The sequence below is a fragment of the Enhygromyxa salina genome, from assembly GCF_002994615.1.
Lineage (GTDB): Bacteria > Myxococcota_A > Polyangia > Nannocystales > Nannocystaceae > Plesiocystis > Plesiocystis salina_A.
The window spans coordinates 1-43,894 of record NZ_PVNK01000013.1; the positions used below are offsets into that span (position 1 = coordinate 1).

32 protein-coding genes and 1 tRNA gene are annotated in these 43,894 nt (G+C 70.5%); 12 read left to right on the plus strand and 21 right to left on the minus strand.

The features are described 5' to 3' along the window. Nucleotides 1-304: 304 nt before the first annotated feature. A complete protein-coding gene (locus ENSA5_RS01265; protein ID WP_181197153.1) occupies nucleotides 305-877 on the plus strand; it encodes a Uma2 family endonuclease in 573 nt (190 codons plus the stop codon). A 332-nt stretch (nucleotides 878-1,209) separates the two neighbouring features. On the opposite strand, the gene ENSA5_RS01270 is transcribed toward ENSA5_RS01265, so the two are convergent. The 7 genes from ENSA5_RS01270 to ENSA5_RS01305 all read right to left on the minus strand — a co-directional run bounded on the left by ENSA5_RS01270 (nucleotide 1,210) and on the right by ENSA5_RS01305 (nucleotide 11,825). Next, the gene (locus ENSA5_RS01270; RefSeq protein ID WP_181197155.1) at nucleotides 1,210-2,868 is read right to left on the minus strand and encodes an IgGFc-binding protein; all 1,659 of its coding nucleotides are present in this window, start codon (nucleotides 2,866-2,868) and stop codon (nucleotides 1,210-1,212) included. 309 nt (nucleotides 2,869-3,177) lie between these two features. Further along, nucleotides 3,178-3,669: a hypothetical protein gene (locus tag ENSA5_RS01280; protein WP_106389725.1), complete on the minus strand. Its 492-nt coding sequence runs from the start codon at nucleotides 3,667-3,669 to the stop codon at nucleotides 3,178-3,180. 292 nt (nucleotides 3,670-3,961) lie between these two features. Then, the gene (locus ENSA5_RS01285; RefSeq protein WP_181197157.1) at nucleotides 3,962-6,829 is read right to left on the minus strand and encodes a serine/threonine-protein kinase; all 2,868 of its coding nucleotides are present in this window, start codon (nucleotides 6,827-6,829) and stop codon (nucleotides 3,962-3,964) included. A 157-nt stretch (nucleotides 6,830-6,986) separates the two neighbouring features. Further along, nucleotides 6,987-7,628 carry an RNA polymerase sigma factor gene (locus tag ENSA5_RS01290; protein ID WP_106389727.1) on the minus strand — a complete coding sequence of 214 codons (642 nt, stop codon included), beginning with the start codon at nucleotides 7,626-7,628 and terminating at the stop codon, nucleotides 6,987-6,989. Between the two features lie 135 nt (nucleotides 7,629-7,763). After that, complete coding sequence (locus ENSA5_RS01295) at nucleotides 7,764-8,807, minus strand: HTTM domain-containing protein (RefSeq protein ID WP_106389728.1); 1,044 nt, start codon at nucleotides 8,805-8,807, stop codon at nucleotides 7,764-7,766. Continuing rightward, nucleotides 8,800-9,537 (minus strand): hypothetical protein, encoded by a 738-nt coding sequence (locus tag ENSA5_RS01300; RefSeq protein ID WP_106389729.1) that lies wholly within the window; start codon nucleotides 9,535-9,537, stop codon nucleotides 8,800-8,802. The genes ENSA5_RS01295 and ENSA5_RS01300 overlap by 8 nt, the downstream gene beginning before the upstream one ends. Further along, nucleotides 9,534-11,825, minus strand: coding sequence for an MYXO-CTERM sorting domain-containing protein (locus ENSA5_RS01305; protein WP_146155201.1), 2,292 nt, complete (start codon nucleotides 11,823-11,825; stop codon nucleotides 9,534-9,536). The genes ENSA5_RS01300 and ENSA5_RS01305 overlap by 4 nt, the downstream gene beginning before the upstream one ends. Before the next feature lie 198 nt (nucleotides 11,826-12,023). Between ENSA5_RS01305 and dacB the strand changes: the two genes are divergently transcribed. Then, nucleotides 12,024-13,607 (plus strand): D-alanyl-D-alanine carboxypeptidase/D-alanyl-D-alanine endopeptidase, encoded by a 1,584-nt coding sequence (gene dacB / locus ENSA5_RS01310; protein WP_106389731.1) that lies wholly within the window; start codon nucleotides 12,024-12,026, stop codon nucleotides 13,605-13,607. A 139-nt stretch (nucleotides 13,608-13,746) separates the two neighbouring features. Then, on the plus strand, nucleotides 13,747-13,974 hold the full coding sequence (locus ENSA5_RS01315; RefSeq protein WP_106389732.1) for a hypothetical protein: 228 nt from the start codon (nucleotides 13,747-13,749) through the stop codon (nucleotides 13,972-13,974). A 39-nt stretch (nucleotides 13,975-14,013) separates the two neighbouring features. Here ENSA5_RS01315 and ENSA5_RS01320 read toward each other — a convergent pair whose 3' ends face one another. From ENSA5_RS01320 to ENSA5_RS01330, 3 genes are read right to left on the minus strand one after another with little or no spacing between them, the layout of a single operon-like run. Then, on the minus strand, nucleotides 14,014-16,356 hold the full coding sequence (locus ENSA5_RS01320; RefSeq protein WP_106389733.1) for a hypothetical protein: 2,343 nt from the start codon (nucleotides 16,354-16,356) through the stop codon (nucleotides 14,014-14,016). Nucleotides 16,357-16,396: 40 nt separating this feature from the next. Then, nucleotides 16,397-16,975, minus strand: coding sequence for a protein-disulfide reductase DsbD family protein (locus ENSA5_RS01325; protein WP_106389734.1), 579 nt, complete (start codon nucleotides 16,973-16,975; stop codon nucleotides 16,397-16,399). 35 nt (nucleotides 16,976-17,010) lie between these two features. Further along, the gene (locus ENSA5_RS01330; protein ID WP_106389735.1) at nucleotides 17,011-19,812 is read right to left on the minus strand and encodes a carboxypeptidase regulatory-like domain-containing protein; all 2,802 of its coding nucleotides are present in this window, start codon (nucleotides 19,810-19,812) and stop codon (nucleotides 17,011-17,013) included. A gap of 301 nt (nucleotides 19,813-20,113) precedes the next feature. Here ENSA5_RS01330 and ENSA5_RS01335 point away from each other — a divergent pair, with 301 nt between their 5' ends. Further along, on the plus strand, nucleotides 20,114-21,277 hold the full coding sequence (locus tag ENSA5_RS01335) for a serine/threonine-protein kinase (protein ID WP_106389736.1): 1,164 nt from the start codon (nucleotides 20,114-20,116) through the stop codon (nucleotides 21,275-21,277). Nucleotides 21,278-21,331: 54 nt separating this feature from the next. On the opposite strand, the gene ENSA5_RS01340 is transcribed toward ENSA5_RS01335, so the two are convergent. Both ENSA5_RS01340 and ENSA5_RS01345 read right to left on the minus strand, forming a co-directional pair. Continuing rightward, complete coding sequence (locus ENSA5_RS01340; protein ID WP_106389737.1) at nucleotides 21,332-21,757, minus strand: STAS/SEC14 domain-containing protein; 426 nt, start codon at nucleotides 21,755-21,757, stop codon at nucleotides 21,332-21,334. Between the two features lie 91 nt (nucleotides 21,758-21,848). Beyond that, the gene (locus tag ENSA5_RS01345) at nucleotides 21,849-22,250 is read right to left on the minus strand and encodes a Rid family detoxifying hydrolase (protein ID WP_106389738.1); all 402 of its coding nucleotides are present in this window, start codon (nucleotides 22,248-22,250) and stop codon (nucleotides 21,849-21,851) included. 73 nt (nucleotides 22,251-22,323) lie between these two features. Here ENSA5_RS01345 and ENSA5_RS01350 point away from each other — a divergent pair. Next, a tRNA-Val gene (locus ENSA5_RS01350) sits at nucleotides 22,324-22,396 on the plus strand. A gap of 22 nt (nucleotides 22,397-22,418) precedes the next feature. On the opposite strand, the gene ENSA5_RS01355 is transcribed toward ENSA5_RS01350, so the two are convergent. Genes ENSA5_RS01355 through ENSA5_RS01370 form a run of 4 tightly spaced genes read right to left on the minus strand, consistent with a single transcriptional unit; the run spans nucleotide 22,419 to nucleotide 28,197 of the window. Beyond that, nucleotides 22,419-23,159 (minus strand): hypothetical protein, encoded by a 741-nt coding sequence (locus ENSA5_RS01355; protein WP_106389739.1) that lies wholly within the window; start codon nucleotides 23,157-23,159, stop codon nucleotides 22,419-22,421. Next, nucleotides 23,156-24,025: a hypothetical protein gene (locus ENSA5_RS01360; RefSeq protein ID WP_106389740.1), complete on the minus strand. Its 870-nt coding sequence runs from the start codon at nucleotides 24,023-24,025 to the stop codon at nucleotides 23,156-23,158. The genes ENSA5_RS01355 and ENSA5_RS01360 overlap by 4 nt, the downstream gene beginning before the upstream one ends. Nucleotides 24,026-24,028: 3 nt before the next feature. Further along, nucleotides 24,029-27,088 carry an efflux RND transporter permease subunit gene (locus tag ENSA5_RS01365; protein ID WP_106389741.1) on the minus strand — a complete coding sequence of 1,020 codons (3,060 nt, stop codon included), beginning with the start codon at nucleotides 27,086-27,088 and terminating at the stop codon, nucleotides 24,029-24,031. Further along, nucleotides 27,085-28,197: an efflux RND transporter periplasmic adaptor subunit gene (locus ENSA5_RS01370; RefSeq protein ID WP_181197159.1), complete on the minus strand. Its 1,113-nt coding sequence runs from the start codon at nucleotides 28,195-28,197 to the stop codon at nucleotides 27,085-27,087. The genes ENSA5_RS01365 and ENSA5_RS01370 overlap by 4 nt, the downstream gene beginning before the upstream one ends. A gap of 122 nt (nucleotides 28,198-28,319) precedes the next feature. Between ENSA5_RS01370 and ENSA5_RS01375 the strand changes: the two genes are divergently transcribed. After that, a complete protein-coding gene (locus ENSA5_RS01375; RefSeq protein WP_181197161.1) occupies nucleotides 28,320-29,009 on the plus strand; it encodes a potassium channel family protein in 690 nt (229 codons plus the stop codon). Here the strand turns inward: ENSA5_RS01375 and ENSA5_RS01380 are convergent. The 4 genes from ENSA5_RS01380 to ENSA5_RS01395 form a co-directional block, all read right to left on the minus strand. After that, nucleotides 28,989-30,134, minus strand: coding sequence for an esterase/lipase family protein (locus ENSA5_RS01380; protein WP_106389743.1), 1,146 nt, complete (start codon nucleotides 30,132-30,134; stop codon nucleotides 28,989-28,991). The genes ENSA5_RS01375 and ENSA5_RS01380 overlap by 21 nt on opposite strands. An 84-nt stretch (nucleotides 30,135-30,218) precedes the next feature. Next, complete coding sequence (msrB, locus tag ENSA5_RS01385; RefSeq protein WP_258182692.1) at nucleotides 30,219-30,647, minus strand: peptide-methionine (R)-S-oxide reductase MsrB; 429 nt, start codon at nucleotides 30,645-30,647, stop codon at nucleotides 30,219-30,221. 208 nt (nucleotides 30,648-30,855) lie between these two features. Continuing rightward, nucleotides 30,856-31,695, minus strand: a complete 840-nt coding sequence (locus tag ENSA5_RS01390) for a hypothetical protein (RefSeq protein WP_146155202.1) — start codon at nucleotides 31,693-31,695, stop codon at nucleotides 30,856-30,858. A 4-nt stretch (nucleotides 31,696-31,699) separates the two neighbouring features. Next, nucleotides 31,700-32,668, minus strand: a complete 969-nt coding sequence (locus tag ENSA5_RS01395; protein WP_106389746.1) for a fatty acid desaturase — start codon at nucleotides 32,666-32,668, stop codon at nucleotides 31,700-31,702. A gap of 173 nt (nucleotides 32,669-32,841) precedes the next feature. Between ENSA5_RS01395 and ENSA5_RS01400 the strand changes: the two genes are divergently transcribed. After that, on the plus strand, nucleotides 32,842-33,708 hold the full coding sequence (locus ENSA5_RS01400) for a fatty acid desaturase family protein (protein ID WP_258182693.1): 867 nt from the start codon (nucleotides 32,842-32,844) through the stop codon (nucleotides 33,706-33,708). A gap of 401 nt (nucleotides 33,709-34,109) precedes the next feature. Here ENSA5_RS01400 and ENSA5_RS01405 read toward each other — a convergent pair whose 3' ends face one another. Then, nucleotides 34,110-36,611: a cation-translocating P-type ATPase gene (locus tag ENSA5_RS01405; protein ID WP_106389748.1), complete on the minus strand. Its 2,502-nt coding sequence runs from the start codon at nucleotides 36,609-36,611 to the stop codon at nucleotides 34,110-34,112. Nucleotides 36,612-36,769: 158 nt separating this feature from the next. Between ENSA5_RS01405 and ENSA5_RS01410 the strand changes: the two genes are divergently transcribed. From ENSA5_RS01410 to ENSA5_RS01430, 5 genes are all read left to right on the plus strand, one after another. After that, nucleotides 36,770-38,146 carry a cytochrome P450 gene (locus tag ENSA5_RS01410; RefSeq protein WP_181197163.1) on the plus strand — a complete coding sequence of 459 codons (1,377 nt, stop codon included), beginning with the start codon at nucleotides 36,770-36,772 and terminating at the stop codon, nucleotides 38,144-38,146. Nucleotides 38,147-38,186: 40 nt separating this feature from the next. Then, complete coding sequence (locus ENSA5_RS01415) at nucleotides 38,187-39,353, plus strand: leucine-rich repeat domain-containing protein (protein WP_106389750.1); 1,167 nt, start codon at nucleotides 38,187-38,189, stop codon at nucleotides 39,351-39,353. 32 nt (nucleotides 39,354-39,385) lie between these two features. Beyond that, nucleotides 39,386-40,678: an alpha/beta hydrolase gene (locus tag ENSA5_RS01420; protein ID WP_106389751.1), complete on the plus strand. Its 1,293-nt coding sequence runs from the start codon at nucleotides 39,386-39,388 to the stop codon at nucleotides 40,676-40,678. A 476-nt stretch (nucleotides 40,679-41,154) separates the two neighbouring features. Then, nucleotides 41,155-41,988, plus strand: a complete 834-nt coding sequence (locus ENSA5_RS01425) for a TatD family hydrolase (RefSeq protein WP_106389752.1) — start codon at nucleotides 41,155-41,157, stop codon at nucleotides 41,986-41,988. A gap of 55 nt (nucleotides 41,989-42,043) precedes the next feature. Next, on the plus strand, nucleotides 42,044-43,858 hold the full coding sequence (locus tag ENSA5_RS01430) for an FG-GAP repeat domain-containing protein (protein WP_106389753.1): 1,815 nt from the start codon (nucleotides 42,044-42,046) through the stop codon (nucleotides 43,856-43,858). The last annotated feature ends 36 nt before the right edge of the window (nucleotides 43,859-43,894 follow it).

A 43,894-nucleotide genomic window follows, 5' to 3' on the forward strand; every position in this document is an offset into this window, starting at 1 on the left:
GTCGGGGGGTGGCGGGGCTCCGAGTTCGGGCGAGCCGACGTGGTGTGTGCTTTGCGGGGGCTCGGGGTTTGAATCGGGGTACGAATTCGCGGCCTCGGGCCACCCGGACACCGCGAGCCCCCCCGCCACCGCCCGCTCATCCCCCCGGACTACGAGCTGCGGGCATACGGCGAGCGCCGAGCGACGAGGGCGGAAGACGGCGGGAGGCGGTCGCAGCGCAAGAGGCGGCGAAGCTGACGCGGGAGCGTGGTCGATCCCGCCGTCCCGGGTCGACGCTTGTCCCGAGGCGCGCGATAGTGAGGGTGTGCGAGACCCGGCTCCCCAGACAACGATCGCGGAATATCTCGAGCTCGACGCAGAAGCGGACGGCAAGCTCGAGCTACTGAACGGGGTGGTCGTCGCCATGGCGGGGGCTTCGCCCCGCCACAATCAGATCGTCTCGAACGTCGCCTTCGCCCTGAACGCGGTCTTGCGTAAAGGGCCCTGTCGGGTCTTCTCTCAGGACCAGCGGGTGCAGGTCGAGGCGACCGAGAGCTACCTGTACCCCGATATCGTGGTGGTTTGTGAAGAGCCGAGCTTCGACACCAGCGCGCGACCGGCCTCCCTCCGAAACCCGAGCGCGATCGTCGAGGTGCTCTCGCGCTCGACTCTGGACCTCGATCTCGGCGCAAAGCTGGGACACTACCGCCGCATCCCATCGGTACGCGAGGTGCTGTTGATTCACGCCGAGGAGCGGAGGGTCACGACCGTCACCCGCCAAGACGACGGGAGTTGGAAGCTGGTCGATACCGGTCCGGAGGGTGAGGTCGAGCTGTCGGGCGTGTGTCTCTCGCTCGACACGATCTACGAGCGCAGCGAATCGCTCCCGGGCTCGTGAAGGACCTTAGACCCCCCACAGCCGTCAGCGACTCGTTCCTCGCTCGGTGGGCTGGGGTGTGCTTCGCGGCGGGTAGCTCGGCGTCGTTGATGAGGCTGTGTCGTGACCGTTGAGGCCCCGCGCAGGGCTGGAGGAGGTCCGAGTTCGGGGCGTCGCCTCCCATCGGAGATGCAAAAGGCTCTTGGTGCCGCGCCGCCATGTCGGTCGCCTCGGCGTCGAAGGTGCTTTTCGTACCGCGATACCCCGAACTCGGACTCCTCCAGCCTTGTTGCGCTCTGCTCGTTGCGGGGGGTGACCCCGCTTGACGCGCAAGAGCCCTGACCGCCAGCTCTTCACCCCTGCGGCACGATCGGCGGCTCCCACAGCGCGTCGAGGCTGAGCCCGCCCGGGTAGCCGTAGGAGGTCGCCCAGTCGACCCCGCCCACGAGCACCCCCACGGGCTTGTCGGCGGTCAAGAACTGGGCCCCGTCGACGCAGTCGCCCTCGCCGCCGTTCCCCGCAATGTCCAGGTCGACCTGCCCGACCTCGTAGATTGTCCCCGGGATCGACGTGAAGTGGTCGTCGCTCACGACCCCGAGGCACTCGAGCGTGACCTCGGTCCCCTGCTCGCGAATGATCGTCACAAAGTCACGCGGGTAGGAGGTATCGGTCAAAAAGGGCAGCTGGGTCAGCCACTGCTCGGCGGGCACCGACTGCATCATGTAGGGATCACCCGTCGGGCCCTGATCGCACGAATTCGAAACGTCGGTCTCTTTGACCACGTTGTAACAACCCGACATGTACTGCACGAGCAAGAAGGGCTTGTCGCCCGTGGCCTCGAAGCTGACCGGGGTCCCGAACTCGACCCAATCGCCGACCTGCTCGAGCTGGATCTCGTTGCCCGCGACCGCCGGGTTCAAGGTGATCGTCGTGTCGTCGACGGCCGCGATCACCCGCCAGTACACATCTTCGGGCTCGGAGAGGAGATTGGGCACGCGGTGGGGGTGGCGGGCGCCGACGTAGTGGGTGCCCCAGGCCGACAGCGGCAGCATCTGCTCTTCGAGGTGGTCGCAGGCGTACCACGGGAGATCGGGGATCATCGTGCACTCGATGCCCGAGAACACCGCGACGGGCTTGTCGGCGCCGACGAAGTAGCCGGTCCCGTCGGCCCCGGACTGGAAGTGCCAGGCGTCGAAGGCGTCGAGCATGTAGTCGCCGCTGTCGGTGAACACGGTCGTCGCGTCCTCGATCGCAACCACGACCACGAAGCCCTGCTGCGAGCCCGAGAAGCTGCTCCAGGTCGACGCGATGTAAGACTGATCGAGGGCGTTGACCGGCAAGAGCATGCTGGCCTCGGACACGTGCGAGGGCCCGCCGCCGACCGGGAACAGCTGCATCGCGGTGATCGGCACGTCCGAGCTCACGCGAAAGGCCGCGAAGGGGTTGAGGCCCGGATCCGAGACCATGTGGCTGCCGTCGAGGATCCCGCCGAGGCCGTTGATCGGCGTCAGCACGCTGTCGGTCGGCTCGAGCTCGAAGGTCGTGATCTCGCGCAGGGTGTCGCCGGGTCCGCGCATGTCCTCGATCGTGACCGTGGCCGTCTCCGTGCTCGGGTTGCCGACCGCGATCCCGTAGGGGAGGTTGCTGCCGTAGCTCGGGACCTGCACGCCAAAGTACTCGCAGCCGACGCTGGTCGCGGGGAAGTCGTCGATGTTGTCGCAGCTCGGTGGCACGGCCATGCCACCGTCGTCGCCGCCGTCGGGCAGCTCGGCCATGTCGAACTTCACGCCGCTGTCGCTCGTGTCGCCGTCGCCCGGGTCGCCGTCACCGTCGCCCTCGCCCCCGTCGCCGTCACCGTCACCGTCACCGTCACCGGTCTCGGGTCCGCCGGTCTCGGGCGCGGTCGTGATGCCGGTCTGCGAGCTCGCGTCGCCCTCACTGCTCGGGTCGCCGCCGCAGGCGGTCAGCATGGGGAACGCGCTCAGGATCGAGAACAAAGCCAGGCGTTGCATCGCCGGCGACATTCCCAACCTCGCCCGGCCGCGGTCAAGTTCAATCCCCGCCTGCGAGAGGCCCGCTGGTGCGGGCCTGCTGCGCAGCCCTGCTGCGCAGCCCTGTAGCCCCTCTCCATGCCCGGGGCCAGGCGGTTGCGGTGTGTCGTCAGGTAGGGTGTATTGATCCACAGCAGCACGCCGGGCACCGGGCGCGCTCGGGCGCTGATCAAGCACGATCGAAGCCGCGGCGCCCCAGGCCGTGAACCGCCGCCAGCGCAGGCCGAGCAGCAGCGCGACGACGGCCAGCGGCGGTAGGTGCTCGGCGCGCTATTGCGACGGGCAGTCGGGGATCGGATTGATGATGACGTCGGGCAAGAGCGGGCCCATGGTCATCGCAGACGCGCTCGCCGACAGCTCGGTGAACGAGAGCAGGTACTCGTCGGGGCCCGTCTCGATCACATGGCGCAGCGCGCCGCCTCTCGTGTAGCGGACCTCGGTCGGCGCCCCCTGCGGTGAAACCTCGACCTCCCACTCGCCGACCGTCAGCTCGAGATCGATGACCACGCGGTCCAGCGAGCCGAAGTAGAGGTCGAGCTCGTTGTCGACGAGCAGCTCGCGGCCAGTCGGCGTGACGCGGTAGACGAGGCCGGCCGCAACATCGAGCTCGAGGGCGACGATGGCTTGACCGCAGGGATCGCCGTCCCCGGCGGGGATCGGCGCGGGCGCAGGGGTCGACGCGGCGCCGACCGAAGGCAGCCCGAGGCCAACGAGGAGCGCGAACAGAGTGAGGTGTCGAGAGACAATCTTTGTGTTTTTCATACTACTCTCCTGTCTCGCCGGAGATCCGGCGATTCCATCGATCTATCGATCTATCGGTCGCTAGCTAACGGTCTATCGGTCGCTAGCTAACGGTCTATCGGTCGTTCTATCGAGCTCGATTATTCCGTGTGTCTATTCCGTGAGTCGCGTGTCCCATGGACACGAGCACCAAGTGTTCGAGCACAGGGCTCGAGCCCCTTTGAGGGGACCACACATACAGTCGCGTACAAGCGACCCCTATCCAGTTCAACCCGACGCGTCCGCGTTGGGGCCCTACAAAGTAATCCGTCGCTCAGTCGAGGCCAAGGGCGCTGCGCTCGGCGGCGCTGACCTCGAGCTGATCGAGCCAGGCGCTGATCTGCTCATCCGTCGGCGCCGCGTCAGCGCGGGCGCTTCTCAAGCGCTCGAGCACCGCGTGCCCGAGACGCCCGCGTCGTTGATCGACGAGCGCGCGCAGGAGGGCGAAGCTGAATTCATAGGGGCCGAGCTTGCCCGGCTCCGGGCTGTCGAGCGCGTCGAGCTCGGCGCTCGCGGCCTCGAGATCCCCGCGGCGCAGGGCGACCTCGCAGCGGTCGACGCGGATCGGGATCAACCGGGTCGAGCGGTCAGGGACGTACTCGACCAGGGCGTCGAGCTCGGTCGCGGCCTCGTCGACGCGGCCGAGGGCGAGCAGGTTCGAGGCCGCGTCACCGCGCAGCTGGATGACGCGCTCGTCGGTCTCGCCGTGGATCGGCAGCCACAGCGCGAGCGCGACCCGGATCTGCTCGAGCGCGAGCTCGTGATCGCCACGGATCCCGTAGATCTTGGCCAGCAGCTGGGGGCTCTCGCCGTGGGCATGGTGGCCCGGGGGCAAGCTGTCGGCGTGAACCGAGGCCAGCGCGTGGGCGTGGGCCTCGGCGGCCTCGAGCTCCCCGCGCTCGAGCGCGAGGACGCCGAGGCGATACTCGGCCGTCGCGAGGTCGCCGCTTGGCCGGGTCCGGGTCTGGGTCCAGATCCGCGCCGCACGCTCGACCAGCTCCGAGCTCTCGGCGCTGTCTCTCGGGAGCGCGAAGCCCAGCTCGAACAGCAGCTTGGCGGTCCGTGGGTGGTTTGGACCGAAGGCCTGCTCGGCGTCGACGAGCGCGGCCCGGAGCAGCGCGATGGCCTCGTCGGTGTCTCGCAGGGCCACGATCCGGGCGAGGTTGGACCGATAGACCGGTCGATCGATCGCCGCGGACTGGTCGCCCTCGAGCTCGACCAGCGCGCGTCGGTAGCCGTCTTCGGCCGCGTCGGGCTCGCCGCGTAGCTCGGCGAGGCGCCCCCGAGCGAAGATCAGGCGCGCCCGCGCCCGCGGCGAGGACGCGACGCGACCGTCGGCGACCTCGGCTCGCCGCAACCAGACCGCGCCCATGTCGGCGTCGTCGAGACCGACGAGGGTCCGCAGGGTCAGGAGCGTCCACAGCTCGGCTGCCAGGTAGTCGTGATGGGCGAGCTCGGCCTCGTCGATCGCGTCTTCGGCCAGCTCGACCCCGCGCTCGAGCGCGCCCGCGGCGATCTCAGCCTTGGCCAGCTCGCCCAGGGCCTCGGCCTTGGCCGGACCGTAGCCGAGCTCCTGCGCCCGCCGCTGGGTCGTCGTGGCCAAGCTCAGGCCCTCCTCGATCCGATCGAGCAGGCGCAGGCCCTGCGCCTGGTCGATGTCCCGACGCAGGGCCGCGACCTCGTCCGCGACCGCGGACGGCGCGGGCGTGAGGCCGAGCGACGCGGGCGCGCCCTCGCAGGCCGCAGGCTCGGCCAGATCGGCGACGGCCTCGACGGCGTTAGCGAGCCCGTCGACGGTCAAGGTCGGGTCGAGCAGCAGCTCGACGAGCGCCTGAACCTGCTGGCGCTGGCGGGTCAGGCAGGCGCCCTCGAGGCGCGCGAGCTCGGGTTCGATCCGCTGCTCGGCGCTGGCCCGACAGACTCGCTCGCGCTCGTCGACCCAGCGCGTGGACCAACGATCGAGGCCCTCGAAGATCCGCGCGCGGCTGCCCTCGACGTGCTCGGCGTCGAGATCGGCGAGCTCACGCTCGACCGCGGCCCGGCGCTCGTCGCTCCAGGTCCCGTCGAGCTCGCGCTCGACCGCGGCGCAGGGGTCGAGCTCGGCCTCGGGCGTGAGGGCCAGCGCGCCCACGCCCACGGCCACCGCCACGCCGCCCGAGCCGACCCACGCCCACCGCCGACGCCGACGCCCGACCTCGTCGAGGGCCCCGAGCAGCGCGTGCATGTCGGGCCAGCGGGCCGCGGGGTCCTTGCTCAAGCCCCGCCGGATGACCCGCCACAGCCACGCTGGCGGCCGCGCGCCCGTGCGCGGCGGCGGCGTCGGGACCCCGCGCTCGAGCGCGCGCAGGCGCTCGACCGCGCTCGCCAGCGAGAAGGGCGCGACGCCCCACAGGGCCTCGTAGAGCCCGACACAAAACGAGAACTGATCGCTGCGCGCGTCGACCTCGCGGCCCAACAGCTGCTCGCGGGACATGTAGCGGATCGTGCCGAGGACCGCACCGGTCACGCTCATGCGCACGTTGAACCCAGCTTGGCCGAGCTCGGCGCTCGCGGGCTCGAGCCGCGGGTCGTCACCCGTGAACACCAGGCCGAAGTCCGCGACCCGGACCCCACCGTCGGCGCTCACGAGCACGTTGTCGGGCTTGAAGTCACGGTGGACCAGGCCGGCCTCGTGAACCGCGGCCAGCCCCCGCCCCGCGGCCACGAAGCGGTCGAGAACGGCCGACCACGAGCGCGGCTCCGCATCCAGCCAGCTCGCGAGGGTCTGGCCGTCGACGAACTCCATGGCCACGAAGGTGCACTGCTCGTGCTCACCGATCTCGTAGACCTGCACGACGTTGGGGTGGGACAGCCGCGCGAGGGCCCGCGCCTCTCGCCGGAGCCGCGCTTGACCGACTTCGCTGGTCAGCGCCCCGAGCACCCGCTTGATCGCGACCTTGCGATCGAGGGCCTCGTCGTAGCCGAGGTAGACCTCGCCCATGCCGCCGACGCCGAGTCGACCGTCGATCCGATAGCGACCGATCTGGGGCAGCGCGCCGGAGCCGAACAGCCGCTGACGCACGGTGCTGACCACCCGCCGATGCTCGAAGCTGCCGACCGGCCCCAGGCCTGCCCCTCTGGCTGCGCTCGCTCCGTCGGTCATGGCCCGATGTTCGCGTCCTCTACTCATGTCGAGCAACTGTCCCATGTTCGCGGCCCTGGTTGTGGTCCCTCGCAACAATTTCGTAGTGAAGCCAGCACGCGAAGGGATCGAAGCGACTCGAAAAAAGTTCTGGTTTTGTCTCCCGCATCGCGCTGGCCTACCCCGTGTCGGTCGCGCGATCGGATTGAAACTGGTCGCGCAGCTCGGTCGCCCACCCGTCGAGGTCGCTGACGGTGTTGTCGAGGAGCTCGGTCGAGGCCGCGATCTCCTCCATCGCGTCCCGCAGCAGCTTGCGCGCCTGGACCAGCTGGCCGCGGATCGTCGAGCTCGGCCGATCCATGACCGCGCCAATGTCCCGGCCCGAGAGCCCCTCCCAGTAGTGGAGCTCGAGCAAGATCTGAAAATTGACTGGAAGCCGGCGCAGGCCCTCGAGCAGCAGCCGCTCCTCCTCCCGACGGCCGACCGCGGTCGTCGGCCCCGGCGCGAGATCGGCCATCGCCTCGACCTCGGGATCGACCTCGCGCCCCCGCGCGAGCTCGCGCAGGTGCTCGCGCATCACGTTGCGTGCAATCCCGAGCACGAAGGCCCGAAAGGCGACTCCCTCGCGAACCCGATCGCGCCCTTTGATCAGGCGCTCGAAGGTGGTCTGGGTCAGGTCCTCAGCCCCGACTCGAACCTTGTTCTCGAAGAAACGAGCGACCGCGTCGGCGTGGCGATCAAACAACCGCTCGCCAGCTTGGCCGTCTCCCTTGCGCCAGGCCTCGAGCAGAGCCGCGTCCAGTTCCCAGTCTCCGGGCACGTGCGGCAACGATAGCAAGCCCCACGCTCGCTCGCTCAACCCTGCACCACCGCGCGGGATCGCCCCGACGACGCCGGCTCCGCTGACACTCCCCGTCAGTAATTCCCTCGGGCCGGTAGCCGCGGCGCCGCCTCGTCAACGAGCTCGAGCTGCCCGCCGCGAGCCCCGGAACGAACGGAGCCTGGCGACCGCGCGCCGCGGCCACGCGACCAGCTGTCGCAGGTCCTCGCTGGACAGGAAGCTCAGGTACGAGCCGACGATCAGCGGCGAGAAGAACACGACGTAGACCCCGAGCTGAATCCCGACGTGCATCGCAACGCCGAAGCCGAGGAACAGCCAGCGCAGGTCGGGGATCGGCCAGCCCGGCCGGCCCGCGCGGCGGCGCTCGCCAAGCGCAGGGAAGCGCCGCCCGGCGGCCTCGCGCACCCAGTTGTAGGCCGTGAAGCCACCGAACGAGACCTCCCAGATCAGGACCGCGAAGGTCAGCGGCTCGAGCAGCCAGGGCTGGAGCGCGGCGAACAGGGGCCCGGCGTCGAAGTGGCGGTTGTAGGGGTTGTTGAGGGTGTAGAAGATCGCCGTGCCCTCTTCGACCCAGGTCTCGCCGGTCTTCTCGAGCCCGGTGACGGTGTAGACGATCGCCAGCTGCAGCTGGATGATCCGCCGACACCAGACCGGGACCGTGCCGCCCCAGCCGAACCACCGCGCGTCGAGCGAGAACCCGCGGCCAGCCGGCATCAGGGCCAGGAGGCAGCCGAACATCAGGGCGAGCTGGTCGGGGTAGGCGTAGAGCAGCGGGTTGCGCCCGTACATGCTGATCCACACGATCAGCCCGACGATCGAGCTGACCCGGGTGAACAGGCCCACGGTCCACATGCCCAGCGCGAGCACCCCGACGGCCCAGATCGCGCGCACCGTCGTCGGGTCGCGGATCTCGAAGAACAGCGACCAGCGCGAGGGGAAGGCCAGCTGCGCGAAGCGATCGTTGATCATCGACTCGTCGGAGAAGTACTCGCCGACGGCCCCGACGTGCAGCAGCGCAGACACGAACAGGATCCCGGCGAGCACCGCCCGGAGGACGCCGAGCGCGAGCGGGTCTTCTTGGCCCGACAACAGCGCGTCGCAGACCCGGGCCAGGGGGTTTTGTCGCGCCTCGCCTCCCCTCTTGCTCGACTCAGCCACCCGACGCGCCCCCCTCCCCTGCCTCGCGCAGCGCCCGATCGGTGGCGATCATGTCGCGGATGATCTTGACCCGGCAGCTGCCGTCTTGGGCTCGCTTGAGCCGCGGCGGACCGATGACCTCCTTGCCCTCGCGGACCCGCTCGGGCGATCGAATCCGCCGGTAGACCCGCTTCATCTCGAGCCGCTTGACGTCGTAGCCGCGTCGAGCCTCGCGCACGCAGACCCCGCGCAGGTACCAGGTTCGGTTGCGGTTGGTCTTGTCGATCTTGCGCGTGACCGCGTGCTGCCAGATGTCGAGCCGCGAGCGTCGCCAGGCCCACGCCGTGCCCCAGCCGTGCTCGCTCATGTAGCTCTCTTCGAGCTCGCGGACGCTGCCGTCGGCGTCGTGGGCCGTGAGCGTCATGTAGAAGTGGCCGCGGCCCGGGTTGGGCGCGTACATGCTCCACGCCTGGCTCAAGGAGATCTGGCGCATGGCCTTGATCAGCTCGTCGTGGCGGGCCTGGCGGGGCGGGGCGAGCTCGTCGCGGGGCCACGCGGCGAGCAGCAGCGCGTAGCCGAGCGCGAGCGGGAAGACCACGTTGACGACCCGACGCAGGCCCACGAGCCAGCCTGGCAGCGGCGCCCGACGCCAGCGAGGGCGCCCCCTGCGAGGCCCGGAGGGCTCGGGGAGCTCGGAGGGCTCGGAGGGCTCGAGGAGCTCGGAGGGCGCGGGTGTCTGGGCTTCGCTCACCTGGGTCGTGACCTGCGTCGAGACCGGACGGGGCCGAGCGCGAGCAACATCAGCAAGCCCGCGGCCAGCCCACCACTACCGCCCGTCGGCTCGGTGGTGCAAGCGCAGGAGCTGCCGTCGTCGTCGAGCTCGGGCTCGGGCTCCGAGCTCGGCGAGCCCTGGTCGAGCTCCTCGGTCGGCACGCTGGCGAATTGCAGCTCGCGGATGACGGCCTCGTCGCGGTCGAGGTTGACGAAGGACACGTGGACGACCTCGCCGGGCTCGAGCCCGCGGATCAGGACCTGGCGACGGGCCTCGCTCAGCGTCGTCGGCGTGTAGATCTCGTCCCAGTCGCCGGACACCTCCCAGGTCTCGTCGATGTCGCCCTTTTCTTCGTCGGCGTGGCCGAGGGCTCCGAGCTCGTAGCTGAACGCGATCGAGGCGTCCTCGGACACGCTGCTGCGCTTGGCGAGGACCTCGACGTCGACGTCGTGGCTGACCGGCTGGCCCGCCGAGTTGCCCGCGGCCGAGACCTCGAAGGTGATCAGGAGGTTGTCGGAGCCGGCCGGGATCCGCTGGCGGTACTGGACCGGGCCCGGCCAAAAGGGCGACACGTAATTGCCGGTGGGGCGCAGGTACAAGCGGCGCGGATCGTCGAGGCTCGTGGGGTCGTCGACGACCCGCTCGCAGTCGATCAGGTTGCGGCCCGCGAGCGCGCGCTCGAGCTGCTCGTAGTCGCCCTCGGTCCAGACCCCGGCGTCGCGCTCGGCCGCGGCGACGGCGAGCAGGCCGGCGGCGGCCTCCTCGATCGAGGCGTCGCTCGCCAGCAGCGGCAGCATCCCGAGCACGACGGGATCGAGCTTGGAGCCGATCCGACGGCGGGCGGCCCACAGCGCCGCGCTGACCGGCTCGCTGTCGTAGTGCTCCTCGCCGGTCATGTCGCGCGGGCACTGGAGCTCGTTCTCGGCGTTGCGGATCCAGCCCCGGCCGAGCTCGGCCCAGTAGAAGCCGACGTACTCGGCCAGCTCCGGGCGCTCGGTGATCATCAAGCTGTGGTAGTCGGCGATCGCCTCGTTGATCGAACGGGCGTCGCGCAAGACCCCGTCCTCGCGGGCGCGGTAGCGGCGGAGGCCCTCGGGCGTGAGCTCCGCGACGATCCCGTGGCCGAGCTCGTGGTAGACGACGTCGCCATCAAACGCGAAGTCGACCGACGAGCCCTGACCAAAGAGCATCGTCGGGCCGTCCTCGATGTCGCAGGCGCCGCTGTAGTAGGCGTTATTGTACGGCCCGAAGTCGAGCTCCGGGTAGGCGGGCGCCGGGTCGAGCCAGTGAAAATTGGCGACCATGTTCGACAGCTCGCAGGGGAAGGTCTCGACCCCGAGCGTGGCCATGAAGGAGAAGAACTTCTCCGCGTGCCAGTACATCGACAGCTCGGCGTAGAGGTCCCTCGGGTCGCGGTTGTCGGCGATCAGCGAGACGTCGGGCAGCGGGACGAAGAAGTCGCCCTCGGCGTCGGCCACGACCTGCTGGGTCGGGTAGCACTCCGGGGTCTCGGCCTCGTCGTCCCGCCACGGGGCATAGGGGCCGTCGGGCGCGTCGATGCAGTTGAACACGCGCACGCGGCTGCCGGTCAGGTAGACGCCGTCGAGGGCCGTGTCTTCGGCCCACGGCTGCTGATCGAGGTCGATGTTGTCGAGGGTGACCGTCGACGGCACCGGCGTGTGCTGGGGGTTGATCTCGTAGACCTCGGCTTGGTTGTCGAGATCGACCAGCTCGACGGTGTCGAGCACTCGCCCGGTCCCGGCGCTGACCCAGACCCGCTCGCGGCTCGGCGTGGGCGACATGCTCAGGGGCAAGGTGAATTCCCAGGTCAGGATCGGGCGATCGAAGACCAGCAGGTAGACGAGCTCGCCGTCGAGCTGGGTTGCGCGTCGGAGCTGGTCGGGGCGCAGGCGCGGGGCCAGGGCCGCGCGGGCGTCGTCGAGCTCGACGCGGCGCTGGTCCGGCCGGAGCTGGGCGTCGGCGGCCGGGTAGCGCGAGGCCACGACCCGGGCCGAGCCGTCGCTGGCGGTCCAGGTGGTCTCGAACGCGCCCCGCAGCGGGATCCCGTGGAGCTCGAGGCTGCGGCGCTCGGCGCTGACCTGGCGCCGCGTGGACCCGGCTGGCACCGCGACCTGGCGCCCGAGCTCGAGCTCGCCCGCGGCGATCCCCCGCTCGGCCGCGAGCTGATCCAGGCGAGGCTCCCCCGCGTGGGCTGGGCTGGCCCAGACCCCAAGCCCGAGCAGGCCCAGCAGACCCAGCGCGCGCACCGACCATTTGCCACTGCCACCACGCTCGAGCTCCTTCATCACAGCCGCAGACTACCAGCCCGCGGTGCAACCCGCCCCGAGCCAGGTCGAGGCTGCGGCGTTGCGAACCCGGGGCCACCGTCGGCGCGACAACCGCAACTTGAAGGCGAGCTCCGCAAAAACTTGGGTCCCGAGGGCCTGTGCGACTAGGGTGGCAGTGTGGTCCATCGACTGATCCGCGCTCGTCGTGCGCCCGTCATCGCGGGCTCCGGTCTGGCCGTCCTCGCGCTCGCGCTCGGTTGGCCCGACGCCGATCCCAACGCGGTGTCCACGCCTGTCCTCACGCCCGCGCAGGCCGAGGCGAGCCCGCCGAAGACGGCGCCGCGCGAAGCCCCCTCGAGCGACTCGCGCGAGGCCGACGACGCCAGCCTCGACGCGCGCATCGACGCGCTGATCGCCGAGGCCAGCTTCGTGACCGACGCGCGCCTCGGGATCTCGGTCGTCGACCTCCGCACGGGCGAATCGCTCTACGCGCGCGAGGCCGACACGCCGCTCAACCCGGCCAGCAACGCCAAGCTGGTCACGACCGCCGCGGCCCTGGCCAGCCTCGGCCCCGAGCACCGGTTCAGCACCCGGGTCTGGCTCGAGGATGGGTCCAACAAAGACGGCGTGGTCTCCGGCAAGCTCTACCTCCAAGGCGGCGGCGATCCCTCCCTGGTCAGCGGCGAGATCTACGAGCTCGCCGGCCAGATCCAGGCCGCGGGCATCACCAAGATCCGCGGCCCGATCGTGGTCGACGCCAGCCGCTTCGATCACGACGGGCTCCCGCCCGGCTTCGACCAAAAGACCGAGTTCGCCTCCTACCGTGCGCCCGGCGGCGCGATGTCGGTCAACTACAACACCTACGAGGTCTTCGCGAGCCCGGCCAAGGTCGTCGGCCAGCCCCCGGTCCTCCGAGTTCAGCCGCCCGTGGCCAGCATCGAGCTCGACAGCAGCGCCGCGACGACCGTGGCCGGGACCCGCAACAAGCTGTGGGTCTCGACCAAGGAGCGCAAGGGCAAGACCGTGGTCGAGTTCCACGGCGAGCTCGGCATCGACAACGGGCGCAGCTCCTACCGCTACCCCGTCAGCGATCCCTCGCGCTACGCGGGCGAGCTGCTGAAGCTGGCCCTGACCCAGCGCGGCGTCAAGGTGACCAAGTCCAAGATCGAGCCGGGCGAGGTCCCGTCCGACGCCGACCTCGTCGCTACATTTCGGAGCGAGACGCTCTCGGAGCTGTGCCGCTCGGTCAACAAGTGGTCGAACAACTTCATGGCCGAGCAGATCCTGCGCGCGCTCGCCCCCGGCGACGGGGCCACGGCCGAGGCCGCGCTCGAGCAGCTGCGCCAGTACACCCGCGACATCGGCATGGCCCAAGACGGCCTCGTGCTCGGCAACGGCTCGGGCCTCTACGCCAACAACATGATCTCCCCCGCCGGGCTCACCTACCTGCTCGGCCACGTCTACGGCGACTTTCGCTATCGCAGCGACTACATGGCCTCGCTCGCGATCATGGGCAGCGACGGGACCACGCGCTCGCGCCTCCACGACAGCGAGGCCCGGACCTGGGTTCGGGTCAAGACCGGCACCCTCGACGACGTCTCGGCGCTGTCGGGCTACGCGGGCGCGGTCGGCCGTGATCCGATCGCCTTTTCGATCTTGTTCAACGGCCTCGAGCGCAAGCACCGAGCCAAGGCCCGCGCGCTCCAAGACGCGATCGCCGAGCTGCTCGCCGCCGAAGCCGCGCGCACCTCGGCCGACTGATCTTCAGATCAAGTGGCCCTGTGCGACGCCGATGTCCGCCCCCCCTGACATCGGGATCTCCTGCGGCGCTCGTAAAGGCGGCGTCGGGCCGAGGTAAACCAGGTGAAAGCTGGTCTACCCCTTGCAAGTTGCGGAGCCCATGAGCGCCCATGTCCGTGCCGTCGCCGCTGTCCGAGAGCTCCGCGCCGCCCTGCGCCCCGCCGCTCGGCTGCTCCGCTCCGTGTCCCACCAGCTCGCCGACCGCCGCCGCGAACAAGCCGCCAGCGCCCCCACCTCCAGCGCGGGAGCCCGCGGCCCCAAGCGCCTCATCCTCGAGTCCGCCCTCGCGGCCGCCAACAGCCTCCAAGCCCCGATCGTCTCGAGCTGACGCGGGGCTCGTTCACGCCCGGGACCACACCCACAGCGCTCAATAGCGCCGCTTGGACAGCTCGACGAGGGTCTCTTTGAGCGACTCCCGCGTGTGCCGCTCGCGTCGCTCGTCGCCGTCGTGCTCCCCGAGCAGGACCTCGAGCGCGTGCTTGCCCTTTTGCTTGTCGGCGGGGCTGAGATCCAGCTCCGCGGGCTTGTCCTCGGTCAGCAGCTCGAGCATCGACTCGATGCCCTTGCGGACCGTGTCTTTTTGCTGGCGGTAGTACTCCTCGCGCATCCGCGAGAAGTAGTCGGCGAAGATCGCCGCGTAGTCCGGCTCTTCGTTGGGGTGCGAGAGCGCCCAGGCCCCGATCCGCGCGAGGATGTCCTGGCGAAAGCCGTCCTTGGCGTTGGGATCCATCGCCTTCTCGAGCTCGCGCATGAATTTTTCGTCGGGGTCGCCGAGCTGGCCCGTGACCTCGTCGAAGATCCGCTCGCCCTTGACGTGGTGGCTGGCGTGGACGACGTACTTGCGGAACAGCTCGAGGTAGCGATCTTCGTCGACGAGCCCGAGCGCCTCGCGGACCTCGCGGTCGGAGAGGTTGAGCCAGTGCTCGTAGGCGACCTCGGTGATCGAGCCCTCGCCCTCGAGCCGGTGAAAGCCAGACTCGGTCGGGCTCAGGTGCATCCAGCCGTGGTGGACGGCGTCGCCGAGCAGCGCGCGCAGCTCGTTGAACAGGCGCGGGACGGTGATGGTGCGCCCGTCGGCGAATTGCTCGCGCGCGAGGCTCGAGCCGAGGCCCGAGGCGGCCGCGAGCAGGACGTTTTTGAGGTCGCGGACGCTGGCTCCGAAGCTGCCCTCGTAGTCGCCGAGGATGTGGTCCGTGCCCTGGCTCGACGCGACCGCGTGCTCGAAGCGCTCGGCGTACATGCTGGGGACCGCGGCGAGGAGCTCGCGGGCCTCCTCGCTCGACAGGCCCGAGGGCACCCGCCCGTAGGCGTAGAGGTCGGCCTTCTCGAGCGGACCGAGGCGCTCGAGCGCGGCCTTGATCTTGGCCGGGTACTTGGCCGGATCGGGCGGACGCAGCCGCGTCATCACGCCCCACAGCGCGAGGATCCGAGGCACGTGGGGGGCGATGTGAACCCCGCGCAGGAGGTCGCCGACCTGCTCCTGGTAGATCTTGCGCTCGACCCGGTAGTCGAGCAGGTAGGGGACCGAGATCAGATCGAGGCGCGCGCGGAAGCTCTGGTACTCGGCCGCGCGCCGGGCCCGAAACTCGAGCAGGTTGATGTCGTTGGCCGAGCCCGTGAACACCACGTCGAGCCCGAGCAGCAGGTGATCGAGGACCACCCGCGCGCTCTCGGTCGCGGTCAGCAGGTACTTGTAGTGCTCGTAGGGGCGCTTGAGCAGATCGGAGAAATTAATGATCCCGCGCTGGGCGTCGACGAGGTCGCCCTGGGTCCCGTAGAGCACCTGCCCGGCGACCGAGGGCGGCAGGTGGGCGAAGGCTCGATCGCCGGTCGCCGGAAACGAGCGCGCGTCTGCGGCCTGCTTGGGCTCGACGTCGACGAGGCCCGTGCGGTAGGCCCGGCTGAGGTAGAGGCGCTCGACCTGGACGTGCTGGTAGACCTTGCGCAGGTCGCCCTGGTGCGCGGCGAGCAGCGCGTCGAAGATCTTGCGGTTGCGGGCCGAGAGCTCGCCGTTGCGGATCGTATACGGGACCACGAAGTCGTCGTCGTCGCCGAACAGCTCGCGGAGCAGCTCCTGGCGCGGGGCCACGGGCAGCAGATAGATCGGGTGGTCTTTGTTCTCGTCGGTCACGCGCGAGGCGATGACCTCGCCCTCGAGCCGCGCGAAGCTCTCTTCGCCGAGGGCCTCGCGCAGCGGCTTCGCGCCAAAGCCGATGCCGCTGCCTCCTTGCGCGCGGGTCGGGAACACCCACGCGAAGCGGTACAAGACCCCGGCCTCGGTGTGCGAGTAGGCCTCGAGCCCGGCCTGAAGGCACTCGAGCAGCGTGCTCTTGGCGCTGCCGTTGGGCCCGTGGAGCAAGATCAGCGAGTCGACCCGACCGAGGCGACAAAAGCCGTCGAGGACCTCGTAGAGCTCGTTTTGGGGCCGCTCCTGGCCGACGAGGCGGGGGCCATCGTCGAACTCGCGATCGAAGAGGTTGAAGCGATTGACGGTGCCCTGAGGCGTCCGGACCTCGGACCTGCCAAAGAAGTCGAGGGCGTCGCGGACGTAGTGCGGGCTGTTGCGGGCGTGGGTCCGCGGATCTTCGAGCAGGAGCTCGAACCACTCGTCGAAGCTCAGGATCCGCCGGGTCGCGGCGAACTCCTCGGCGACGCGATCCGCGAGCTGAGCGAGGCGCTCGGGCGCTTGAAGTCGACTCGAATCGGGCATGGTCGCTCGCTCCTCGCTCGCTCGCTCGCGGCCCGCGGCCTCACTTGACCGCGACTTCGAACTCGAGCTTCTCGGTCTTGGGCACGCAGGCGGTGTCCTGGCACACGGCGAACTTGAACTCGCCCGTGAAGGTCTTGCTGCCGGCCTCGGACGGCGTGAACGCGACGGCGAACTCGCAGCTCTCCTCGGTCAGGCTGACCGCGTCGCCCTTGCCGAGCTTGGCCTTGGCGACCTCGACCCCAGCCGGCGGCGTGACCGAGAGCTTGGTCGGATACTCGAGGTTGATGTGCCAGTCGGCGCTGGGGACCACCCGAATGTTGACCTTGCCCTCCTCGCCGACCACGCCCTCGCTCGGGTCGATCTGGAGCGCGTACTGCTCGTTCTTGGCCCCGCCGTCCCCCGCTTGGGTCCCGACCTTCTGCTCGCCCTCGACCGGCTCGCCCTCGATCGGGGCGGCCTTGTCGACCTCTTTGGCGGGCTCGGCCTGCTGCTTGGCGTCGCCATCCTTGCCCTTGGCGGCCTCGTCACCGGAATTGTTCGCGCAGGCGGGCATCACGAGGCCGGCGATGGCGAAGAGCGAGAAGGACGAGCAAACGCGGAGGAGCTTGGACTGGCGCATGGTTTTGCCTCGGTGGTGCGGGAAAGAAGTAGACCTCACAGCTGCTCGAACCGCAACCGGACCGCCGTTGTTACCTCGCCCCGGATGACGTCCGATCGCAGCTCCACAGGCGCGAGGACCGCGGACAGCGCAGGCGGCGGCTCGGCCCGGATCAGGACGTCGCCAGCCGGGACACCGTCGACGCGCCACCGCCCCCGCCCGTCACTGAGGGTCGCGCCGAGGAGCTCACCGCCGAGCGAGCGAAGCTCGACGCGGGCGTTGGCGATCGCCTCGCCGATGTCGTCGTCGACGGTCCCGCTGATCGACCCGCCCTCGGCCAGCTCGATCGTCACGCTGATCCGCCCGGTCCCGTCGTCGCGCAGCGCGAGGGTCTGGCCGACCCAGCCCGGAGCGCGGACCTCGAGCTCGATCGGATCGCCGACGAGGCGGGTCAGGGTCGCCCTGCCCTGCTTGTCGGTCGTCGCGCTGACGTCCCCCGCGAGCAGCTCGACGCCGTCGAGCGGGTCGCCGCGGACGGCCGAGCGGACCAGGACCGCGGCGCTCCACCCGGTCTCGAGCACGCGCTCGTGATCGATGCCGGCCGACTCGTCGACGAGGGCGTCGTCGTTGGCCGAGACGTAGTCGAGGTGATGGAACTCGAGCTCGACCGGGCCGGGCGCGAGGGCCTCGAACTCGTAGAGCCCGCGCGCGTCGGTCCAGGTGATCAGCGAGGGTGAGAGCCCGTCGCGCGGATGGAGCTCGACCTCGACGTCGACGATCGGCTGGCCGTTGCCGTCGACGACCCGGCCTTCGAAGCGCCCGCGCGCAGGCTCGAGCGCGACCTCGACGTCGACGCCCGCGTCGCCGAGCTCGACCTCGACGACCTTGGGGATCATCCCGACCCCGCGCAGGATCAGCTCCTGGCGACCCCGGCGAAAGCCCGCGTCGAACACCCCGCGATCGTCGGTCGTCAGGACCAGCCCGTCGCCGAGGTCGACCTGGATGCCCGAGAGCGGCTGGCCGTTGGCGCTGCGCACGACCCCGGTCAGCGGCACGCCCTCGCGCAGCTGCAGCCGCAGCCCACCCCGGACCTCGCCCGAGCGCAGCTCGAAGCTCGACACCGCCGACGCCGCGTGCTCGCCGTGCATCGCCCAGATCCGGTACGCGCCCGGGAGCAGCAGATCGATCTCGAAGCGGCCGTCCTCGTCGGTCACGATCGAGCCGAGCGCGCCCTCGTCCTCGTCGGCGCCAAACAGCGGGATGTCCGGGACCTCGCCCGTGGTCACCCCGAGGCTGCCCTCGTCGGCTCCGATCGCGACCGCGAACATCCGCCGACGGGTGTCGCTCTCGCCGACCGCGAACGCGACCTCGCCGTCGAGCAGCACGTCGGCGCCCGCGACCGGGCGATCGTCCTCGTCGACGACCACGCCCTCGATCTTGGCCGGGCGGATCAAGACCAGGACCTGCTCCTCGGCGGCGAAGCCCTCGGGCCCGACCTCGACCTCGACGGACTCCGGGGGCAAGAAGCCGTCGGCGTCGGCGCGCACGAAGTAGGGCCCGGGCACGACCGGGCCCACGCGCACGCGCCCCTCGCTGTCGGTCTCGGCGCTCTTTTGCAGCATCCCGAGCTGGCCGTAGCCGAGGGTCACGCGCGCGCTGAGGACCGGCTCGCCGTCGGGGTCGACCACGCGCACGGGCACGCGAAAGGCCGGGACCAGGGCCAGGTTGATGCGCAGGTCGGGCGTGATGTTCTCGAGCGGGACCGAGGCGAACTCCTGGGCCTGCTCGCCCGGGGCTCCGGGGACCGTGACCTCGACCCCGTAGATGCCGTCGGGCAGCTGCTCGAACACGAAGCTCCCGTCCGCGGCCAGGGGCCGCTCGATCGCCGGCCAGACCGACGAGCCCTCGAGCCGGACCACGGCCCGCTCGATCAAGCTCGCGTCGGCCACGACCGCGCCCTCGAGATCGATCAGCTCGTCGAGGACCATCAAGACCGCGTCTTCGGGCGCCACGGCCTCGACGACCGAGAGCGCGTAGCCCGACTTGATCGCGCGCAAGCTGACCGGGCCATAAGGCAAGGTCGTGAACTCGAAGCGGCCCTCGGCGTCGCTGACCGTCCGCCAGGGCACGGGCTGCTCGTGGGGCGCCCCGTCGGCCTGTCCGCCCTCGACCGTCGGCCGCGGGAGCACCTGCACGCGGACCTCGGCGAGGGGCTCACCGCGCGCGTCGACCGTCTGACCGCTGACCGTGTGACCCGGCCCGAGCGCGACCGTGGCCAGCGCGAGCGGACCGGCCTTCGGCACGTCGGCGTCGACGAGCCCCCTGAGCTGGCCCGGGATCAGCATCTCGACCTGAACCCGCCCGCGCACGCCCGGCTCGAGCGTCAGCGCGTAGCGACCGTCGGCCTCACAATTGACCTCACGACCAACGAGCTGTCCTTCTTGCCACGCCCGCACCCGACAGCCCTGCTCGCCGGGCGGCTCGAGGGTCCAGGCCGGGAGATCTTCGAGGAGCGCGGCGAGCTCGGGATCGGCCAGGGCTTCGGCGCTGGGCTTGGCCTGGACCGACGCGGGGCCCTCGACCTCGTCGCCGAGCGGCAGCTCTCGCAGCACGATCCCGGTGATCAGGGTTGGGCGCTCGTCTTCTTCTTTACGCGTCCGCTCGTGCTCATCGTCGGCGCCCCCCGCGGAGACCTCGGCCGTCGCCTCGGCCTCGCGGTCGCAGCGAGATGTCCACGTGGCCGCGAAGACCATCAGGACCATGGCGAGCAGCGCGGCGCCGACGCCCGAGCGCGGGGTGGGATCGTCCCCGGGTTCGGCCCGGTCGAGTTCGCCTGGCGGCTCCCGCTCGTCTGCCATCGCCGCACCCTACCAATCGCCGGGTCACCACACACCCCCACAACTCATCGTGGATCGCCTCGCGCTGTCCCAATGGACACTCCTCATTCTCGAATCATCACAGCATGAGATCGACGAATGGCCAAAGGAACAGTGCGTGGCAAATCGCCCCACCCTGTGTCAAAACATCCCAGGGAGCGATTGGAGTCCGTTCAGCGGCGTACGCACCGCCCGTCCTCTACCTCGACCGTGCGCAAAGGCAACGAGGCGATCAATCTGTATTTGCACATTTTGACTCAACCCATGTTATTGAAGGTGGGCCGTGGGTGCGTTGCTTCGAGCTGTCGAGGACGAGGACGAAAGCTTCGACTCCGGGTCGTTCGAGGCCGACGACACGCCCCTGATCGCGGGGCGCTACGAGCTCCTCGACCGGCTCAGCCGCGGCGCGACCGGCTCCATCTACCGCGCGTACGACCACACCCTGGTCCGCGAGGTCGCCGTCAAGCTGCTCGAGCCGGGCGAGCTCGCCGTGGCCGAGCGCGAGGCCCGGATCCTCGCCAAGGTCGCGCACCGCAACGTCGTCACGGTTCATGACGTGGGCCGGGGTTTCGGCCCGGGCGCGGGCGGCAGCTACATCGTCCTCGAGCTCCTTCACGGCCGCGACATCAGCCACTGGCTACAGGGCGGGCCGGCATCCGCGGAGACCCTCGAGCGCCTACTCGACGCCGGACGTGGCCTGAGCGCGGCCCATCAGGCCGGCCTCGCCCACCGCGACTTCAAGCCGCGCAACGTGATGGTCACGACGGAAGGCCGCGTCGTCGTCATCAACTTCGGCCTCGGCCACCGCGTGCGTGGGGGCCCGGACGCGCTCGGGAGCGAGCTCGGACCTCAGCGGTGGCGCGAGCTCGAGCCCGGCCGCTCGTCCGCAGGAACGCTGGAGTACATGGCCCCCGAGCGCATCGCCGGCCGCGACAACGACGAGCGCAGCGATCAATTCTCGTTTTGCGTCGTGCTGTGGGAGGCGCTCACGGGCGCCAACCCCTTCACGGGCGCAGCGCCCCTCCCCCGCTACCGCTCGATTCAGCATGGGCCCCGGGGCAGCCGCCCGAGCGCCCCGCAACAGCTCGTCTCGGCGCTCGCGCGCGGCCTGAGCTTCGAGCCCAGTCATCGCTTCGAGACCATGGCGGAGCTCATCCACGAGCTCGAGCGCCCCGCCCCCCTCCGTCGCCGTCGTCACGTCCGCCCGGTGCTCATGACCGCAGCCGTGGCCGCCACCTTCGCCTGCGGCTGGGGCTTCGTGCCCGAGAGCGCGACGCTCGGCGAAGCCACCTCGCCCCGCGACCCCGCGCCCCCCTCGGCCGACGACGGCGAGTCTGCGCGCGCCAAGTCGGGCCACGCGGCCAAGTTGATCTGCGCTGCGCGCTCGATCCACACCGCCAGCGCGGTCGGGACCGACTCGTGCGCCCCCCGAGGCCCCAACCGCTAGCAGGCTGCTCGAGAACCCAGCACCGCGGCAAGCGGGCGACCGCTCGGTGATCGTCTACCTGTCTTCATCGTCCTCGGCGCGGTGGCGGACGAGGTCGACCAGATCGAGCGCCTCTGCGACGCTGAGCCCGACCGGTGCGAGGTGGTCGACGGCTTCGGCGAGCTTGTGCCAGGGGAAGGCCTTGATGTCGATGCGGCCGAGCCACGCGGTCGCGGTCATCAGGCCGCGCACGATCGCCTCGTCGGTCACGACCGCGGTCGCGGTGGTCGGCGGGGTCCTCAGCGCCTCGTTGATCTGCCGACGCTGGTTGGCGTCGATCTCGACCGCGCCGATCGAGGCCACGAGCAGCTTGGTCACCTCGGGCGACGCGATCGTGTCGCAGCAGTCCTGCCAGACCTCGGTCGTGAGCGGCCCGGGCAGGAAGAAGCACACCATCAGGTCGCCGCGGACCGTCCAGTTCTTGGCGTGGAGTCGGATCATCGGGTCGGCGCACCGCGCATCTCACGCATAGACTAGCGGAATGCTGCGCCTTCGGCGAGGGCATCTGCCGCTCGCTCGCACCCTGCGCGCTCTAAGCGACGGCGACGACGTCGATCTCGACCAGAGCCCCCTTGGGCAGCGCCGCGGCCTCGATCGTCACGCGCGCGGGGTGCAACCCGGGCTCGAAGCGGCGGCCGTAGATCTCGTCGACCGTCGTGAAGTCGCTCATGTTGGCCAGGTAGATCGTGGCGCGCGCGACGTTGGCGAAGCCCATGCCCGCGGCCTCGAGCACCGCGCCGAGGTTGTCGAGGACCTGCTCGGTCTGCTGGGCGACGTCGCCGGGGATCCCGAGCTCGGGCTTGCCGGGGACGAGGCCGATCTGGCCCGAGGCGTAGAGGGTCCGAGCGCCGGACACGACGATGCCCTGGTTGTAGTTGCCGACCGCGGCCGGGGCTCGATCGCTGCTCACGACTTCGCGCTTGAACTCACTCACGCGCGGAGCATGGCTCGGCGCGCGCCGGCTTGCAAGGCACCACGAAGCTTGCTAGAAGCCCGTTCCCGTTCTCGGGCGCGTAACTCAGTTGGTAGAGTGCCACCTTCACACGGTGGAAGTCACAGGTTCAAGTCCTGTCGCGCCCATCGTTATCTACCCAGCCCCCATTCACGGCGGCTCGCAGTCGAGCCCGGCCCCGACGACCTCGCAGGTCAGCGACCCGTTGGCCCCGACGAGCTCGAGGCTCAGCTCGAGCGGCGCCCACTCGATCGTGAGCGTGTCGCCGGACTCGAGCGTGAACAGGATCTTCGTCCACGCCAGCCCAACGAGGAGCGGCTCGCTCAGCGACCGCTCGATCCCCGCGGCCTCGTTGCGGTAGTCGATGTTCAGATCCACCGCGAGCTCGAGGCGATCATCATCGAAGTGGGCGGGCGCGCTGCCGTCGAAGGTGAAGCCGGCGATCTGACAGCCGCTGAAGCTCAGCAGCAGATCCCCGCCAAAGCTCCGGCTTGCGATCAGCTCCTCGGTCAAGGTCGGCGAGTCGAGGCGGATCGCGCCGTACGCGAAGCCGACGTCCGCGGCGCGGAGATCCGGCCCCGGGCAGGCCACCAGCGCATAGACGCTCGTCCCGCTCAGGGCCCGGGGTGTGACGAAGCGAGCCGACGCGCCCTCCCCCTCGCCCGCGAACACGCCGTGGATGTAGTTGCCGATCGCGCGGTGAGCCTCACGGCGCCGAACGAAGCGGGCCGCGACCTCGTCGGTCGTCGCCTCGGAGACCTCGCCGCTCGGGTTGGCGAGCTGCTCGCGGAGCGCCTCGATGTCGACGGGCGCCCACTGGATCGGGGCCGGATCCGGGAGGCAGGCGAGGCCCGAGACGAGGGCGAAAAGGACGAGCGCCGCGCGTGTCATTTGAACCGCCAGTAGAGGTTGAGTGAGGGCGCGACCAGGAGCACGCCGAGGGGCCGAAACGCGCCGACGTTGACCGAGAGCCGCAGGTGGGTGTTGGCGCCAAAGCGCGTCTCGGCGCCGAGCTCGGCCCGGAAGGCGTCGGTGAAGCGCAGGTCGACCCACTCGACAGAGCGAACGCCCACGCGCAGGCCCGGCCCGAGCTCGGACTCGACGTCGTTGCGCGCGACGGCCTGCATGAACACTGGCAGCCGCGCGCCGAGGATGATCGCGACGCGCTCGGCGATGAACAGGTCGAGGTAGGGCGCGAAGCCAAACGAGCGCTGGGCGATGTTCGAATCGGCGAGGAGCTCGTCGCCCTCGTAGCGGCCCCAGAGCGCGGCGTGGCGGTAGCTCAGGCCCAAATGAAACACGACCCAGCGCGCGACCGGGTAGCTGGTCCACAGCTCGACCGGCACCGACATGAGGTTGAACGAGCCGAGGACCTCGCGCAGGTCTCGCGGTAGAAACCAAAACGTGCGCGGGTTGACGTAGGTCAACCCAACGCGACCACCGAGGCCGAACCACCGCGAGTCGACCAGCGTGAACTTGGACTGGAAGCTGAGCGCGCCGATCCCCGCGTGGGCGAGGTTGAGCGAGAGGTCGAGGCGGTCGGGGACCGCGGCCACGGTCACGCCCGTGTTGAGCACGAAATTGTAGGGCTCGGGCCCGAGCAGCTCGAGGTCGAGGCGGACGCGGGCGTGCTCGGCGTAGGCGCTGTGCGGGGTCATGCGCTCGTCGGCCGCCCGGAAGTCGCGGGCGTGCACGCAGGCCGTGAGCTGCGCGAGCACGCTGACCAGCAGCGCGGCGATCGCCAGCCGTGGGCCCACGCCTCAGACCTCCTCCTCGGCCACGCGAAACACGGTCGCGTAGACCACGGGGACCACGAGCAAGGTCAGGATCGTAGCGAAGCCAAGCCCGAACACGATCGTGACCGCCATCGACACGAAGAAGGCGTCGGTGAACAGCGGGATCATCCCGAGCATGGTCGTCAGCGCGGCCATGCCGACCGGACGCACGCGGCTGGCCGAGGCCGCGATCACGGCCGCGAAGCGAGGCACGCCCTCGCCGATCTGCAGGTCAATCTCGTCGATCAGCACGATCGAGTTCTTGATCATCATGCCGACCAGACTCAGGAGCCCGAGCGTGGCCATGAACCCGAAGGGGTTGTCGGTGATCAGCAGCCCGGCGGTCACGCCGACGATCGACAGCGGCACGCACAGCCAGATGACCAGGGCCTGACCCACGGCGTTGAACAGCACGATCGTCATCAGGATCATCAGGACCCCGAACAGGACCACGCTCAGGGCCATCGCCGCCCGCGCGTCGCTCGACTTCTCATACTCGCCGCCGAGCTCGAAGCCGTAGCCCTGGGGATAGTCGATCGCCTCGATGTCCGGGACCACGCGCGCGAGCAGCTGATCGGCGAGGCCAGCGAGGGGCGGGTCGGCGTGGATCGTCATCGTCGGGATCCGATCGCGGCGGCGGATCAGGTCGTCGACCTCGACGATCGTGACGCCCGCGACGACCTGGCGGATCGGGATCCAGCGCCGCGCGGTCGGGGACCAGACCTGCGCGTTGCCGAGCTGGGCGACGTCATCGCGCTCGTGCTCGGGCGCCCGGGCGATCAGGGGCAAGAGCCTGTCGCCTTCGCGATAGACCCCGATCGTGCGGCCCTCGAAGGTCGCGTGGATCGCCTCGGCCACGGCCCGACGATCGACGCCCGCGAGCCGCGCGGGCTCCTCGGCGAGCAGCGGTCGCAGGGCCTCGACCCGCTCGCGCCAGTCGTTGCGGACCCCGCGGGCGCCCGCGTCCTCGAGGATGTCCATGACCTGGCCCGCGAGCGCCCGGAGGCGATCGGGATCGGGGCCGCTGAGGCGTATCTGGATCTTGCCGCCCTCGCCGGGCCCGAGCATGAACAGCTTGGTGTTGCCCTCGCCGTCGACGAAGCGGGTCTCGAGCGCGGCCTGGATCTCGGCCTGGAGCCCGGGGATCTTCGCGTAGTCGTCGACCTCGACGAAGATCTGACCGTAGCCGCTGTCCGGCTCCTCGGGCGCGTAGGTCAGCAAGAAGCGCGGCGCGCCCTGACCGACGACCGTCGCGACTTGGGTGACGCCGTCACGCTCGCCGATCCAGGCCTCGATCTCGCCGAGCTGAAGCTCCGTCTGCTCGATGTGGGTGCCGCGCGGCGCGAAGTAGTCGACCATGAACTGCGGGCGCGTCGAGTCCGGGAAGAAGCTCTGATCGACCTGGCCGAAGCCGACGACGGCCGCCACCAACAGACCAAAGGCGACGAGCAGCGTGAGCCCGCGGCGGCGCAGGGCGGCTGCGAGCACCCGCTCGTAGGCCCCGGCCAGGCGCGGGCGCTCGGGCCGATCGACGACCTCCGGCCTGGCTCGCGGCGGCCTCAGGAACATCACGCACAGGACCGGCGTGACGGTCATCGCCGTCACCCAGCTCAGCGACAGCGAGTAGAGCAGGACCTGGTAGAGCGACCCGCAGTACTCGCCGGTCGCGTCGTCGGAGGTCCCGATCGCGGCGAAGCTCGCGATCGCGATGAGCGTAGCGATCAGCAGCGGGGTCGCGGTCTGCTTGACGGTCGCGACCGCGGCCATCCGCGCCGTCTGGCCGCGCGCGAGCCCGGCGAGGGTCCCGTCGGTCACGACGATCGCGTTGTCGACGAGCATCCCGAGCGCGATGACCAGGGCCCCGAGCGAGATCCGCTGGAGCGCGATGTCGCCGATCGCCATCAAGATGAAGGTCCCGCTGATCGTCAGGACCAGGACGCCGCCGATGATCAGCCCGCTGCGCAGGCCCATGAACAGGAGCAGCACGACGATCACGATGCCGACCGCGGCGGCCAGGTTGATCGTGAACGCGTCGATCGCCGCGGTCACGGCTCGGGACTGGAGCGCGATGACGTGGAAGTCCACGCCGTGGGGCCGGAGGTAGTCGAGCTCGGCGGCCCGCGCGGTCAGGGCCTCGCCCATGGTCACGACGTTGCCGCCGGGGGCGGTCGAGATCGCCAGCCCGAGCGCCCGCTCGCCGTCGACCCGCAGCAGCTGCGCGGGCGGGTCACGGTAGCCCCGGCGGATCGTCGCGACGTCGCCGAGCCGGACCAGCGCGCCGGACTGCGGGTTCTCGATCAGCACGGCCTCGTAGTCCGCGACGCTGCGGACCCCGCCGCTCGGCTCGATCCGGACGAACTCGGGGCCGACCGCGACACGCCCGCCATCGGCGACGAGGCTCTTGGCCCCGAGCACCCGCCCGATCTGCTCCGGGGACAGCCCGGTCTGAAGCTTGGCCTCGGCGCTCATCTCGACGTAGACGACCTCGGGGATCGCCGCCACGAGCTCGACCTTGGCGACGTCCTCGACCAGCAACAGCTCGCGCCGCAGCTGCTTGGCGTACTCCTCGAGCTCCGCGGGGGCGTACTCGGGCCCGGTGATCGCCACGAACACGCCGTAGACGTCGCCGAAGTCGTCGTTGACGACCGAGGGCCCGGCGCCGGGCGGGAGCTGGCCCTGGATGTCGGTGACCTTGCGGCGCAGCTCGTCCCAGACCTGGGGCAGCTCGCTCGAGTCGTAGTGATCCTCGATCGTGACCTTGACGATCGACATGCCGGGCATCGAGTTGGACCGGACGTGCTTGGTCTGGGCCAGGGCCTGGGCGGCCTGCTCGACGCGGTCGCTGACCTCGGCCTCGACCTCGGCCGCGCTCGCGCCCGGGTAGGGCGTGACCACGAGGGCGTCCTTGATCGTCAGCTCGGGGTCCTCGAGCCGGGCGAGGCCCATGAACGAGGTCACGCCACCGACCAGCAAGACCAGCGCGAAGGCCAGGGTCACGGTCTTGGCCCGGATCGCCAGCTCGGCGAGGTTGAGCGCGCTGTTCATGGTCGGCCGTAGAGATCCTCGAAGCGCGTCACGACGAGCCCGTCGCGCAGGGCGTGGACACCCGTGGTTGCGATCAGCTCGTCGCCGTCGAGGCCCGCGCGGACCTCGACCGAGCCCCCGATCGCGGCCCCGGTCTCGACCTCGGCGCGGGCCACGGTCATCGTCTCGGGCTCGATGACCCAGACCTGCGCGCCGCCCTCGTCGGACCCGACCAGCGCCTCGATCGGCACGAGCACGGCGCGAGCCTCGACCGCCTCAGGCGCGAGCCCGGCGACGATGACCTTCGCGGTCATGCCCGGCGTGATCATCACGTCCTGCGGCGGGTCGAACGACCAGGTGACCTCATAGGTCCCCGTGATCGGATCGGGGACCGTGGCGAGCTCCTTGAGCCGCGCGGGGATCAGCAGCTCCGGGAGGGTGTCGAGGACCACGTGGACCCGGCCGGCGGCCCGCTCGCTGCGCTCCGCGACCGTCAGGCCCGGCTTGGCCGCCGCGTAGTCACGCTGCGAGACGTGGGTGACGATCTCGAGGCTGGTCGCGTCCTGAATGACGACCACGGGCTGCTTGGCCGCGACGCTCTGAAAATTGTCGACCAGCTTCTTGGCCACGGTCCCGGCGAAGGGCGCGACCAGCTCGGTGTCTGCGAGCGCCTTCTTGGCCTCGGCGAGCTCGGCCTCGCTCACGGCCAGGGCTCGGGTCCGACGGTCGAGCTCGGCCCGGGCCACGGCGCCGCGCTCGACCAGGGTCGCGCTGCGCTCGTACTCGGTCTGGTCGAAGCGAAGCTGGGCCCGCGCGCGATCGAGGCGGGCACGAAAGTGGCGCGCGTCGAGCGTCGCTAGCAGCTGGTCCTTGGCGACCAGCATGCCCTCTTCGACCGGCAGCTCGACGATGTCGCCAGCGACGGCGAAGGACATCTCGGCGTTTTGCGTGGGCTCGACGCGACCGGGCCACTCGCGGCTGAAGCCGTCGTCCGCCGCGCCGAGCTCGAAGGTCTTGACCGGGCGAGGCGCCTCGACCGGCTCGGGCCCTCGCTCGCCGCAGGCAGGCGAGACCCACACGGACAGACCGAGCAGCGCCCGCGCCCACGGTCCACGGCGCAACCTTGGCATGACAGATGGGTGGCACGCATCTCGAGCCGAACAAGCGGACGCGCCCGGCAAATTGTCGTCGACGCCGCGGCGCCGACGACGTCGCGGCTCCGCTCTCATTCGCCGACTATGCTGGACGCGAGATGAAGCGCGGGGCACCACAGGAGCGCGGCCACGACCGCGAGGGCCGCTTCATCGCGCTGTTCGTGTTGACGCTGGCCCTCCACGTCGCGCTGCCGATATTTCGCGATGTCGGGTGGCTCAACCTAATCGCGGGCGTCGGCTTCGTCGGGGTCGTCGGCGTGGCCGGCTGGATCACGCTCGAGCGCCCTCCCCTGCGCGTCGCCTACCTCGCCCTCGTGCTCGTCAGCGCGCTGTCGACCGCCGGGCTGATCGCCAGCGAGGACAGCCCGAGCTGGCGCGGCTACTGGCTGGTGTTTCACGCCGCGCTCATCGCCCTGACCGCGGTCGTGGTCATCCGCTGGACGATCCGAGCCCGGCAGGTCACCGTCGACACGATCTTCGCGGCGCTGTCTGGCTACTACCTCCTGGGCTTCGCCTGGGCGCTGATCTACGCGATCGCCGACATCGCGCTTCCGGGCTCGTTCAACGTCGCGCTCGTCGACGGCGTCCGCCTCGATCGGGCCCTTTATTTCAGCTTCGTGACCCTCACGACCCTCGGCTTCGGCGACACCACGCCGACGCACCCGCTGACCCAGGCGCTGGTCGGGATGCAGGCGCTGATCGGCCAGATCTACCTCGTCGTGCTCGTCGCCCGCCTCGTCGCCACGCAGACCAACACCAGCCGCGAGTCAGGCGCCCGCGGAGCTTGAGCCCACCCCGCGCCGCGCGATGAAGCCCGCGACGTCGGCCCACAGCCGCTCGAAGTCGGGCCGCCGAAACCCGCAGCCGGTCGCGACCCAGTCGATGTGGGGCGGATCGTGGCTGCGATCGTCGAAGTAGCCGATCACGTCGTGATGGTCGGCGCGGGCGACGTGGATGACCGAGGCGTGGATCTGCGAGCGGGTCGGGACCAGCCCGTCGCTCGCGCGCGAGTCCGGGACCTTGCCGTAGGTCTCGATCAGCTCGCGGCGCTGGGCCTCGTCGGGCGTGGCCTGGCTCGCGGGATCCTGGGTCGCGCACAGCCGGTACAGCCCCTGGTAGATCAGGTGGCTGAGCTGCGCGATCGGGTTCATCCCGATCTCGATCGTCCCGCGCAGGCGCGGCGGCCGGGCGCGGGTCAGGACGCTGGCGTAGCGGACGTCGGGGTTTTGGCGCACGCGCTGATCGAAGCCGGCCATGGCCCGGGGCCTGAGCTGGCGCAGCAGGCTCTGGTCGGCGCGCACGTCCGAGAAGAATTCCTCGATCGGGCGCACGCGCTCGCGCGACAGGGGATCGGCCAGGAGGCTGTAGACGCGGTCGAGCGCCGGCTCGCGCAGGGTGATCAGCTCGTCGATGTGCGTGACCAGCCGCCCGAGGGTCATCGTGGTCGCGAGCGGACGACCGGCGAAGCGCAGCCCGTGGACGCTCAGCAGCGAGATCAGGCGCAGCAGCTTCTGGCCCTCGAGGCGCACGAGGTAGTCGGCCAAGGGCGTGCCGTGGTGGGGCGTCGAGACCGAGATCAGGCTGCGCATCCGGCCGCGCAGGGGCGCGAGCTCGGGTAGCGTGGTCGGGCTGAGCAGCACCCGGGCGTCGAGCCCCCCGGTCGAGTGACCGACGAGGTGGATCGGCGATCCGTCGGCCGGCACCATCTCCGAGATTCGGCGGCCGAGGTAGCGGGCGCGGCTCTCGATCGACGCGGTCGGCAGCGTGTCGAGGGCGTGGACGCGCGCGGCCAGCCCGAGCTCGGCCAGGCGGTCGCGCAGCAGCGACTTGACCCCCGTGAAGTAGGGCAGGCCCGCGATGGTCTGAAACCCGAAGAAGCCGGGTACGAGGAACACCTGCGCGGTCGGGCTCACCGAGGACCCCTGTACCGGAGCGCGGGGAAAAAGTCGGCCCGTCGACGAGCCTCGCGGTGCTGGAGCTCGCTCAGGGCAGCGCCGCTAGTCTTCGGCCTCGTCGAGTTCGAGCGAGGCCGAGTTGATGCAAAAGCGCACGCCCGTGGGCGCGGGGCCATCGTTGAAGGAGTGGCCGAGGTGGGCGTCGCAGCGCTGACAGAGGATCTCGGTCCGGACCATCCCGTGGCTGGCGTCGGTCCGCGTGACGACGGCCCCGGGCGCCTCGGGCTGGGTGAAGCTGGGCCAGCCGCTGCCGGAGTCGTACTTGTGCTCCGAAGAGAACAGCGCCGCGCCGCAGCACACGCAGCGGTAGACCCCCTTGGTCTTCGTGTCCCAGTAGCGGCCCGTGAACGCGCGCTCGGTCCCGGCCTCGCGGGTGACGTGGTACTGCTCGGGGCTCAGCTTCGCCCTCCACTCGGCCTCGTCCTTGACGACGCGCGCGGGGCTCGACTCGGGGTTGCGGTCTTCACTCACGTGGCTTGGCTCCTTCGTTCGTGGGCATTGTGACACGAGTTCAACGGAGACTGGAGCGACCCCCTCGCGCTCCGCCCGTCGGCCCCGCTGGCTCGGTCCGCGCTCCGTGACCTGCGCAGCTTCAACGACGGCCACCGCCGAGCTCGCGGCCGCCGAGGCCTGGCGCGAGCGCCACGGCGGCTGAGCGCCCATCCCGCGCGAGGCCCGGTCAACGCGACCAGCTGCCGCGCAGGTAGGCCCGATCCGGGGTCCGCACCCCTTCGTTGAGGCTCACGCCCAAGGGCTGCACACCGAGGAAGAAGCCGAGCGCCGCCCCGGCCCCGATCATCGAGACCCAGTCGAACAGCGGCGGCCACAGAGCCAGGACCGTGCACCCCGCTGCGATCGCCAGGTCCGCGAGGATGAACCCGACGATCAGCCAGCAGCGCCGGCCCAGCCACTGGCGCGGATCGAGCTCGCTCGCCGAGATCAACACCGCCTCCCCTTCGCTCCCCGCGACGCCGGGCTCGAGACGCCAGCCCTTTGCTTGGGTGAAGCGCCCACCAACCCACACCCGCTGACCCACGCCGACCCGGACCTCGACCTCACGCCGAAACCCCTTCGCCCGCCGGGCCTGGCCCTCGACCTCGGCGACCTGATCGCTCGAGCTCGGCGCCGCGGCCCTGTCTCGCGCATCACGGTCGGGCCAGACCACGCCCGCGACGGCCCCGATCTCGATCCGCGTCCCGTCGTCGAGCTCGACCTCGCCGCCAAACACCTCGCTGCGGTGAGCCGCGTCGTTGAACAGGATCAGGCCCTCGCCCTTGCCGCGCCCGATCTGCTCGACGACGTTGCGCGCGAGGGTCTGGCCGGGCCCGTCGCCCCGTCGGACGACGCCCCGCGCGAGGCCAAGCGCGCCCTCGACCGGCGTCGCGCTCGGTCGCAGGGCTCGACGCAGGCCGATCAGATCGCGCAGATCCAGCCACGCGGCCCCGGCGATCAACAGCACGTGGATCCAGAACACCGCGAGCGCGAGCGCGGCCATGACCTCGCGACTTAGCTCGGGCACCGCTTCAGCTCATCACCAGCGTCGACTCGGCGAGGGCCGAGGCGTCGGCTTCGGCTCGGCGCCGCTCACGGCTGGCGAGGGTCTCGTCGAGGCCGGACTCGCGCCAGGGCTCGACCGCCGGTCGACGCAGGCGCAGGAGGTAGGTCCGCAGCAGGTACCCGACCATGCTCGGCTCATCGAGGCGCGGATCCATGCGCGGCACGACCTCGCGCTCGTGGGCGCTCGCGAGCTCCGACCAGTGCATGCCCGCGCGGTTGTGATGGATCGTGTGATAGCCGTTGTTGCACATGATCCAGTTGAACCCGCGGCCGACGAAGTTGCGCGAGTGGTTCCACTCGCTGTGCACGTCGACGCGGTCGTGCTGAATCAGGTTGATGCGCAGGATGCAGCGGGCCCCGTAGAGCTGGGGGATGACGACGAAGAACAGCGCGGTCCAAAAGTCGACCGCCAGCAGCAGCCCGGTCAGCCCGAACGCGAACGCGGTCTCGAGCCGATACTGACGCACGAAGGTCGGGTGGCGGCTGCTCGCGGCCCAGCGCTGCACGCCCGCGAAGGTCCGCGGCCCGGCGACGTTGGGGAAGTGGAGCAAGTTGAGCGCGTTGACGCGAAAGCGGACGTGATCGGGCGCGGCCCAGTCGAGGTCACCGTCGGCGTCGAAGTGATGGTGGACGAGGTTGTGGGCCGGGATGTTGGCCGAGGCCGGGTAGAGCGCGCCGAAGCTGAGCACCGCGCGCCACATCAGGTTGAGGCGCTTGTTGTTGAACACGCCCTGATGCATGTGATTGTGAATCACGACCGAGTTGAGGAAGCTGAAGTAGCAGGCCGCGGCGAACACCAGCACGTTGCGGGCCGCGGGCGCGAAGAACATCGCGCCGAGCAGCGCCCAGTAGACCGCGACGATCCCGACCTGCCGCCATTCCTCACGTCGACGAACCAGCCAGGTCCCCCGAGCTGCCGCGATCTCGCCGGCCATCTTGCGGACTTAGCAGAGCCGCGCCGCCTCCGTCCACGCCCACGCAGCTGAGCGAGCCAGCTCACGGATCGGTGGCCAGCGCGGGCAGCCCCAGGACTGCGGCAAAGCGCGGGTTATGCACAGCGAGGCGCTGTCGACGTCTGTCGGCGGGCTGTGATATCCAAGCTCAGCCCGTGACCGCACTCGCCGCAGCCCTCACCGCGCAGCCTTCAGTCCGCTTTCGGCACCGGCGGGCGTTCTACTTGATGTACGACGGCACCTACTTGGTGATGACGTCGATCGTGCTCGCGCTGATGTTGGCCGCAGGCTGGCAGGGGCTCGTGACCGAATTCCACTGGTGGTACCTGCTGCTGCTGCCCCTCGCTACCCACGCTCAGATCCTGTGCAGCGTGTTCATCCACAACTGCAGCCACGGCAACTTCCCGAGGCCGATCAACCGGCTCGTCGGTGAGCTGTGCGGGATCGTGGTCCTGACCCGCTACGCGAGCTGGGAGATCATCCATCGTCGGCACCACAAGTACTCCGACGATCCCGATCAGGATCCCCACCCCATCACCCCCGACGCCGCCGGCTACTGGCCCTTCGTGAAGAAGACGATCGTCAACGTCGAGGTCCAGCTCCAGCGCCAGTTCTTCGAGCTCCACGGCGGCGACACCCCCGAGAACCGCCGCTTCGAGCGGCGCCGGGCGTACACCAGCTACGCGACCAACCTGGTCCTGATCGCGTGCTGGTATGTGTTCCTCGGCCCGATCGGCTTCTTCGTCTTCTTCGTCCCGGCCTCGCTGATCGGCTTCCTCCACCTGATGCACTTCAACTGGTCGACCCACAACGCGATGAAGCCCGAAGAGGGCTTCTTCCCGGTCAACCTCGACCGCGGCTACTTCTGGCTGGGCAACCGGATCTGGTTCGGCATCTACTATCACGGCTACCACCACAAGCAGGCCAACCTGTTCAACCCGATGCACTACGAGGCCTACCAGCAGGCCCGCGCTGCCCGGAAACAGGCCAAGGTCTCGCCGCCCGCTGCACCGCCCGCCTGAGCCCGCGCGACAAGGAGGGGCTTCGCCGCCGCAGCGAGGGGCCTTTTCGGACGGCCCCTCGACTCAGGTCCAATGAGACGACTCTTCGCGCTGCCGGTTCTCGTTGCGATCCTCAGGCAGGCCTTCGTGAACCTGAGCGGCGTTGAGGCGTGTGACCGGCCCCGGAAGAAGACGCCGTGGACTGTATGAAGTCCGTCCTGGGCACCCCGGCGTGATTCGCACGAGGTCCGGACCGAGGTCGAAGGCACCCCGGCGCGATTCGCACGAGGTCCGGACCACCCGTCAACGGACCCCCACGCCCTTCACAGGTGCTCGGGACCTCCACCCAAGGCACCCCAGATCGCTCCGGGTGAGCTCGGGACCTCGAGCGATCGCAGGCGCAGCTCGACGCCGGCAGCTCGTCACCGCGCCCGGGCCCAGCGGATCACCTGGGCGACGACCTTGCTGAGCTCGAGCACGCTGACGGGGATGAAGCTGATCGCGACGACGACGCCGATCTCGGCCCACGACAGGACCCCGAGCCCAAACAGCTCGCGCGTGAGCGGCAGCTGAAACAGGGCCAGCTGCAGGACCAACGAGACCCCGACGACGGCCGCGAGCCCGAGGTTGCGCAAGGCCCCGATCTGCCACAGCAGGCGCCGCGGGCTGCGAAAGGCGAACGAGCGCAGCAGCTCGCTGCACACGACGGTCGTGAACGCGAGGCTCCGGGCCTCGACCAGCGGGCGCCCGTCGAGCTCGAGGGCCCAATAGTAGACCCCGAAGCCGACCACGGTCTGAACCAGGGCCGTGGCGACGATGATCGACCACTCGCGCCCGCCGAGCAGCGGCTCGTCGGGGTCGCGCGGCGGGCTGCGCAGGACGTCGTCGTCGGGCGGATCGACGACCAGCGCGAGCCCGGGGAGCGGCTCGGTCACGAGGTTGATCCACAGCAGGTGCAGCGGCAGCAGCGGAAAGGGCATGCCCATGGCCGCGGCGACCAGCATGATCACGAGCTCCGAGAAATTACCCGAGAGCAGGTAGACCACGGCCTTCTTGATGTTCTGATAGATGACCCGGCCCTCGCGGATCGCGTCGAGGACCTTGGACAGATCGTCGTCGGTCAGGACGATGTCCGAGGCCTCGCGGGTGACCTCGGTCGCGGTCTTGCCCATCGCGAGGCCGACGTCGGCGGCGCGGATCGCCGGGGCGTCGTTGACCCCGTCGCCGGTCATGGCCACGACCTCGCCCGCCTCGCGCAGCTCCTTGACGATCTCGGTCTTGTGCGCGGCGGTCGTCCGCGCGCGGACCAGGCCCTCGCGGTCCTCGGCGGGGGTGCTCGCGTCGATCAACCCGAGCTCGCGGGCGATCGCGGCCGCGGTTACCGGGTGATCGCCGGTGATCATCACGGTCCGAACCCCGGCCGCGCGGGCCCCCGCGATCGCCTGACGGGCGAGCTCGCGCGGGGGGTCGGCCAGACCGATCAGGCCGAGGAGCTCGAGCTCCTGCTCGTCCTCGCCCTCTCCGATCGCGACCGCGAGCACTCGCAGCCCCCGCGCGGCCATGTCCTCGGCCCGGGCGAGCAGCTCGGGCGCGGCCCGCTCGCGGTCGTGGAGGCGCTCGGCGATGACCTCGACGGCGCCCTTGATCCACAGCGTCGGCGCCGAGCTCGAGGCCGGGTCGGCGCTGCCGCGGGTCACCGACATCCGGCGGCGCTCGGGCGAGAACGGCGCCTCGGCCAGGCGCGGACGCTCGCGATCGATCTCGGCCTGCTCGATGCCCCGGGCGCGGGCGGCCCGGAGAATCGCGAGCTCGGTCGTGTCGCCGGTGCCGGCCTCGGTCTCGGCCTCGTCATCGCCCGGGCCAGAGCTGGCCGCGCCGAGCTCGGCGTCGCAGCAGGCCGCGGCGCCGTAGAGCAGCGCGTGCTCGGACGCCTCGCCCTCGGGCGTCCACAGCTCGCGCACGCTCATGATCCCCGTCGTCAGGGTCCCGGTCTTGTCGGTGCAGATGACCGTGACCGAGCCGAGGGTCTCGACGGCCGCGAGCCGCCGAACCAGGACCTGGCGCGCGGCCATGCGCTGCATCCCGAGCGCGAGCGCGATCGTGATGATCGCCAAGAGCCCCTCGGGCACCGCGGCCACCGCCATCGAGACCGAGGCCATGAGCAGCTCCTCCCAGCCCATGCCGCGCAGCGCTCCGAGCCCCGCGACGCAGGCCACGAGGACCACGCAGACCACGAGCAGCATCCGGCTGACGGTGGCCAACCGACGCTGGAGCGGGGTGCTGTCGTCGCTGTCCTCGACCAGCAGCTCGGCGATCTGGCCGAGCTCGGTCGCCATGCCGATCGCCTCGACCACGGCCTCACCGGTGCCGCCCGCGATCGCGGTGCCCATGAACACGCTGCCGCGCCGCTCGGCGAGGTCCCCCGCCTCCGGCCCCTCGCGTCGCTGCTTGGCGACCGGCAGGCTCTCGCCCGTCAGCGCGGCCTCGTTTGTGGCCAAGGCGTTGGAGGTGAGCACCCGCGCGTCGGCGGCGACCACGTCGCCGGCTTGCAGGACCAGCACATCGCCCACAACGACCTCGCGGGCGGGCACGGCGAGCAGCTCACCGCCGCGGCGAAGGGTGGCGCGCGGAGCCGTCATCGCCCGCAGCGCGGCCATCGCTCGCTCGGCTCGCCGCTCCTGGGCAAACCCAATGATGGCGTTGAGCGCGACGATCACGGTGATCGCGACGGCATCGGTGAGGTCGCCGACCGCCGCCGAGATCACGACCGCGGCGAGCAGGATCAGCACCAGCGGGCTCTCGAATTGGCGCACGACGACCCGCCACGCGGGCGTCGGCGGTCGTTGGCGCAGTTCGTTGGGTCCGTCGCGGGTAAGGCGAGCGGCCGCCTCATCGGGCGCGAGACCGCGGTTGGCGGGCGTCACCCACCGACACTAACCGGCCTGCGCCCGGCCGTCCCGCCCGGTCTGAATTCGCGCAGGGAAAGCGGCGTACACGCATGGCCAAGACGATCAGGATCTGGCAAAAAGTGCTGGGTCGAGAGCTAGTGTTTGAGGCACCATTGACCCTACAAGTGCGCACAATGGTCGCCTCGCAATCCACAGCCACGCTCGACAACGGCGACACGCGCCCGCTCGCGCGCGTCGGCGGCCTGCCCCGCGTCGAGGCCAGTGGACCGCTGGGCGCGCTCTCGGAGCTGCTGCGCGATCAGTACGCTGCCCTGAGGCGATGGCAGCGAGACTACGGCGGCCTGTTCGAGGTTCGGCTCGGGCCAGCTTCCTTCATCATCGCAGCCGACGCCAACACCGCGGCCGAGATGCTGATCGACGGCGCCCAGACCTTCACCCGCGGCGGGCCCATGTACCAGCCGATGAAGCCGATGTTCGGCGAGGACAGCATGCTGACCTCGGAGGGCGCGGTCTGGCGCAGCCGACGACGGGGCGCCCAGCCTCACTTTCGCCAGCGCGCGATCGCGAAGATCGCCAGCCGGATCGACAACATGGTCGTCGAGGTCCTCGGCGAGCTCGAGCCCGGCCCCCGCGACATCTATCAAGTCAGCGGGCGCATGAGCATGGCCGTGGGTGTCGCGGTGCTGATGGGCCTCGAGCTCAGCCGGCCCGGCTTCGAGGAGCTCGCGGGCGCGGTCGACTACACGCTCGGGCGGATCGCCGTGGGCTGGGTCGCCGATCGCCTGCCGCGCTGGGTCCCCGTCCCCGGCCGCCGCCGCTTCAAGCGTGAGCTCGAGGTCATCGACGAGCTCCTGCGCGAGACCATCCACGCGCGCCTGACCAGCGGCGAGCTCGGCGATGACCTGCTCGGGATGCTCCTGCACATGTCCGGGGACGACGGGCTCACGATCGAGAACATCCGCAACGAGGCCTACGCGCTGCTCGTCGCGGGCTACGAGACCACGGGCAACAGCATCGCCTGGGGTCTGTACGAGCTCGCCCGTCACCCGGAGATGTTCGATCGCGTGCGCGCCGAGGCCGACGAGGTCCTGTCGGCGGGGGTCCCGAACACCCCGACCGCCCTGCCCTACACCCGCCAGGTGTTCATGGAGGCCCTGCGCAAGTACCCAAGCGGGATCTGGCTGCCGCGCAACGCCGCGAGCGAGGGCACGCTCGCGGGCTACACGATCCCGACCGGTTCCGCGGTCCTGTGCTCGCCCTACCTGGTCCACCACGATCCCCACGCCTGGACCGAGCCCGAGCGCTTCGATCCCGAGCGCTTCGCCGAGGGCTCCGACCAGCCGCGCAGCCGCCACGCGTACATGCCCTTCGGCCTCGGCCAGCACATGTGCATCGGCCAACACCTCGGCATGCTCGAGGGCACCCTGGCCCTGGCCCGGGTCGCGCAGCGATGGGATCTCGCGCCGATCCCCGGGCGCGAGCCCGTGATGCGGATCTCGACGACGATGAGCGCCAAGGGCGGCATCTGGCTGGACCTCGCCCGGCGCTGAGCTCGGGTCGCGCAGGTCGAGCTTTGCTAGCATTTTGAGAATGGGTCGCCCCGAGCTCGAGGCCGCGCTGCGCCGCGATCCCCACGACGAGCACGCGTGGGCGGTGTTCGGTGATCTGCTCGCGGCCGAGGGCGACATCCGCGGGGAGCTGATCGCCCTCGACCAGCGCGCCGCCGCGAGCGAGAAGCCCTTTGAGCGCTCGGTCCTCGAGCACCGCGCGGCCGAGCTGGCCGAGCGCGAGCGTCGGCGCTGGCTTGGACCGCTGGCCGACGCCGGGCTCGAGATCACGTGGATGCGCGGCTTTGCGATCAACGCCGTGATCGCCCGACACCACCCGAGCACGCTCGCGGCCCTGCTCGAGCTCCCGACCGCCGCGCTCCTGCGCGAGCTGGTCCTCGTCCGCCCCCGCGGCCTCGCCTCGATCGCCAAGCACCTACGCGACCGGGCGATCGAGACCCTGACCCTGCGCGCCCCGCATTGCGACTCGCTCGAGGATCTGGCCGCGCTCGAGCAGCTGCGCGAGCTCGTGGTCGACGGCGGCTCGACGACCGGCGTCGAGGCCCTCGCGTCCCTGCCCCGGCTCGAGCGCCTGAGCCTGCGTCGCTGTCGGGGTGAGGTCGTCGGCCTCGCCGCGGGCTTCACCGGGCTGCGCAGCCTCGAGCTCTCGGCCCGCGCCGACGTCGGTGAGCTCGGCGACGGCGCCCTCGCTCCGCTCGCACACTTGACCGAGCTGCGCGAGCTGAGCTTGCGCGACGGAGGCTGGTCCGAGCTCGACGCGCTCGCGGACCTGCGCGCGCTCGAGCAGCTCGACCTGCGCAGCACCGACATCAGCTCGCTCGCGCCGCTAGCTGAGCTCGCGGCCCTGCGCGAGCTCGACCTCAGCGGCTGCACGGACGTGACCGATCTCGAGCCGCTCGCCCGGCTCCACGCGCTCGAGCGCCTCGAGCTCGGCTACACCCGCGTCCGTCGGCTGCAGCCCCTCGCCGGCCTCCGACGCCTCGAGGTCATCGAGCTCGCGGGCACCAGCGTCGCGGACCTCAGCCCGCTGTTCGAGCTGCCCGCGCTGCGCAAGGTCGGCGTCGAGGCCTGCGAGATCGACGACCTGCAGCCCCTGCGCGCTCGCGGGGTCACGCTCACGGGCGCCCGCGCCCCGGAGCCATCGTGGCGCGAGCTGGCCGAAGGTTTGCTGCGAAGCACAAAGAGCTGACGGCGACAAAAGGGGCGTGCTAAGACCCGACGATGGCTCGTATTGGTCCCACGCTCGCGCTCGCATCGATCGCATCGATCGCATCGATCGCTCCCCTGGCCGGCTGCACCGCCAGCAGCGACAGCCACGACGGCGAGAGCGAGACCGAGACCAGCGGCAACGGTGACGGTGACGGTGATCCTGGCGACGGCGACGGCGACGGCGATGGCGACGGCGACGGCGACCCCGGCGACGGCGATTCAGGCGACGGCGACCCCGGCCCTGCCCCCGCGCAGGTCGAAGGCTGCGCGGGCGCGAGCTTCTACGAGGTCCCAGCCGACCCTGCCGCTCGGGGACCGTGGGCCGTCGGCGCGCGGACCGTGGTCATCGAGGGCGTCACGACCGAGATCTGGTACCCGGCCAGCTGGGGCGCAGAGGCTGGACACGAGCCCAAGACCTACGACATCCGCTACGCCCTGCCCGAGTCCGAGGCCGGCAAGATCAGCGACGACAAGAACCCCCTGCAGGTCTGCGACTGTTACCCCGAGCTCGCGCTCGACGAGCAAAACGGCCCCTACCCGGTCGTCGTGTTCATCCACGGCACGGCCTCGTGGCGCAGCCAGTCGCTGACCCAGATGACCCACTGGGCCAGCCGCGGGTTCATCGTCGTGAGCTCCGACCACGTCGGTCTGTGGCTCCGCGACATCCTCGCCCTCGCCTGCGCGCAGCCCGGCGCCAGCCAGGACCTCAGCGGCGACACCGACCTCGTCCTGGCCGCGCTCGCCAACCCGGTCGGTGAGCTCGAGTTCCTCGCTGGCTTCGTCGACGAGACCCGCGTGGCGATCAGTGGCCACAGCGCGGGCGGCAGCGCAGCCTCGGAGCAGACCGACAAGCCCGGCGTCCGCGTCTCGATCCCGATGGCCGCGAACCAGGCCGTCCAGCCCACGCCAACGCTCGAGTCCTCGCTCCTGCTCGGCGGCCTCGCCGACGGGGTCGTCGCCTACAGCGGCACCCAAGACGGCTACGCAGACTCACCGACGCCCAAGCGCCTGATCGGCATCGACAACGCCGGCCACCTCGCGTTCTCGGACATCTGCGAGCTGACCAACGCCGACGGCCAGGACATCCTCGAGGTCGCGCTCGAGACCGGCGTCTGCGGGGCCGAGCTCGCCGGGCTCTTGTTCGACTGCGATCCCAGCTTGATCGACGCGTCGATCTCGGGCCACATCATCAACTACGCGACGACCGCAGTCCTCGAGCAGTCGCTCAAGTGCGTCGAGGGCCCGGATCTCTTCGCGGACTTCGCAACCGAGATGGGCGTCGCCGAGTATCAACAAGCGCTCTGATCCCCCGCGCATCCGCTGGCCGCCCCCCGAAGTCCAGGACGCTCTCGAACTCGTTGAAGGTGCCCACCGCCCCCGGCGCTCAGCGGCTCCGAGCGAAGTCATTCATCGCCAAGAGATGGCCGCGATGCGAGCTGCCCGCCCCCAACCCCGGCGCTCAGCCGCTCGGAGCGGAGTCACCCACCGCCAAAAGATGAGCGCAAAGAGGCCACAGGAGGTCCGAGCGAGGACTATCGCCGCCCGAAAAGCACCATCGACGCGAAGCCGACCACAACCGAGCCGAGGCACCAAGACGCTTCTGCACCCCAGATGGAGAGGCGACGGTCCTCGCGCGGACCTCCTGCGGCCACGCGCGGACCCTCGACGGCCACGACACCGCCTCATCAAAGAACTCGCTCTGCCCGCCCCTCAGCTCCACAGCAGCAAAGCCCCCGTGGTACTGGATCGAGTTGACGCGCCCAAGCGCGCGATGACACGACATGGCCAAGTCCAAAAAAGCTCGCCCCCTACCGCCGCTCGTCCCGGGGTTGATCGACAGCCACTGCCACCTCGACTACGAGCCGATGAGCTCCGACATCACCGGCACCCTCGCCCGCGCCCGCGCAGCCGGGGTCGAGCAGTGCGTCCACATCGGCTGCAGCCCCGAGACCATGGCCCCCGCCGTCGAGCTCGCCCAGGCCCACGCCGACGTGTTCGCGAGCGTCGGGATCCACCCCCACGAGGCCCACCACCTCGACGACGCGCTGCTCGGCCAGATCGAGCAGCTCGCCCGCGCCGAACAGGTCGTGGCGATCGGCGAGACCGGCCTCGACTACCACTACGACTTCTCGCCGCGGGCCGGTCAGCTCGTCGCCTTCGGGCGCCAGATCGAGCTGGCCAAAGCCCTCGACATGCCGCTGGTCCTGCACATCCGCGACGCCCACGCCGACGCCTGGGCCGTGCTCGCCGAGCATCCGCCCCGCGACAACCCCGGCGTCGTACACTGCTTCACCGGCACCGCGGCCGAGGCCGAGCGCTGGCTCGAGCTCGGCTGGCACATCTCGTTCTCGGGCATCGCCACGTTCAAGAAGGCCGAGGAGCTGCGGCGGGCCGCGGCCCTGGTCCCGACCGAGCGCATCATGCTCGAGACCGACGCCCCCTACCTGGCGCCCGAGCCCCTGCGCGGCCGCAAGAACGAGCCCGCGAACGTGGCCTTCACCTGCGTCGCGCTGGCCGGGCTCCGCGGTCAAGCGCCCGCCGAGCTCGCCGCGCGAGCGGCCGCCAACACCCGCGCCTTGTTTCGCCTCCCGCCTCCGGCGCCTCCGTCACCGTGAGCCCGATCACCGAGGTGAGCGGCGTTCGTCGCCTTCGGCCGCTACCATCGCGGCGATGGCTTCCCTCGACCACACCACGGGTCTCGCTGCGAAGGTCGCGTCCGCGGCGGCGCTGATCGCCGGGCTCTCGCTGAGCCAGACGGCCACGGCTGCCCCGCTCGTCGACCGCATCAACGGCGCCCTCGATCCCCAGGCCTGCGACGGCCAGGGGTGCTGGACCAACCATCTGCGCGTCACCGACCTCGACGGCGACGGCGACCTCGACATCCTCCTGGCCAACTACGCCGACTTCTTCAACGGCAACAACAGCCCCGAGCCCCTCGTCGCCTACCTCAACGACGGCAGCGGGAGCTTCAGCAACGCCTCGGCGGCCGCGCTCGGCGACTACAGCGGCAACGTCCGCATGGTCGCCGTCGGCGACGTCGACGGCGACGGCGCGCCCGATCTCTACGCGCCCGACGGAGCGGGCAACGCCCACGTGCTGTTCATCAACGACGGCAGCGGGGCGTTCACCGACGAGGCCGATCTGCGCTTGCCCAACGACTACCCCCAGGGCGCGGCCGCGCGGATGGCCGACGTCGACGGCGACGGCGACCTCGACATCTTCGCGGCCGACGGCTACGCGAGCAACGGCCCGCCCGGGCACCTGTACATCAACGACGGCAGCGGGGTGTTCACCGAGGCCATGGGCGCGATCCCGGGCTCGATCGAGGGCAGCGACATCGACGACGTCGAGTTCTTCGACGCCGACCGCGACTTCGACCTCGATCTGATCGTCAACGCCCACCAGGGCGGGACCGGGGCCCTGTGGCTCAACGACGGCACCGGCAACTTCACGGCCGAGACCTCGATCGACCCGCCCGCGACGAGCAACTTCCACTACAACATCGCGCCTTGCGACGTCGACGGCGACGGCGACCTCGATCTGTGGATCGACAACATCGGCGGCGGCTTCCGGGAGCAGCTGCTGATCAACGACGGCGCCGGCAACTTTAGTGACGAGACCGACGCCCGCGTCGACGGCAACCCCGGCGAGGACGACAACGGGGTCATCTGCGTCGACATCGACGACGACGGCGACTTCGACGCGGTCGTCGTCTCGCTCGGCACGCCCGAGCGCCTGCTCGAGAACGACGGCAGCGGCAACTTCACCTACGTCGCCGACTCCTTCCCGGGCCCGACCGACTGCACGCTGTGGGGCGAGTTCGGCGACCTCAACGGCGACGGCCGCCTCGATCTGGTGACCGGCCAGGGCGAGTGCAGCTCCGCGGACGAGGTCTACCTCGGCAACATGCTCCAGCCCGCGGACAGCCAGCCCCCGCGGATCATCGCCGTCGACGCGCCGAGCATGGCCCCGGCCGACGCCGAGGTCCCCGTGACCTTCGCCGTCAGCGATCGGACCGTGACCGACGAGGGGCCCCGCCTCGCTCGGGCCTACGCCACCGTTGATCCGGACGGCGCCGGGACCGAGGTCGAGGGCTGGTTCCTCGGCGGCGACCTGTTCCGGGTCATGCTGCCCGGCGCCCCCTCGGGAACGGTGGTCTTTCAGGTCTGCGCCGAGGACCGCGCGGGCAACACGGCCTGCTCCGAGGCCGAGATGTACGAGATCGGCGGCGGACCCGGAGACGGCGACGGCGACGGCGACCCGGGCGACGGCGACGGCGACGGCGATCCCGGCGACGGCGACGGCGACGGCGACCCGGGCGACGACACCGACGACAGCGCCGAGACCGGCGGGCTCCCCGTTGACGGCGAGGGCGGCGAGGGCGGCGAGGGCTGCTCATGCACCCAGCAGTCCCCCGCCAACGCGCCGCTTGGATCCGCAGGCCTGGCCCTCCTCACGCTCGCCTTCCTCCGTCGGCGCCGCTGATGCCGTCCGGGGCACTTGACGCCCCCGGACCCCTCC

Excerpts from the sequence above, each read along its gene's own strand:
- ENSA5_RS01270 (WP_181197155.1), bottom strand. The coding sequence starts at position 2,868 with ATGCAACGCCTGGCTTTGTTCTCGATCCTGAGCGCGTTCCCCATGCTG.
- ENSA5_RS01280 (WP_106389725.1), bottom strand. The coding sequence starts at position 3,669 with ATGAAAAACACAAAGATTGTCTCTCGACACCTCACTCTGTTCGCGCTC.
- ENSA5_RS01285 (WP_181197157.1), bottom strand. The coding sequence starts at position 6,829 with ATGACCGACGGAGCGAGCGCAGCCAGAGGGGCAGGCCTGGGGCCGGTC.
- ENSA5_RS01315 (WP_106389732.1), top strand. The coding sequence starts at position 13,747 with ATGAGCGCCCATGTCCGTGCCGTCGCCGCTGTCCGAGAGCTCCGCGCC.
- ENSA5_RS01320 (WP_106389733.1), bottom strand. The coding sequence starts at position 16,356 with ATGCCCGATTCGAGTCGACTTCAAGCGCCCGAGCGCCTCGCTCAGCTC.
- ENSA5_RS01325 (WP_106389734.1), bottom strand. The coding sequence starts at position 16,975 with ATGCGCCAGTCCAAGCTCCTCCGCGTTTGCTCGTCCTTCTCGCTCTTC.
- ENSA5_RS01330 (WP_106389735.1), bottom strand. The coding sequence starts at position 19,812 with ATGGCAGACGAGCGGGAGCCGCCAGGCGAACTCGACCGGGCCGAACCC.
- ENSA5_RS01340 (WP_106389737.1), bottom strand. The coding sequence starts at position 21,757 with ATGATCCGACTCCACGCCAAGAACTGGACGGTCCGCGGCGACCTGATG.
- ENSA5_RS01355 (WP_106389739.1), bottom strand. The coding sequence starts at position 23,159 with ATGACACGCGCGGCGCTCGTCCTTTTCGCCCTCGTCTCGGGCCTCGCC.
- ENSA5_RS01365 (WP_106389741.1), bottom strand. The coding sequence starts at position 27,088 with ATGAACAGCGCGCTCAACCTCGCCGAGCTGGCGATCCGGGCCAAGACC.
- ENSA5_RS01370 (WP_181197159.1), bottom strand. The coding sequence starts at position 28,197 with ATGCCAAGGTTGCGCCGTGGACCGTGGGCGCGGGCGCTGCTCGGTCTG.
- ENSA5_RS01375 (WP_181197161.1), top strand. The coding sequence starts at position 28,320 with ATGAAGCGCGGGGCACCACAGGAGCGCGGCCACGACCGCGAGGGCCGC.
- ENSA5_RS01395 (WP_106389746.1), bottom strand. The coding sequence starts at position 32,668 with ATGGCCGGCGAGATCGCGGCAGCTCGGGGGACCTGGCTGGTTCGTCGA.
- ENSA5_RS01410 (WP_181197163.1), top strand. The coding sequence starts at position 36,770 with ATGGTCGCCTCGCAATCCACAGCCACGCTCGACAACGGCGACACGCGC.
- ENSA5_RS01415 (WP_106389750.1), top strand. The coding sequence starts at position 38,187 with ATGGGTCGCCCCGAGCTCGAGGCCGCGCTGCGCCGCGATCCCCACGAC.
- ENSA5_RS01420 (WP_106389751.1), top strand. The coding sequence starts at position 39,386 with ATGGCTCGTATTGGTCCCACGCTCGCGCTCGCATCGATCGCATCGATC.
- ENSA5_RS01425 (WP_106389752.1), top strand. The coding sequence starts at position 41,155 with ATGGCCAAGTCCAAAAAAGCTCGCCCCCTACCGCCGCTCGTCCCGGGG.
- ENSA5_RS01430 (WP_106389753.1), top strand. The coding sequence starts at position 42,044 with ATGGCTTCCCTCGACCACACCACGGGTCTCGCTGCGAAGGTCGCGTCC.